Annotated in this window: 51 protein-coding genes and 8 pseudogenes; 28 read left to right on the top strand and 31 right to left on the bottom strand. The window is 60.7% G+C overall.

Translation table 11 applies throughout. The annotated features are described in order from the left end of the window. The first annotated feature begins 107 nt into the window (after positions 1-107). Complete coding sequence (locus tag ABIN98_RS07590; protein WP_346908842.1) at positions 108-701, top strand: class I SAM-dependent methyltransferase; 594 nt, start codon at positions 108-110, stop codon at positions 699-701. An 86-nt stretch (positions 702-787) separates the two neighbouring features. Here the strand turns inward: ABIN98_RS07590 and ABIN98_RS07585 are convergent, their stop codons facing one another. Next, the gene (locus tag ABIN98_RS07585; protein ID WP_346908840.1) at positions 788-1075 is read right to left on the bottom strand and encodes a DUF1330 domain-containing protein; all 288 of its coding nucleotides are present in this window, start codon (positions 1073-1075) and stop codon (positions 788-790) included. Between the two features lie 98 nt (positions 1076-1173). Here ABIN98_RS07585 and ABIN98_RS07580 point away from each other — a divergent pair. Together ABIN98_RS07580 and ABIN98_RS07575 are read left to right on the top strand one after the other, a co-directional pair. Beyond that, a pseudogene (locus tag ABIN98_RS07580) lies at positions 1174-1566 on the top strand (LysR family transcriptional regulator); the annotation flags it as partial. Between the two features lie 55 nt (positions 1567-1621). Next, positions 1622-2065: a LysR substrate-binding domain-containing protein gene (locus ABIN98_RS07575; protein ID WP_346908838.1), complete on the top strand. Its 444-nt coding sequence runs from the start codon at positions 1622-1624 to the stop codon at positions 2063-2065. Positions 2066-2073: 8 nt separating this feature from the next. On the opposite strand, the pseudogene ABIN98_RS07570 reads toward ABIN98_RS07575, so the two are convergent. The 5 genes and pseudogenes from ABIN98_RS07570 to ABIN98_RS07550 form a co-directional block, all read right to left on the bottom strand. Further along, positions 2074-2786 (bottom strand): annotated as a pseudogene (locus ABIN98_RS07570) (ABC transporter ATP-binding protein). After that, positions 2783-3538 carry an ABC transporter ATP-binding protein gene (locus ABIN98_RS07565; protein WP_346908837.1) on the bottom strand — a complete coding sequence of 252 codons (756 nt, stop codon included), beginning with the start codon at positions 3536-3538 and terminating at the stop codon, positions 2783-2785. Before ABIN98_RS07565 ends, ABIN98_RS07570 begins: the two are co-directional and overlap by 4 nt. Then, positions 3535-4488 (bottom strand): branched-chain amino acid ABC transporter permease, encoded by a 954-nt coding sequence (locus ABIN98_RS07560; RefSeq protein WP_346908835.1) that lies wholly within the window; start codon positions 4486-4488, stop codon positions 3535-3537. Before ABIN98_RS07560 ends, ABIN98_RS07565 begins: the two co-directional genes overlap by 4 nt. After that, positions 4485-5369 carry a branched-chain amino acid ABC transporter permease gene (locus tag ABIN98_RS07555; RefSeq protein WP_346908845.1) on the bottom strand — a complete coding sequence of 295 codons (885 nt, stop codon included), beginning with the start codon at positions 5367-5369 and terminating at the stop codon, positions 4485-4487. Before ABIN98_RS07555 ends, ABIN98_RS07560 begins: the two co-directional genes overlap by 4 nt. 113 nt (positions 5370-5482) lie before the next feature. After that, positions 5483-6657 (bottom strand): annotated as a pseudogene (locus ABIN98_RS07550) (ABC transporter substrate-binding protein). 391 nt (positions 6658-7048) lie between these two features. Here ABIN98_RS07550 and ABIN98_RS07545 point away from each other — a divergent pair. The 5 genes from ABIN98_RS07545 to ABIN98_RS07525 all read left to right on the top strand — a co-directional run bounded on the left by ABIN98_RS07545 (position 7049) and on the right by ABIN98_RS07525 (position 9897). After that, positions 7049-8053 (top strand): SH3 domain-containing protein, encoded by a 1005-nt coding sequence (locus tag ABIN98_RS07545; RefSeq protein ID WP_346908831.1) that lies wholly within the window; start codon positions 7049-7051, stop codon positions 8051-8053. A gap of 149 nt (positions 8054-8202) precedes the next feature. Then, on the top strand, positions 8203-8712 hold the full coding sequence (locus ABIN98_RS07540) for a hypothetical protein (protein ID WP_346908830.1): 510 nt from the start codon (positions 8203-8205) through the stop codon (positions 8710-8712). Positions 8713-8861: 149 nt separating this feature from the next. Continuing rightward, positions 8862-9167: a lytic murein transglycosylase gene (locus ABIN98_RS07535; protein WP_346908828.1), complete on the top strand. Its 306-nt coding sequence runs from the start codon at positions 8862-8864 to the stop codon at positions 9165-9167. Next, positions 9164-9319 carry a lytic murein transglycosylase gene (locus ABIN98_RS07530; RefSeq protein WP_346908826.1) on the top strand — a complete coding sequence of 52 codons (156 nt, stop codon included), beginning with the start codon at positions 9164-9166 and terminating at the stop codon, positions 9317-9319. The genes ABIN98_RS07535 and ABIN98_RS07530 overlap by 4 nt, the downstream gene beginning before the upstream one ends. Before the next feature lie 53 nt (positions 9320-9372). Next, positions 9373-9897: a lytic murein transglycosylase gene (locus ABIN98_RS07525; RefSeq protein WP_346908824.1), complete on the top strand. Its 525-nt coding sequence runs from the start codon at positions 9373-9375 to the stop codon at positions 9895-9897. 229 nt (positions 9898-10126) lie between these two features. Here the strand turns inward: ABIN98_RS07525 and ABIN98_RS07520 are convergent. The 4 genes and pseudogenes from ABIN98_RS07520 to ABIN98_RS07505 all read right to left on the bottom strand — a co-directional run bounded on the left by ABIN98_RS07520 (position 10127) and on the right by ABIN98_RS07505 (position 13045). After that, positions 10127-11369: pseudogene (locus ABIN98_RS07520) on the bottom strand (HlyD family secretion protein). A gap of 3 nt (positions 11370-11372) precedes the next feature. Continuing rightward, positions 11373-11666 carry a hypothetical protein gene (locus tag ABIN98_RS07515; RefSeq protein ID WP_346908823.1) on the bottom strand — a complete coding sequence of 98 codons (294 nt, stop codon included), beginning with the start codon at positions 11664-11666 and terminating at the stop codon, positions 11373-11375. Positions 11667-12004: 338 nt separating this feature from the next. Then, the gene (locus ABIN98_RS07510) at positions 12005-12319 is read right to left on the bottom strand and encodes a cupin domain-containing protein (protein ID WP_346908821.1); all 315 of its coding nucleotides are present in this window, start codon (positions 12317-12319) and stop codon (positions 12005-12007) included. Between the two features lie 357 nt (positions 12320-12676). Further along, complete coding sequence (locus tag ABIN98_RS07505) at positions 12677-13045, bottom strand: MerR family transcriptional regulator (RefSeq protein WP_346908843.1); 369 nt, start codon at positions 13043-13045, stop codon at positions 12677-12679. A gap of 157 nt (positions 13046-13202) precedes the next feature. Between ABIN98_RS07505 and ABIN98_RS07500 the strand changes: the two genes are divergently transcribed. Next, complete coding sequence (locus ABIN98_RS07500) at positions 13203-13547, top strand: VOC family protein (protein WP_346908819.1); 345 nt, start codon at positions 13203-13205, stop codon at positions 13545-13547. A gap of 177 nt (positions 13548-13724) precedes the next feature. Here ABIN98_RS07500 and ABIN98_RS07495 read toward each other — a convergent pair. From ABIN98_RS07495 to ABIN98_RS07460, 8 genes and pseudogenes are all read right to left on the bottom strand, one after another. Then, a pseudogene (locus ABIN98_RS07495) lies at positions 13725-14493 on the bottom strand (SDR family NAD(P)-dependent oxidoreductase). A 206-nt stretch (positions 14494-14699) separates the two neighbouring features. Continuing rightward, the gene (locus ABIN98_RS07490) at positions 14700-15575 is read right to left on the bottom strand and encodes an adenylate/guanylate cyclase domain-containing protein (RefSeq protein ID WP_346908817.1); all 876 of its coding nucleotides are present in this window, start codon (positions 15573-15575) and stop codon (positions 14700-14702) included. 599 nt (positions 15576-16174) lie between these two features. After that, positions 16175-16399: a hypothetical protein gene (locus tag ABIN98_RS07485; protein WP_346908815.1), complete on the bottom strand. Its 225-nt coding sequence runs from the start codon at positions 16397-16399 to the stop codon at positions 16175-16177. Between the two features lie 171 nt (positions 16400-16570). Then, entirely contained in the window at positions 16571-16882 is a 312-nt protein-coding gene (locus tag ABIN98_RS07480; protein ID WP_346908813.1) for a hypothetical protein, read from the bottom strand. Between the two features lie 133 nt (positions 16883-17015). Then, positions 17016-17470 (bottom strand): annotated as a pseudogene (locus ABIN98_RS07475) (cyclic nucleotide-binding domain-containing protein). A gap of 89 nt (positions 17471-17559) precedes the next feature. After that, positions 17560-18663: a hypothetical protein gene (locus tag ABIN98_RS07470; RefSeq protein WP_346908812.1), complete on the bottom strand. Its 1104-nt coding sequence runs from the start codon at positions 18661-18663 to the stop codon at positions 17560-17562. Then, complete coding sequence (locus ABIN98_RS07465; protein WP_346908810.1) at positions 18645-19889, bottom strand: ABC transporter ATP-binding protein; 1245 nt, start codon at positions 19887-19889, stop codon at positions 18645-18647. Before ABIN98_RS07465 ends, ABIN98_RS07470 begins: the two co-directional genes overlap by 19 nt. A gap of 13 nt (positions 19890-19902) precedes the next feature. Then, positions 19903-20151, bottom strand: a complete 249-nt coding sequence (locus ABIN98_RS07460; protein ID WP_346908808.1) for a hypothetical protein — start codon at positions 20149-20151, stop codon at positions 19903-19905. A 217-nt stretch (positions 20152-20368) separates the two neighbouring features. Here ABIN98_RS07460 and ABIN98_RS07455 point away from each other — a divergent pair, with 217 nt between their 5' ends. The 6 genes from ABIN98_RS07455 (at position 20369) to ABIN98_RS07430 (ending at position 25959) form a co-directional block, all read left to right on the top strand. After that, positions 20369-21082, top strand: a complete 714-nt coding sequence (locus ABIN98_RS07455; protein ID WP_346908807.1) for a hypothetical protein — start codon at positions 20369-20371, stop codon at positions 21080-21082. After that, positions 21067-21534 carry a glycosyltransferase gene (locus tag ABIN98_RS07450; protein WP_346908806.1) on the top strand — a complete coding sequence of 156 codons (468 nt, stop codon included), beginning with the start codon at positions 21067-21069 and terminating at the stop codon, positions 21532-21534. The genes ABIN98_RS07455 and ABIN98_RS07450 overlap by 16 nt, the downstream gene beginning before the upstream one ends. A 115-nt stretch (positions 21535-21649) precedes the next feature. Continuing rightward, entirely contained in the window at positions 21650-22870 is a 1221-nt protein-coding gene (locus ABIN98_RS07445; protein ID WP_346908805.1) for a glycosyltransferase family 4 protein, read from the top strand. A gap of 26 nt (positions 22871-22896) precedes the next feature. Continuing rightward, complete coding sequence (locus ABIN98_RS07440) at positions 22897-24039, top strand: glycosyltransferase family 4 protein (protein ID WP_346908804.1); 1143 nt, start codon at positions 22897-22899, stop codon at positions 24037-24039. 4 nt (positions 24040-24043) lie between these two features. Continuing rightward, on the top strand, positions 24044-25198 hold the full coding sequence (locus ABIN98_RS07435; RefSeq protein ID WP_346908802.1) for a glycosyltransferase: 1155 nt from the start codon (positions 24044-24046) through the stop codon (positions 25196-25198). Further along, complete coding sequence (locus tag ABIN98_RS07430; protein WP_346908801.1) at positions 25198-25959, top strand: polysaccharide deacetylase family protein; 762 nt, start codon at positions 25198-25200, stop codon at positions 25957-25959. The genes ABIN98_RS07435 and ABIN98_RS07430 overlap by 1 nt, the downstream gene beginning before the upstream one ends. A 16-nt stretch (positions 25960-25975) precedes the next feature. Here ABIN98_RS07430 and ABIN98_RS07425 read toward each other — a convergent pair whose 3' ends face one another. After that, the gene (locus tag ABIN98_RS07425) at positions 25976-26443 is read right to left on the bottom strand and encodes a GyrI-like domain-containing protein (RefSeq protein WP_346908799.1); all 468 of its coding nucleotides are present in this window, start codon (positions 26441-26443) and stop codon (positions 25976-25978) included. 90 nt (positions 26444-26533) lie between these two features. After that, positions 26534-27535: an LLM class flavin-dependent oxidoreductase gene (locus ABIN98_RS07420; RefSeq protein WP_346908797.1), complete on the bottom strand. Its 1002-nt coding sequence runs from the start codon at positions 27533-27535 to the stop codon at positions 26534-26536. A gap of 213 nt (positions 27536-27748) precedes the next feature. On the opposite strand from ABIN98_RS07420, the gene ABIN98_RS07415 reads away from it, so the two are divergent. Continuing rightward, entirely contained in the window at positions 27749-28525 is a 777-nt protein-coding gene (locus ABIN98_RS07415) for a hypothetical protein (protein WP_346908796.1), read from the top strand. 97 nt (positions 28526-28622) lie between these two features. On the opposite strand, the gene ABIN98_RS07410 is transcribed toward ABIN98_RS07415, so the two are convergent. Next, the gene (locus ABIN98_RS07410; protein WP_346908794.1) at positions 28623-30257 is read right to left on the bottom strand and encodes a pentapeptide repeat-containing protein; all 1635 of its coding nucleotides are present in this window, start codon (positions 30255-30257) and stop codon (positions 28623-28625) included. Between the two features lie 251 nt (positions 30258-30508). Between ABIN98_RS07410 and ABIN98_RS07405 the strand changes: the two genes are divergently transcribed. Together ABIN98_RS07405 and ABIN98_RS07400 are read left to right on the top strand one after the other, a co-directional pair. Further along, positions 30509-31096 (top strand): TetR/AcrR family transcriptional regulator, encoded by a 588-nt coding sequence (locus tag ABIN98_RS07405; RefSeq protein WP_346908792.1) that lies wholly within the window; start codon positions 30509-30511, stop codon positions 31094-31096. A 100-nt stretch (positions 31097-31196) separates the two neighbouring features. After that, positions 31197-32297: an alkene reductase gene (locus ABIN98_RS07400; RefSeq protein WP_346908790.1), complete on the top strand. Its 1101-nt coding sequence runs from the start codon at positions 31197-31199 to the stop codon at positions 32295-32297. Between the two features lie 140 nt (positions 32298-32437). Here the strand turns inward: ABIN98_RS07400 and ABIN98_RS07395 are convergent, their stop codons facing one another. Continuing rightward, positions 32438-33676 (bottom strand): GGDEF domain-containing protein, encoded by a 1239-nt coding sequence (locus ABIN98_RS07395; RefSeq protein WP_346908789.1) that lies wholly within the window; start codon positions 33674-33676, stop codon positions 32438-32440. A 507-nt stretch (positions 33677-34183) separates the two neighbouring features. On the opposite strand from ABIN98_RS07395, the gene ABIN98_RS07390 reads away from it, so the two are divergent. Together ABIN98_RS07390 and ilvD are read left to right on the top strand one after the other, a co-directional pair. Continuing rightward, on the top strand, positions 34184-34951 hold the full coding sequence (locus ABIN98_RS07390; protein WP_346908787.1) for a sulfotransferase family protein: 768 nt from the start codon (positions 34184-34186) through the stop codon (positions 34949-34951). Positions 34952-35200: 249 nt separating this feature from the next. Next, positions 35201-37045 carry a dihydroxy-acid dehydratase gene (gene ilvD / locus ABIN98_RS07385; protein ID WP_346908785.1) on the top strand — a complete coding sequence of 615 codons (1845 nt, stop codon included), beginning with the start codon at positions 35201-35203 and terminating at the stop codon, positions 37043-37045. Positions 37046-37126: 81 nt separating this feature from the next. Here the strand turns inward: ilvD and ABIN98_RS07380 are convergent, their stop codons facing one another. Next, entirely contained in the window at positions 37127-38668 is a 1542-nt protein-coding gene (locus ABIN98_RS07380) for an MDR family MFS transporter (protein WP_346908783.1), read from the bottom strand. Positions 38669-38799: 131 nt separating this feature from the next. Between ABIN98_RS07380 and ABIN98_RS07375 the strand changes: the two genes are divergently transcribed. Beyond that, positions 38800-39306, top strand: coding sequence for a MarR family transcriptional regulator (locus tag ABIN98_RS07375; RefSeq protein ID WP_346908781.1), 507 nt, complete (start codon positions 38800-38802; stop codon positions 39304-39306). Positions 39307-39547: 241 nt separating this feature from the next. Then, on the top strand, positions 39548-40099 hold the full coding sequence (locus ABIN98_RS07370) for a PAS domain-containing protein (RefSeq protein ID WP_346908780.1): 552 nt from the start codon (positions 39548-39550) through the stop codon (positions 40097-40099). Between the two features lie 219 nt (positions 40100-40318). Here the strand turns inward: ABIN98_RS07370 and ABIN98_RS07365 are convergent, their stop codons facing one another. Together ABIN98_RS07365 and ABIN98_RS07360 are read right to left on the bottom strand one after the other, a co-directional pair. Further along, positions 40319-40519 carry a hypothetical protein gene (locus ABIN98_RS07365; RefSeq protein ID WP_346908778.1) on the bottom strand — a complete coding sequence of 67 codons (201 nt, stop codon included), beginning with the start codon at positions 40517-40519 and terminating at the stop codon, positions 40319-40321. Beyond that, positions 40516-40731: a hypothetical protein gene (locus tag ABIN98_RS07360; protein ID WP_346908776.1), complete on the bottom strand. Its 216-nt coding sequence runs from the start codon at positions 40729-40731 to the stop codon at positions 40516-40518. Before ABIN98_RS07360 ends, ABIN98_RS07365 begins: the two co-directional genes overlap by 4 nt. A gap of 11 nt (positions 40732-40742) precedes the next feature. On the opposite strand from ABIN98_RS07360, the gene ABIN98_RS07355 reads away from it, so the two are divergent. Beyond that, positions 40743-41306: a methyl-accepting chemotaxis protein gene (locus ABIN98_RS07355; protein WP_346908774.1), complete on the top strand. Its 564-nt coding sequence runs from the start codon at positions 40743-40745 to the stop codon at positions 41304-41306. 60 nt (positions 41307-41366) lie between these two features. Here ABIN98_RS07355 and ABIN98_RS07350 read toward each other — a convergent pair whose 3' ends face one another. Beyond that, positions 41367-43544, bottom strand: a complete 2178-nt coding sequence (locus tag ABIN98_RS07350; protein ID WP_346908772.1) for an anthranilate synthase component I — start codon at positions 43542-43544, stop codon at positions 41367-41369. A 389-nt stretch (positions 43545-43933) separates the two neighbouring features. Between ABIN98_RS07350 and ABIN98_RS07345 the strand changes: the two are divergent. After that, positions 43934-44964, top strand: a pseudogene (locus ABIN98_RS07345) (Atu2307/SP_0267 family LLM class monooxygenase). A gap of 9 nt (positions 44965-44973) precedes the next feature. Here the strand turns inward: ABIN98_RS07345 and ABIN98_RS07340 are convergent. The 3 genes and pseudogenes from ABIN98_RS07340 to ABIN98_RS07330 form a co-directional block, all read right to left on the bottom strand. Continuing rightward, complete coding sequence (locus tag ABIN98_RS07340) at positions 44974-45735, bottom strand: FKBP-type peptidyl-prolyl cis-trans isomerase (protein WP_394701462.1); 762 nt, start codon at positions 45733-45735, stop codon at positions 44974-44976. A 131-nt stretch (positions 45736-45866) separates the two neighbouring features. Next, a pseudogene (locus tag ABIN98_RS07335) lies at positions 45867-46764 on the bottom strand (ROK family protein). A 2-nt stretch (positions 46765-46766) separates the two neighbouring features. Next, entirely contained in the window at positions 46767-47471 is a 705-nt protein-coding gene (locus ABIN98_RS07330; RefSeq protein ID WP_346908770.1) for a class II aldolase/adducin family protein, read from the bottom strand. Positions 47472-47654: 183 nt separating this feature from the next. Here ABIN98_RS07330 and ABIN98_RS07325 point away from each other — a divergent pair, with 183 nt between their 5' ends. Both ABIN98_RS07325 and ABIN98_RS07320 read left to right on the top strand, forming a co-directional pair. Then, positions 47655-48347: a hypothetical protein gene (locus tag ABIN98_RS07325; protein ID WP_346908769.1), complete on the top strand. Its 693-nt coding sequence runs from the start codon at positions 47655-47657 to the stop codon at positions 48345-48347. Positions 48348-48523: 176 nt separating this feature from the next. After that, positions 48524-49501, top strand: coding sequence for a DUF6030 family protein (locus ABIN98_RS07320; protein WP_346908767.1), 978 nt, complete (start codon positions 48524-48526; stop codon positions 49499-49501). On the opposite strand, the gene ABIN98_RS07315 is transcribed toward ABIN98_RS07320, so the two are convergent. Beyond that, entirely contained in the window at positions 49482-50405 is a 924-nt protein-coding gene (locus ABIN98_RS07315; protein WP_346908765.1) for a pirin family protein, read from the bottom strand. The genes ABIN98_RS07320 and ABIN98_RS07315 overlap by 20 nt on opposite strands. A 292-nt stretch (positions 50406-50697) precedes the next feature. Between ABIN98_RS07315 and ABIN98_RS07310 the strand changes: the two genes are divergently transcribed. Both ABIN98_RS07310 and ABIN98_RS07305 read left to right on the top strand, forming a co-directional pair. Then, positions 50698-51042, top strand: coding sequence for a hypothetical protein (locus ABIN98_RS07310; protein WP_346908763.1), 345 nt, complete (start codon positions 50698-50700; stop codon positions 51040-51042). 289 nt (positions 51043-51331) lie between these two features. After that, positions 51332-51790: a hypothetical protein gene (locus tag ABIN98_RS07305; protein WP_346908762.1), complete on the top strand. Its 459-nt coding sequence runs from the start codon at positions 51332-51334 to the stop codon at positions 51788-51790. Between the two features lie 74 nt (positions 51791-51864). On the opposite strand, the gene ABIN98_RS07300 is transcribed toward ABIN98_RS07305, so the two are convergent. Further along, entirely contained in the window at positions 51865-52476 is a 612-nt protein-coding gene (locus ABIN98_RS07300) for a thioredoxin family protein (protein WP_346908760.1), read from the bottom strand. Positions 52477-52607: the final 131 nt, after the last annotated feature.

Below are 52607 nucleotides of genomic sequence, written 5' to 3'. Positions count from 1 at the left end.
GCGACGGTTTGCGCGACGCGGCCGATCCCTATAAGTGATCGTCTGACACCTTTATCGCTCCCGGCTGCATGAAACGCGTGCCGGGTGCCATTTGAACCGGAGAAATCATGTCGAAGAATGCGAGTACCGCCGAAGGTTGGGACGAGGAATACGAAGCAGGCCGCTGGGCGTTTCTGCGCTCTCTTCCCGAAAGCGGCCGCTACGGCATCATCGGCATGTGGCTGAGCCTGACCGACACGCTGTCGGACGTCCTTGATATCGGCTGCGGCGAGGGGCTTCTGTACGAGCGCCTGGCGCCCATGGGACTGAAGCGCTATGTCGGCATGGACCTGGCACCGGCAGCGCTGGAAATCGCCAATGTCGACCCGAAGATCGCAGCCCTGCGCGCCGGCGACATGCACAGCTTCGAACCGGAGCCGGGCGAGAGCTTCTCGGCCATCGTCTTCAACGAAGTCCTGCATTTTGCCGACGATCCCGGAGCCGTCGTTGCCCGCTACGTGCCGTTCCTGAAGGAAGACGGCATCATTGCCTTGTCGATGTACTCGCCCAAGCGGCCGGAAAGCGGTGCCAACAAGCTGATTGCAAAGCTCTGGGAATCGACCGACGACGAGACGAAATGGGAAGTCCTCGACGACTACCGCCTCGTCTCCGACAAGAAGGGCGTCACCTGGCGCATGCGGCTGGTCAAGCCGGTCCGGTAACGCTCTCTGGGCGGTCTGAATGCCATCGATATCTGATCTCGGAAGGGGCGCAATGCGCCCCTTCGTTTTGATCCCTGCTGAACGGATCAGTTCGGCAGAACAATAATCGTCGACTTGCCGCCGGCATTGCGCAGGGCATGGACCTCGGCCAGAGCCGGATCCGTACGCCATGCCTTCGCCGCTTCGACATTCGGAAAGCCCAGCAGGGCCGTCAGGTCCGGAACGTCGCCGGCCGCTTCCAGAACGACAGGCGAAGGATCGCCCGCCAGAACTGTGCCGCCGTGCTTGGCAAGGGCCTCTGCGGCGGCTTCTCGGTATTTCGCTAGAGTTTCCCGGTCGGTGATCGTGATCAGGGCTAGGGCTTGGACACTCATGGAATTTCCTCCTGTTTCGGATGGAAAAACCTTACGCACGCCGGCATATGATAGAAATTCCACAAAAATAGAATCATCCTGTGCAATAATGCACAGCCATGGAGAACTGGGACGATCTGAAATTCGTACTGGCGGTTGCCAGGGCCGGAGGGCTGTCGGGAGCGGCGCGGAAGCTCGGGGTCAATCACTCCACCGTTTCCAGGCGGCTTTCGGCGCTGGAGACCGGCCTCGGTACGCGGCTTTTTGAAAGACTTCCGGGCGGGTTGGTGCCGACAGCAGCCGGCACGGAGGCGGTTGAGGCTGCCAAAAAAATCGAAACAGAGCTTCTGGCGCTCGATACCCGCATTACCGCCCAGGATACGGAACTGGAAGGTCCGCTACGGATAACCGCCGCCCAGCTCATATTCCAGGTTCAGCTGGCGGAAATCGTCGCCCGTTTTGCGGAGCGTCATCCGCAGATCGAGCTTTCCATGATCGCGGCGAACGAGGTACTAAGCCTGCAGCGTCGTGAGGCGGATGTCGCAGTCCGGGTCACCGACCGTCCGGATGACACCCCTGTTCGGGCGCATGGCGACCGGGCAGCGCCGGGCCTTTTACGCTTCGAAGGCCTATCTGCGGATCCACGAAGAAGCATTGTCGAAGACATCGGATCCGGTGGAAATCGCCTGTGTCACCTTCAAATGGTGGGACCAGGGGGCGCCGAAGGAAATCCGGGACCGGTTTCCGAATGCCTACGCCTCGGTCGTCTGCGACGACATGATTGCGCTTCATGCCGCCGTCAGGGCGGGGCTGGGTATAGGCCGAATGCCCTGTTTTCTGGGAGACCCCGATCCGGACCTTGAACGCGTTCCGGGGTTCGAGCTTGCCCGCTACCTGGACATATGGATCCTGACCCATCCGGATCTGAAGCATGTGGAACGCATCCGCCGGTTCATGCGCTTTGCGGCGGACGCGTTCAAGGCCAATGCCGGGCTCTATCTGGGCCGGTAAGGGAGGCCTCAAGTACTCAGGAAGCGCGCCTTGACGGTCGGGTCGGCGGCAAGTTCCGCGCTGGTGCCGGTCCACACCGTGTTGCCCTTTTCGATGATCACGTGCCGATCGGCGAGCTTTTCCAGGGCGGAAACCGTCTTGTCGACTACCAGGATGGCCTGGCCGTTGTCCTTGAGCCCTTTCAGGCAGGACCAGATTTCAGCGCGGATCAGTGGGGCGAGGCCTTCTGTCGCCTCGTCGAGGATCAAAAGCTTCGGATTGGTCATCAGCGCCCGGCCGATAGCCAACATCTGCTGTTCGCCGCCGGAAAGCTGGGTGCCGAAATTGCGCCGGCGCTCTTCGAGCCGGGGAAAGAGGCCGTAGACGGTCTTCAGCGTCCAGGCCCGCCCGGACCGTCTGGCAGCCGTGGCGACGAGATTTTCCTCCACCGTCAGGTTCGGAAACACCTGCCGGCCTTCCGGAACCAGTCCGAGACCGGTCTGCGCGACCCGGTAGGACGGCTTGCCGGTCATGTCCGTGCCGCCGATCCGGATGGTGCCGGCTTCCGCCTTGAGCATGCCGAGGATCGTCTTGATCGTCGTCGTCTTGCCCATATTCCGTGTGCGGCCCATCAGGGTCACGACCTCTCGCCCGGATGGACGGTCAGCGAAACGTCGAACAGCACCCGGCTATCGCCATAGCCTGCCTGAAGATACTCAACTTCGAGAAGCGGCGCGCTCATGCGGTTTCGTCCTCCCCGAGATAGGCTTCGCGAACCTTGTCGTCGTTGCGGATTTCATCGGGTGTTCCGGTGGCGATGATGCCGCCATAGACAAGAACCGAGATCCGGTCCGCGAGCTGGAACACCGCGTCCATGTCATGTTCGACCAGAAGCATGGGGATCGTGGTCTTGAGGCTTTGCAGAACCTCCACCAGGTTCTTCGTTTCCTCCGGACCCGTCCCGGCCATGGGTTCGTCCAGAAGAAGCAGCTTCGGCTCGCCCGCCAGGGCGATAGCCAGTTCCAGGACCCGCTTCTCGCCATGGCTGAGATCGCCGGCGCGGGTCTCCACCCGGTGGAAAAGCTTGACCTTGTCCAGGATAGCGAGCGCCTTGCGGTTGAGACCCTTGTCCGTATCGGCCGGCTTGAAGAAGTGGAACGAATGTCCCTGATGCGCCTGAACGCCGAGGGCGACATTTTCCAGGACAGAGAACTCCGGCAGGATCGCCGTGATCTGAAACGAGCGGCCGAGGCCGAGTTGCGCCCGTCTCGCGACCGGCAGAGCCGTCACATCCCGGTTTCCGAAGAAGACTTTGCCACTGTCGGAGCGGACATTGCCGGCAATCTGGCCGATCAGCGTGGTCTTGCCGGCACCGTTCGGTCCGATCACCGCATGGATCTCGCCGGGGCGCACCTCCAGCGACAGGTCTTTCGTCACCCGCAGGGCACCGTAAGTCTTGTTGAGGTTCTTCAGCTGGAGAACGGGAGCGCTCATGATTTTCCGCCTCCCTTGATCAGTCCCAGAAGTCCGCCCTTGCCATAGAGCACCACCAGGATCAGGAGCGGACCGAAGATCAGGCGCCAGTGTTCGGTGTAGCCGGAAAGGACTTCTTCGAGCGACATGTAGGCGACGGCCCCCAGTACAGCGCCGTACAGCGAGCCCAGCCCGCCGAGGATGACCATGACGATGAGTTCACCGGAACGGTGCCAGGACATGTAGGCAGGCGAAACGAACTCCGACTGGTTGGCCATCAGCGCACCGGCAAGCCCTGCGATCATGCCGGCAATCACATAAGCGGCCAGCCGGTAGCGGTAGGGATCGATGCCGATGGCATGAAGCCGGGCCTCACTCTGCTTGGCGCCCTTGAGCACCCGCCCGAAACGCGATCCGGCGATCCGCCTCAAAAGGAGCGTGACGACGAGCAAAACCCCGAAAACCAGATAGTAGAACCAGGTGGCATCGGAAAAGATCTCGGTGTCGAAGAATTCGCTGCGGCCCCACAAGGTGAGACCGTCATCGCCGCCATAGGCGGAAAGCGACGTGGCGGTGAAATAGGCCATTTGACCGAAGGCGAGCGTGATCATGATGAAATAGACGCCGCGCGTCCGCAACGAGATCGCGCCGGTAACAAGGGCGAACAGGCCCGACACAAGGATCGCCACAGGAAAGGAAATCCACGCGTCCCAGATATCGCTGTCGGCCAGTATGCCGACCGCGTAGGCCCCGAGCCCCAGATAGGCGGCATGGCCGAAGCTGACCATAGCGCCGAGCCCGAGAATGAAATCCAGGCTGACGGCGGCAATGGCGAGCACGAGTATGCGGGTGAAGAACAAGAGGAGGAACCGGTCGTCCATATAGGTCGCATAGACCGGCACGAGAGCCAGTAGCAGGAATAGGAGGACCGGCACGACCCGGTTGCGGAAGAGGAGGGCGGTTCCGCTCATGCGCTTCTCACCGGGAACAGGCCGCTTGGGCGGAAGAACAGGACGCCGGCCATGAGAATGTAGATCAGCATGGAGGCAATGGCCGGTCCGACATCATTGGCGGCGGACGGCGGCAGGACGAGACGGGCGATGTCCGTGGCGAAGGACCGACCGAGCGTATCGACGAGGCCGATCAGGAGGGCTGATAAAAAGGCACCCCGGATCGAGCCGATGCCGCCGATCACGATCACCACAAAGGCCAGGATCAGGAGATTGTCGCCCATCCCCGGCTCGACCGACAGGATCGGTGCGGCCATGATGCCTGCGAAACCTGCGAGCATCGCTCCGAAGCCGAAGACGACAGTGAAAAGCCGGCGAATGTTGACCCCGAGCGCGGCAACCATCGGCGCGTTGCTGGCGCCGGCCCGCACCAGCATGCCGACGCGCGTCCAGGATACGAGCACATAAAGCAGGACCGCCACGCCGAGACCTGAGCCGAGCAGGGCTATCCGATAGATCGGGTAATTGAAATTCTCCATGAGCTGGATGGAGCTGTCGAGCTGCTCCGGCACCGGAACGGAGAGCGGTGCGGCGCCCCAGATGGCTTTCACAGCCTCGTTGAGAAACAGGATCACGCCGAACGTGGCGAGCACCTGGTCCAGATGATCCCGGTCGTAAAGATGGCGGAAGACAAGGAATTCCAGTAGCAGGCCGCAGAGCAGCGCGCCGAACAGTGCCAGCGGAAGCGCCATCCAAAAGGAGCCGGTCAGCTTGTAGGCGGCCACCGCCAGGTAGGCGCCGAGCATGTACTGGACACCGTGGGCCAGGTTGATGAAGTCCATGACACCGAAGACCAGTGTCAGCCCGGCCGCAATCAGGAACAGCAGGATACCGAGCTGCATTCCATTCAGGGTCTGAACTGCCAGAAGAGTCGTGCTCAAGATGAAGGTTCCGGTCGAATGAGGTTGCGCCAGGGACTGCCCGGGCACATTGCCCGGGCCTTCACGCGGTGATTTTACATGCGGCAGGAGCCGGCATAGGCGTCGCCGAAGTCGTCAAACACCTTCTCGACCGCTTCGGTCACATAGCTGTTCCCTTTCTGGATCGCCTTCGTCAGGTAGAAATCCTGGATCGAGAGAACTGGTTGGTGTTGAACTTGAAGTCGCCGCGCACGCTTTCGAACGGTGCCGCGTTCAGAGCTGACAGTAGAGCGGTCTTGTCCTTGATGCCGGCCATGGCGACCGCTCCGTCGATCAGCTGTGCCGCATCATAGCCCTGAGCAGCGTAGAGTGACGGAGCGTAGCCGTATTCCGCCTTGAAGTCGCGGACGAACTTGGCATTCGCCGGATTGTCCAGGTTCGGAGCCCATTCGGCGCCGGAATAAAGCCCGACCCCCAGATCCTTGGTCGCAGGAAGCGTCGTCTCGTCGACGGTGAAGGTGGACAGGAACGGGACCGCGTCCTTCAGGCCGGCTTGTGAGTACTGCTTGACCAGGTTCACGCCCATCCCGCCCGGCATGAAGGTGAAGATCGCGTCCGGTTTCAGGTCAGCGATGCGGGCGAGGTCCGCGGAGAAGTCGAGCTGGCCGAGCTTGGTGTAGATTTCGGCCGCGATTTCACCCGTGTAGTGCCGCTTGAAGCCGGCGATCGCGTCTTTGCCCGCCTGGTAGTTCGGCGCCATGACGACCATCTTGCCGTAGCCCTTCTGGCTGGCGTAGCGGCCCATGACTTCATGGTTCTGGTCGTTCTGGTAGGAGGTGGAGAAGAAATACTTGCTGCAGCCCTTGCCGGCGATCGGAGACGGGCCTGCATTGGTGCCGATGAAGATCGTTTCGGACTGAACGACCGGCTTGTAGACCGCCATCATCACGTTGGAGAAGACGACGCCGGCCATGATGTCGACCTTGTCGCGCTCCAGAAGCCCCTGAACCTTGGTCAGTGCTGCATCGGGTTTCAGTTCGTCGTCAACCACGATGACCTCGGTATCCATCCCGCCGAGCTTGCCGCCGGCCTGTTTGACGCCGAGCAGAAAGCCGTCGCGCATGTGCTGGCCGAGAACTGCGGGCGGTCCCGACAGGGTGGCCAGGAAACCGATTTTCAGGCCTTCGGCGCCGGCCGGGGCGGTGGCTGCTCCAAGACCGGCGAGCCCGATCGATGCGCCAACCGCGAGCGCGGACAGAATGTGCTTCATGATAGTCTTCCCCCTCTTAACTTCCTGATTGGGCAGTTTCCCGATTCATTTGTTGTTCTTCAGAGTACTGCCAACTCTGAGCCAGATTAATAGCAAGGCGGTCCGGCACACAATCGTTCAGACCTCGCAAATGGCGAAAGCGGGTCCTGCCTGACCGTACCTTCCCGTCCTCACGCTCCTTTTGGAATATATTTTAAGCTTAAAATAATTTCCGGGCGTTTCGCAAGCGTCCTGTCGGTCGGGTCGACAGAAAATGTCATGCGATTTTCAGATGCTCGCCCGATTTCGGTCCGGATACCGCCACATAGGCGCGAATTAATAGGAGCCCGGGTAGGGGGAAATGGCGTTCGAGCGCAATCAAATCGCGCTCGCCAGGTCCACGGAGGGCACCATGTTCAAGTATTCCGCGCCATCCACGCAGCCGATCGTTGCGCCCGAGTTTCACGGGATCCCGGATCTTTCGACAGATCGGGACGAAAACACCAGGGAGCGTCCGGAATTGACCATCGTCCGGGCATCTTCCGCGGCACCGCCCCGCTTGCGAGGTGGAGAAGCAGAAGACGACGGTGATCTGATGATCCCGGAAGTTCTGCGAAAGCCGACGGTGGCCCCCGTCAGCCAACTCGCTGAAAACGCCGGGAACACGACGTCAGAAGCCCGTTTTCGCCTGTTGCCGGTCGCAGTTGCGTCCGCTGCCGGGCTCCTGCTGGTGCTGGCTGCGGGGACAATGAATTACGCTGCCGGCCACCTATCGAACCCGGATGCCGGCCCTATCGCCGTAAAGACGGTATCGCTTGAAGGGCAGACAACGACAGAGCCGGCAAAGGAGACCGGGCCGGATGCCTCTGCCTCGGCTCAGGCGCAAGCTTTGAACGAGTCGGGGTTTGACCTGCGCTTCAATTCCGCGCAGGCCGCCGATCCCAACCAGAAAGCGCTCAAGATCAAGAACCAGGCTCGCGTCGCGAAAATACCGCAGGAAGGGACCGGGCCTGCCGGTTCCGTCAGGCAGGCAGGTTTACCGGCGCGTCCCGGCATCCGGTCTTCGCTCCCTGTTCTCGGTTATGCGTCCGTTCCGAACCCTCATGCCGGTTGGGAGGAGGGCCAGCAGGCGATTTCCGCCGCCGCCCGAAAGTCATCTGCTGCAATGCCTGTCGCCACTCCGGCGGCGCCGGCAGCATCTGCAAATACGCTGGATACCGGACCGGTGACGGAAACCGCGAGCGTGACGGCCGATGTCAATCTGCGCAGCGCGGCTGAAAAGGACGCGCCGGTCGTGATGGTCGTGCCGAAAGGGTCCGCGGTCCGTGTCGGATCCTGCGATAATTGGTGGTGTGCGGTAAGCGTCAACGGCCAATCCGGCTTTGTCGGGAAGAAGTTTGTCGACGGCAAGGGGTGACAGTCCCGCACCGAAGTGGCCGGAAAGTATCCGGATGTTAGGATTTCAGACCTAACATCCCGCTTCCATGTTTCCGCGACAGACAAGGGTGAGGCAAGCCGGAGCGATTACGATCCGGCCGACCAACCCAAAAGTCGAGAGAGGTTCCCATGATCGGCTCCGAACCGGATAACCATACTGCAACTCAGGCCGGCAAATCCCGTCTCAGCCCACTTGCCATCCTGTTGGCTGCCACAACGGTCCTGCTCGGCGCCGCCCCAGGCCATGCCGGCGGCAGTCTTTCAAGCTGTGAGGAGTACGCCCGGGACTATGCCGACGCCCATGCGGGCAGCGGCGACCCGACGGGCGACATGATCGACGAAGGCATGCGCGGCGCCGTTGTCGGCGGCGCCTGGGCTGGCCGCAGCGGCGCCCAACGTGGCGCGCGCGCCGGGGCAGCCCTGAGCGTCCTGGACAACATGGGATCGACGCCTGAAGGCTGGCAGTCGCTCTACGACATGGCCTATCAGATGTGCATCAACGAGAATTCGCCGGCGAATTACCAGCCGGAGCCGATGGGCAGTCCGAATGTCACGCCCGGCTGCACCTCTTCGGCGACCACCCAGCCGATCCCGCCCTTGCCGGACGGAACGATACGCGCCGGAAGCGGCTGCCCCTGAGGTTGAGGTCTGCCGTTTTCCTGCCGTTTGGCCTGTCTCTTCGTGGAGAAGCCCTGAAAGCCTGTTGACGTCGGGGATAGGGCAACGTCAACTGTGCCCGGAAATTTTGTCCGTTTTTGCCCTGAATTTTGTTCGATCAGAGACCCCTCATGAACCTTTTCTCCCGCACCGCCGCTTCCGTCCTTGCCGGCCTTACGGTCGCAGTTGCCTCGCCAGCCTTTGCCAAGGTCCCGTGTGGCGGCGATTTCCGTCAGTTCTTGGAAGGCGTCAAGCAGGAAGCGGTTGCCTCCGGTCTGTCGGCCCGCGCCGCGGACCGCACGCTTTCCGGGGCGCAGATCGATCGCAAGGTTTTGTCCAGGGACCGGGCCCAAGGGGTGTTCAAGCTGGACTTCCTGACCTTTTCCAAGCGCGCCATCTCAAGCTACCGGCTGCAGGCACGTGCGCCTCCAATATGAAAAAGTGGGCCCGCGTCTTTGACCGAGCGGAAAAGGACTACGGCGTTCCTGCGCCGGTGATCACCGCTTTCTGGGCGTTGGAGGAAACGGATTACGGCGGGTATCAGGGCGACTTCAACACGGTCAATGCACTGGCGACCCCTGTCCCATGACTGCCGCAGGCCGCACCTGTTCCGGCCGCAGCTGATTGCGGCGATCGAAATGGATGCAGCATGGCGATCTCGATCCGCGCGGTACCACAGGGGCGTGGGCCGGCGAGATCGGCCAGGTGCAGATGCTCCCTGCCGATATCATCCGCTTCGGCGTGGACGGCGACCGTGACGGTCACGTCAACGTCAAGGCCAGTTCCGCCGATGCGATCCTGACAGGCGCCAACTTCATTCAGCACCTGGGCTGGAAGCGCGGAGAGCCCTGGTTGCAGGAAGTCAGCCTGCCGGGCAATTTTTCCATGGGAAACGACCGGGCTCGATCAGCGCAGGAACGGCAGCGAGTGGGCCAGCATGGGCGTGAAGCCGCGTCAGGGCTCGATTGCGAACGTGCCCGCCGCGGTGATCCTGCCCCAAGGCGAAGGGACCTGCTTTCCTGGCCTATCGGAACTTCGACATCTATCTGGAATGGAACCAGTCCTTCGTCTACACGACGTCCGCCGCCTATCTGGCGACCCGCCTGGGCGGTGCGCAGGTCTATAACCAGGGGCAATCCGGATCCGGGCTGGACGACCCGCAGATGAAACAGCTCCAGAAGAAGCTCCAGGATCTCGGCTACGACGTCGGCAAGATCGACGGGAATTCTCGGCTCAGGCACCCGCCATGCGGTGCAGGAGATGCAGAAGAAAGCTCGGCATGCCTGCCGACGGCTGGCCGACACCGCAATTGCTGGCGAGGCTCTGACGGGCACCTCTTGTCAGTTATCTGACACGTTTTCAAAAAGGCGCCGCGGAACCGGCGCCTTTTTCGTGTTCAGTGCCCCGTCAGCACGAGCGTCTGGACCGGGAACAGGATCGCCTGGAGCCTGAGCAGCATGGCGTGGACCAGACCGACCGTGTCGATCGCATGCAGGAAGATGTATTCGCCCGTGCCGATGGACGGATCCGAGGACAGCCGTTCGTGATTGCTGGTGTAGGCATTGGCCACACACTGGCTGCCGGCCGCCACCTTGTCGAGGCCACCCGGATAAAGCGGTTCCATAAAGGTCGTGATCGTCCCGGGCTGGATCTGGCGTGCCGCGTCGATCAGCTGATCGCTCGCGCGGATCTGCCCGGAGGAGATATGCGGCTGCACCTCGGTGACGATCATCGGGATGACGGTGAAGGGCAGGGACGAGCACACCGCTTCGGCAAACATGCCCGGCTTGATCACCTGTGCCTCGATCTGGGCGAAACTCGCGATCATCCGGCCGCGGCCCGCATCGGCCGGGATCAGGACCCCAGCCGACGCAGAAGCGGATTGACGATATCGCCGACCCGCAGGGTGAACTGATCGATGGAAACCGTCTACGCCCGCATAAACGGTCATCTTGCCGAGTTCGATCTCCGCTTCATGGAGCTGGGCCGGCAGGCTCTTCAGTCTTGCGGCAGAACGACCTCGATTTTCGTCGTCACCAGGTCTTGGTTGGCCATGGCGGCAGCAAGGGCGCCTTTCCGGCTGTCGACCATTGTCTGGAGGTTTCTCGACTTCGCGCTCGCTGACCACGTTCTGGTTGCGGTCGCGCAACTCGGTCTTTGTATCCAGTTCGTCCGTCGCCTGTTTGAGAGCCGATTTCGCCTGGTCCACCTGGCTAGCGGCAACCGCCAGTTCGCCCCTCGACCGTTTTTAGCTCGGCCTCGATTTCGGCCACCTGGAGCGTCTTGGTGTCGACATCCGCTTTCTGGCGGGAACTGTCGAGCCGGAAGATCGGATCGCCCGCCTTGACCTCGTTCTGCAGCCCCGGCTCGAAATAAACCTCCTCCACGCGCCCTGCGGTCTCCGGCAGGATCGGTATCGTGCGGAAGACAAGCGTCGCACTGACCGCGGTCGGGTGGAATAAAAGATCAATGTGATCAACGACACGGTCAGCATGAAACAGGTCACGATGCCGTAGCGCAGCTCGTACCAGACCGTGAACAGAGTGATTTCCCGGCCGATGCGCTTGTCCTGGACATAGCGGCGGATCAGGTAGTCGGGCAGGATCGTGAGGGTTCGCGCAGAAAAGAAGCTCAAACATGGCTTATACCTTCTCTGCAGGCGGAGCGTCTGCCCCGGTGGGCGATGAAGTCGCTTTCCCTGATGTTTCGGACAAGGCATTTGGAACCGCCGTCTCGGACGGCGCACTGGCACCGTCGCCAACGGCTTCCATTTCCTTGCGTCCGGTGAGCCCGGCCAGCGTGGCCGCGATGGAATTTAGCGGTGTCTGGAGATCGGGCAATTGAATGAAGGCCAGGATCAGGGCGGCGATCCAGAACAGATTGTTTGTGCGTGAACAGAGCGACCAGGGCAGGATGGCGACGATTTCCATCTGCATCCGCTCATTGCCATGGGACGACACGTTCCGGCAGGGCATGCAGATGGAGGTAGAGCGACCCGACAAGGATCACGAGGGCGATGAGGGCGACGATCATGACCGTCATCAGCGGATCGCTGCCGTCCGGTCCGGGAAGAAAGTGAGGTATGTTGATGGGCTGCCAGCGGGTGAATATTGTCGCTCATGACTGCTCCCAAGCGGCAGGCCGTTCCACTTGGCACACGGCCCACTGATGCAATGACTTAAATTACGCAAGGTGAGTATAGCTGCAGACGGAAGCGAGGGAAGCGGCTGTGTCACACGTGAAAGTCGAAGCAGCCGGCCGGTGCACCAACAGGCTATTGCGGGGCCTTCTCCGGTATCGTCGGTTTTTTGTCGTCGCCAGTAAGAAACACGGCCAGGATCCGCACCGGCGTCGTACCCGTGTTATGCCCCTGATGGGTCACATGCATGGCCTCCAGAAACCCGTCGCCGGGCTTGTAGTGGCGCTCGCCGATCCCCTCGTAGGTCACGGTCAGATCACCTTCCAGAATATAGGCGTAAAGAGGCGTGCCGTGCTGGTGCCAGGCGGTCTTTTCCCCCGGCTCCATGGTGACGATCAGGGACGTGATGCCCGGGATTTTCCGCCGGAAAGGCGACCTTCTCGCCGGCAATGGTCGTATCGCCGGTGAAGACGTCCCACGACTTTCTTGTACGGCGTTTCAGCGGGACCGCTTGCGGGCTTCTCCTACCGACGCAGCCGGCTTCGGTTTTTGAACGGCCGGCGGAACCGGCGCTTTTGGCTTCGCGACCGGTGAGATCGAAGTATCTGCTGCGAGCGACGGCGATGTCAGTGCTGGCAGCACTGGAATGGCAAATGTAGCGAACGCGGCCAGAAGGCGAATGTGATTGCGACCATGGTCAGTTTCCCGCTCTGTTTGGCCGGAGACTAGCCGAAGACAGGAAAAAAGAGGTTACTGCTCCACCCTTTCCGTATCGGCCCATTCCAGATTGGATTGCGAGGGGGGCAATCACGAAACGCGGGCCGGTTCCGCTATGACCGGCGCGGTCTTCCGGATTGTAAAGCGCGCAGCTTTCCAGTGACAGGCAACCGCAGCCGATGCAGCTGTCGAGCCGGTCACGCAGCCTGTTGAGGGTTTCAATCTTTCTGTCGAGATGACCGAGGAAGGTCTTGGCTGATGCGGGTCCAGTCCCGCTTCGTCGGCGTTCGTCCTTCCGGAAGGGACTTCAGGTGCTCTGCGATCTCGGCGATGGTTGAAACCGAATTCCTGGGCGATCAGGACGAAGGAAAGCCGGCGGATATCGGACCGCAGGAACCGGCGCTGGCCGCCTCCATTGCGGGCCGGCGTAACAAGCCCCTTGGTCTCGTAAAACCTGATCGCGGATACGGACAGGCCGGTCCGTGCCGCCAGGTCGCCTATCGACAGAGGCTGGTTTCCCTTTGATCCGTGCCATATTTTTCATCCAGCCCTTGACCTCAAGTAAGGTTGAGGTCCTAGATCAGGAACCTGTTCAAGTCAAACAGGAGGAAGGCCGATGGCCGAAGCGTTTCTGGAACACTGTCAAACATCACCGTCAGCGACCCCGCTGAAAACCGCGGAAAGGCTCGCCGATCTGTTCGGCTGGTATATCCGCTGGCAGGGGGAGGCGAAGGCCGGCGGCTTCGCGGTTCATGTCGGCAACGACAGTTCCTATGTGGCGGTCTATTCACTCGGGGATCCGAAAGACCCGCAGGACAGCTACACGACCCGGGGCGGGCTCAACCATGTCGGTGTGGTCGTCGACGACCTGGATGCGACCGAGGGAAAGGTCAAGGCCATGGGATATAAGCCCGCACAGTCACGCCGATTACGAACCGGGACGCCGGTTCTACTTCGATGACGCCGATGGTATCGAGTTCGAGGTGGTGAGCTATCCCTCTTGAGCAGATGCCCTCCAGCACGGATGAACGTGTCGGAAACAGTCAGGGGTGCACATGCAAAAGGCGGCTTGAGAACAAGCCGCCTCGCAAACTGATTTCGAAATTTAACCTCGGGCGATGCTACCGGAAGCAGCAGCTTACCGGGGCGCCATGCGGATGGCGCCGTCCAGGCGGATGGTCTCGCCGTTCAGCATGTCGTTCTCGCAGATCGATTTGACCAGCTGGGCATATTTCCGTTGCGCGTCCAAGACGGGAAGGGAAGGGCACCTGCTGGCCGAGGCTGTCCTGGACTTCCTGCGACAGGCCTAAAAGCATGGGCGTTTCGAAAATGCCCGGTGCGATGGTCATGACCCGAATGCCGGACTTGGACAGATCGCGTGCGACCGGCAGGGTCATACCGGCAATGCCGGCCTTGGAGGACGCGTAGGCGACCTGACCGATCTGGCCGTCGAAGGCCGCAACCGAGGCGGTGGAGACGATCACGCCACGGGCTCCGTCTTCGTTCAGCGGTTCCAGTTCCGCCATGGCAGTGGACGAGAGCGCAATGCAACGGAACGAGCCGACCAGATTGACGGCAATCACCTTCTCGAACATGTCCATCGGATGGGGTTCACCGCGCGAGGTGGTCTTGGCGACCGGGGCGATCCCGGCGCAGTTGACCAGAATGCGTTCCGTTCCGTGGGCCGCGCGTGCTGCCGCAAAGCCGGCCTCGACGCTTGCCTGGTCGGTCACATCGACACTGACGAACAGACCGCCGATTTCCTTTGCGACCGCTTCGCCCTGTGTCTGGTCGCGATCGAACAGCGCCACCTTGACGCCTTGAGAGGCGAGCATACGTGCCGTCGCGGCGCCCAGGCCGGATGCGCCGCCAGTGACCACCGCGGCGATTTGATCGTTAAGTTGCATATTGCCTCCGCATCCCAGATTTAAAATATTGATATTACGTCGTATTTTTTATTCTTTTGACTTTGACGTAAACTGACGGATGGAAACTGGCCTGAATTATCCGCGAGGTCAAGGGCAGAAATACAATTGCCAATGCAACCGGCAGGGTGAAATCAGCCAGGGGAGCATTTCAAAGCTTTGAAGGCAGCAAATCCGAGGCCCTGACCCTAGGCCAGCACCTTCAGGTCCAGGGGGACGGCAAGACCGCCGATCGGGCGGGCGAAGCGATCCAGGGCGGGCAATCCGTCATACCCCTGAGCCACGGCCAGATCCCAGGTCGCGGCATCGGTGAGCGCCAAGGAGGCTTCCTGCTTGTTGGCGTCTTCCAGTTTGGCGGCCCGGTTGACCGCGTCTCCGATGACGGTGAATTCGAGGCGGTCATGGGCGCCGACGACACCGACGGTGACTGGACCCGCCGCAACCGCAGTGCCGATCCTGAAGTCGCCTGGCCAGCCCGCGACCTGAAACAGATCCTTCTTGTCCTGCGTTGCCACGACAACCTCCCGGGCGGCCCTCAGGGCGTCGGCGGCATAGGTCTCGGAAGGGTGGATCGCGCCGAAGGTCGCCAGGATGCCGTCGCCGAGGAACTTGTCCACGCGGCCGCCTTCCCGTTCGATGACGGCAACTGCCATCTCCTGATAGGCGGCCAGCACGGCCATGACCTTCTCCGGCGGCAGGTTGTTCGCTGTCCGGGTGAAGTTCCGGACGTCCACGTAGAGGATGGCCGCGTCCCGCACGACACCTTCGCCTGCCTGCAGCCGGTCTTCGGCTCCAGTGATGGAGGCGGCGACCTCCGGCGCAAAGAAGCGGCGAAGATCACTTGCCGCCGTCTGTTCCCGTATGGAGGCCATCATCATCTTCCGTCCTCTGTAGAGCGCGGCGGTCAGGATCGCTGTCACGGTGATGATGACGACGGTCTTGTCCAGTTCGGCGCCGATCAGGATAGAATTGCTGGTCAGGTATTCGACATAGTTCCGGGTGACCCGCATGCTGCCCATGTCCGCGACAACGGCGTAGAGCACCAGGCCAACCCAGCCGCACACCGCGACGAGGGCCGGTGGTCAGAACGAAGCGCGGATCGAAACGCAGGGCGCGAAGGCTGATGAAGATGAACATGTACATCAGCGTCGGCGCCTTCAGATAGAAGGTCGGGTGCTGATTGTACTGGATGTGGAAGGAATAGATCAGGCCGACCAGCAGCGCCATGTCGACCCCTATGGAAACGACCAGGTACCAGGTCGGCAGGACGATCCGATAGGAGAGGACCAGCCGGACGAGGGTGAAAAGCAAGTAGATGCCAAGAGCAAGCGGAACGAAATTGAACCCGGCGGTTCCTTCCGCGCGAGGGGCAATCGCGTAGAGAGTGGAGAAAAAACAGGACCAGGGCAAGCTGAACCCAGCCGATCAGGCGCTCCGACTCTGCTTCGCGCAGCCGGAATTCGGCGCGGACCCGTTCAGGTATACCGGCTTCAGGTAACCCTCCCCGGAAGATGGATCTGATAGTGTCGCGAATACCCGCCATCGCCGTCTCGTTTGGTTCGTATCGGGTATGATACGGTAATTTCGTCAGCAATTGGACGGTTTGCCGGCGACGGCAAGCCTTCGTCAGGCTTTGTGATCCCGCGTGATCGGCAGAACGCGGCTACGGCTTGAGCAGCATGCCCTCGCTCGCGACCAGCGTTCCTGGGTAGGCGGCGTCCGCGGCCATGCCGATCTCATCGAGTTCGTCGTCTGACCGGCGCGGGTCGTGATGGAACAGTACCGGCACCTTGACGCTTGCCTCCCGGGCGAGGGCAACCGCCTTCTGCCACGTGGAATGGCCCCCAACCTTTATAGGTTTCGTATTCGTCGTCGGTGAACATGGCATCGTAGATCATGACATCGGCACCCTCCACGAAGCTGCGGACATTGGCATCGATCTCCGGATCGCCCATGCTCGTGGTCGGTGATGATGCAGATCGATTTGCCGTCGTAGTCGAACCGGTATCCGCAGGCGCCACCAGGATGATTGAGCCGGACAGTCCTGATGACCAGGTCATCATTGCGCGGGCAGGGTGTCGCCGGCCTGGAATGTGCGGAAATTCACCGCTTTCAGGGTCTTCGCGGCAACCGGAAAGATCGGCGGTGACATGATCCGCTCGACAATGTCCACCAGGCTGGTCTCGTCCAGGAAATGTCCCGCCCAGGCGTTTACCTCGAAGCGGGGATCGTAGGCGGGCTTGAAGAACGGCAGACCGCAGATGTGGTCCAGATGGGTATGGGGTGAACAGGAGATCGAAGGCGACCGGCTCGCACTGGCACAGATCCGCGCCGAAATTCCGCGCGCCGGAGCCGCAGTCGACCAGCACAAGCGAATTGCCGGCGCGAATTTCGAAACAGGTCGTCTCCCCGCCGTAGCGGAGCGTGCTGGCACCCGGCGTCGGCGTCGAGCCGCGCGCACCCCAACAGCGAAGCGAAAAACTGGTCGTCCACTCAATACTCCTTCAAGCCGCCGCGCCCGAGCGGGCCGCGGCGAGATCGCGCGTCGTCTGCTCCAGCCGGAGGGCAAGGGTGCGCATGACCTCAAGGGCCATATCCGGAAATTCCTTCAGGAGCTTCAGGAAATCATCCTTGGAAACCGTAAGCACGTCCATGTCGTTCGCCGCGACAAGGGTTGCGGTTCTCGGCACATCGCACAGGATGGCGATCTCTCCGACGATGGAATTGGCCTCGACCTTCGCCACAGCCTTTTCTCCATCGGGCGTGTTGACCAGGACGTCCGCGGCCCCTTTCAGGATAATAAGGCGGAATCGCCTTCCTCGCCCTGTGTGCACAACCGTTCACCGGTCTTGTACTCCATCCGGTCGCTGATGAAGGCAAGAAGTCGTAGCTTTGTATCGTCGATACCCCTGAACAAGGGAACCTTGCGCAGGGCCCCGACTTCGCTATCCAAAGACACACTAACCTCCTTTGCCGTCAGAGACGGCGAGATATCTGCCGGCCTTTGCCGGTACGCGGGTTTCAGAAAAGCATCTTGGTTGCCGTTCCTCAAGCATCCTGAGTGCCTTTCGATGCGATCCGGCCCTGATCAAGGGTAACCGCATGCTCGAATTCGGCGGCAACCTCTTCGTTCGGTGTGCCGAACAATAGGGTGCGGCCTTCAAGAACGGTGCGGATCGACTGGCGCAAAGCCTTGTCCTCGTCGCTGAGCCCTGTGGCGATATCGTCAAGAATGGTGACTTTCACATTCTTCAGAAGACCGCGGACAAGCGCCAGGCGTCGGCGTTGCTGGGCGGACAGGCGAGAGCCAGAAATGCCCACATGATAGCTGAAGCCCGCATAAGTGATCGGTTCGCGAAGGCCTGTTTCCTCCACAACGGAACGCAGGACCTGGTCGATCCTCTGGCGTGCATCCCTGCGGTCGACGCGGGCGCGGCCGAACAGGAGGTTGTCTTCGATCGTCAGCGGCGGCAGGTAGAGGTTCGGATCGATCGCGAGGAACTTGTCGTCCTTCTCGACCACCTGGTCGCGGAACTGGGCGCGGGCCGCGATGATCTGGGACTGCAGTTCGTCGTTCATGATGCCCAGACGATGGCGGGCCGGTACCAGCTTGAAGGCCAGCGACAGGAGCCGGACCTTGTCGTTCTCCGAAAGCCCCGGCTTCTGCTGACCGGAACGCGCGACCCGGATCATGCGCTCGAAGTCCGGCAGCTCGTCCTGGGTAATGAACGAATAGTTGCCGAGCAAGCCGCTATCGCCGCTGACGTTCGCAAACAGTTCGACCATGGTTTCGGCGATCTTGAGGCCGATTTCCTGGAACTTCTTGTCGAGGCCGGCACTGGCCAGGAAGTCCTTGACCTCCGGAATCTCCGGCATCATGTCCGGGGTAATTTCCGGGTCGGTCGGTACCGCGAAGAACAGGTTTTCCGCGAGGCTGGCGCTGGGGTTGAAGGTCTTGATATCCCACAGTTCGACCAGATCCTTGAGCTTGGGATCCTGGGCGATCCGGTCGGTCAGTTCCCGGCGGACGGTCAAGATCCGTTCCGCAAAGGTCTCGTTCATTCCCGGATCGAAGCGGGACTGGAGACCCAGGCGGTAGACATCCGCGTCCAGTCCGACCGCGGCGAGCAGCTTCAGCGCATCGGCATCCAACGCTTCCTCATTTGCGGCACCTGTCGCGGACAGGTCGTCCCAAAGGGCCTCGATGTCATAGGTCGGGTTCTTGTCTCCTTGGCCTCCAGGAGCCGGCGATTGTATTCCCGTAAGGCCTCCCCTGAACGCTCGAGCGTCGTGATCGGGCGATGGCGCAGGCCGTAATAGAGATTGTCCCGGATGGTCCCCGTCCAGATATGGATGGCACCGCCGACATAGGCGATTTCGCGGCCGAGGGTCGCGGCTGTCAGCCGGTCGAGGTCCTGGTCTCCGATCTCGACGCGTCCCGATGACGGGCTGACAAGCCCGGCGGCAAGCTGCAGGACCTCCGACCGGCCCGACCCGTCCTGTCCGATGACGGCACAGGATTTTCCGGCCGGCACGGTCATGGAGATATCCATGACTTCCTGGCCAGCCGCGCCGCCGGAAAAGGAGACGTTGCTCAGCTTCAGGTCTCCGGACAGCTGGATGTGTTCGTCGGAGGTCAGGCGTTCGACCGGATAGATGTCCGGCGGATCGAAGTTCTCGACCACGGTCTGGTACTTCACGTCGACGTCCGCCACGATCTGGTAATAGGCCAGCAGTTCCTTCCAGGGGCCGGCCAGGTCCTTGTAGGCGGCAATCACCGCGAGCAGGGCGCCGATGCTCATGTTGCCTTCAATCACCAGATAGCCGCCGATCAGATAGAAGAAGAACGGCGTGAGCTGGTTCATGAAGTTGTTGAGGAACTTGATGAAGTATTTTCGATTGAAGATCTCGTAGCGAAGCTTGAAGTTTTCGTAGAGCCGGTCGGAAAAATCCGCCGAATGCCAGGCCGACGTGTCGTTTGCGTGGATTTCGGGGACACCTGAAATGCTCTCGCCGATCTTGTCGGAAATCAGACGGACGTTCTTCACCCGCTTGCGCGCCAGAAGCACCACCTTGCGCTGCAGTTTCGGGATCACATAGCCCTGGATCGGATAGGAACTGATCGCGGCCAGGCCGAGCAGGGGATCCTGCATGAAGATGAAGCCGAGCTGCACCACGAGCATGCCGCCCTGATAGGCCGGCAGCGCGATTGCTTCGCCGATGAAGCCGCCCACATCCTCGACTTCGGCCGTGATCATCGGGATGATTTCGCCCGAACTCACTTTCCGGAAATGCGGCAGCCGGAAACGCAACACCCGCTGGAACAAATCGAAGCGCAGCCGGCGCAGCATGCGTTCGCCGAGCCGGCCCTTGAACACGTGATGTAGAGCTTCAGCCGTTGGAAGCGACGACGAGGGCCAGGAACGCGGAGCACAACAGGAACAGATAGGAGATCTGGTCGAATTCCAGGCCGAGGATGTCGCGGGGAAAGCCGTCTCCCTGAACCGCGTCATTGACGATAAGCTTCGGCAGCTCGAGCAGAACGTAGGTGATCGGATAGGAGATGATCGTGATAAGAAGAATGAAAATCTGCTGGCGTGCACTGAACTTCCAGATGAAGCGAAACAGGCTCTTTTCCATGTCGGCATCCAAATTGATAAAGTGCAACTGCGTGCACACACAGCCAGTGAATTATATTAACCGGACAGCCCGGATGTGCTACCCGCGAATAACAAAGTCATAAACGGAAATGCCACACTGGCAAACAAGCTGATCATTTCCGCAACACAAGACGTGACAAAATGGTCGTTTCTGGGACATAAAACCCCAGGGCAGTCAGGCGCAGTTTAGGGGAAGTATGCGTTCCAACTCACCGAAGATCCTGATCTACAGCCATGATTCCTTCGGGCTTGGGCACCTGCGCCGCTGCAGGGCCATTGCGCATTCCTTGGTGGGGACGTTTGAGACCCTGTCGGTCCTGATTCTGTCCGGTTCCCCGATCATCGGCAGTTTCGAGTTCCGCTCCCGGGTCGATTTCGTGCGAATCCCCGGCGTGATCAAATTGCGCGACGGTGAATATACGCCGCTGTCGCTGCACCTGAATATCGATCATACCCTGGCGATCCGGTCGTCGATCATCGAGCACACGGCGGAAGTGTTCGCGCCGGACATTTTCATCGTCGACAAGGAGCCGCTCGGTCTTCGCGGCGAGGTTCTGGGAACCCTGGAGGCGCTCAAGAACACCGATACGCGCCTGGTGCTGGGCCTGCGCGATGTCATGGACGATCCAGAAATCCTGAAACGGGAGTGGGACCGCAAGAACGTCTTCCCGGCGCTGAAAGACCTTTACGACGAAATCTGGGTCTATGGCCCTGAGAGCGTGTGCAATCCGCTGGAGGGCATGGACGTCCCGCAAACCGTCCTCGACAAGGTCCGCTATACCGGATATCTGCGCCGCGACTTGCCGGAAGGGGCGGAGCACTTGCCGAAGCCTGCCCCTTCGACGACGAGCCCTATATCCTGGTCACGCCCGGCGGCGGCGGTGACGGTGTGGAAATGGTCGACTGGGTGATGCGCGCCTATGAGGCGAGAAAGCGCCCCCTGTTTCCCGCGCTGATCATTCTTGGGCCGTTCATGCCGGCAGCCCATGTGGCCCATTTCGCGGAAAGGGCTGAGAACCTGCGTGACGTTTCGATCCTCCGCTTCACGCCGCAGATCGAACCCTATCTCGCCAATGCCACCGCGATCGTTGGGATGGGCGGTTACAACACCTTCTGCGAGATCCTGTCCTTCGACAAGCCGACGCTGATGGTGCCGCGGATCATACCGCGCCGGGAACAGGCGATCCGCGCCGACCGGGCGGAGCAGAGCGGAATCCTCACCGTGCTGCCCATCGAACGGTATCCGGACCCGGGTCTGATGGCGGATGCCCTTGCCCGGTTGCCCAAGAACCCGAAGCCTTCGTCCGCCGGGATCGAAAAACCTGCTCGGCGGGCTGGATATCATCGGCACCAGGGTCGGTGAGATCTTTGAGGAAAACCGCACCGCCCGTGTCGAAACGAAGCGGGCCATCGTTTAAAGGCCTCCTTAAGCCCCTCCTGGAAATCCCGTTCAAGAAACGCTGAGCCCGAGAAACCGCATGTCCCGTATCGCCGTCGTGGTCAAAGGCTATCCGCGCCTGTCCGAAACCTTCATCGCGCAGGAAATGCTCGGCCTCGAACGGCGCGGTGTTCCGATCCTGATCGTGGCGCTCCGCGAACCCTACGATCCCTATATTCACGAGCTGCACCGCCAGATATCGGCGGAGGTGCTCTACCTGCCGGAATATATTTCCGACGATCCAGCGCGTGTCAGGAAGGCGCGGCGCTGGGCGGAGCAACAGCCGACCTATGAGGCGGCCTTGAAGCTTTTCGAAGCCGATCTGAAGCACGAGAAGAACCCGAGCCGCTACCGGCGCTGGGCGCAAGGGTGCGTCTTTGCCCATGAGCTTCCCGAAGATGTCACCTGGATCCATACCCACTATCTGCACACACCCTGTTCGGCGTCGCGCTACGCGGCGCATCTGTCGGGCAGAGGATGGTCGTTCTCGGCGCACGCCAAGGACATCTGGACCAGCCCGGAATGGGATCTGAGAACCAAGCTCGACGATGCCGCCTGGGGTGTCACCTGCACCGGTGCCAACGCGACCTACCTGAAAAGCCTGTGCAAGGATCCGGAGAAGGTCGAACTGGTCTATCACGGCCTGGATTTCACCGATTTTCCGATGCCTGAAGGCGGGCATTCCACACGCGACGGGTCCGGCGATCCGGTGCGCCTGCTGTCCGTCGGCCGCGCGGTGGAAAAGAAGGGCTACAACGATCTCCTGACGGCACTTTCCAAGCTGCCGCAGGATCTGAACTGGCACTTTACCCATATCGGCGGCGGCCAGCTCGCCGACAAGCTGAAGGCCCGTGCAGAGAAGCTGAAACTGTCCAACCGGATCACCTGGCGCGGCGCGCAGCCCCGGGAAGAGGTCATCAAGTCCTGCCAGGAGGCCGACCTGTTCGTCCTGCCTTCCAAGCTGGCGAAAACCGGCGACCGTGACGGCCTGCCGAATGTGCTGATGGAAGCCCAATCGATGGGCCTGTGCTGCCTGTCCACCGAGGTGTCCGCCATTCCCGAACTGATCACCGACGGCGAAACCGGACGGCTGGTACAGCCCGGAGATCCGGCTATGCTGGCTAAGGCGATCGCGGACCTGATCCGGGATCCGGCGGAACGGAACCGGCTCGGGATCGCCTCGTCAAAGCATGTGCGGACGCATTTCGCTACCGAGCCGGGTCTCGATCATCTGGCGAAGAAATTCAGGAAAGTCCTTTAGAGCATCACGAAACGGAACCCGGCATCTTGAGAATTGCCTTCACAGCCCCGATGAAGCCGATCGACGACTCGGTGCCGTCCGGCGACCGGACCATGGGCAGGCTGATCGTAAAGGCGCTGGAAAGTGCCGGCCACGAGGTTCGGATCGCCAGCCGTTTCCGCTCCTGGCGCAAGGACGGCGGCGATGAGGCGCTGACGGCCGTCCGTGATGCGGCTCTGGAAGAGGCGGAACGAGTTGCCGAAAGCTGGACCCGGGAAAGCTATCGGCCGGATCTGTTCCTGACCTATCACCTCTACCACAAGGCGCCCGACTGGATCGGTCCGGCGCTGGCCGACCGTTTCGGGCTGCCTTACGTCATTGTGGAGGCGAGCCGGGCGTTGAAACGGAAGACCGGCCCCTGGGCGCTCGGCTTTCAGGCCGCCGACGAGGCTCTTCACCGGTCCGACGCGGTGGCGGCCATCCACAACTGGGATCGGGAACGGCTGCTGCCGTTTTTCACCGACCCGGATGATCCCCGTCCGGGCGTGCTGTTGCCGTTTCTCGACAGCCGTGCCTTCGAGGAAGCCGCGAAAACACCGCGCCCGCCCGTTCAGGCGCCGCTGAAGCTCCTGACCGTCGGCATGATGCGCGAGGGCGATAAGACCAGCTCTTACGAAGTCCTTGCCGAGGCGCTCGGGCTTGTCCGGGATCTGCCGTGGCAACTCACGATCATCGGCGACGGCCCCGCGCGGGATCATGTTCTGGCGCTGTTTCCCGCCGATCGTATCCGCTGGCTCGGGGCTATGCCGCCCGAACAGCTTGCCGCCCAATATGCCGCCCATGACCTGTTCGTCTGGCCGGCCATTCGCGAGGCCTTCGGCTTCGTTACCCTGGAGGCCCAGGCGGCGGGGACCGGCGTTATCTGCGGCGATGCGCTCGGTGTCCCGGAAATTGTCCAGGACGGTGTCACCGGCCTGCTGGCTCCTGAAGGCGACGCGAAGGCGTTTGCGGATCGGCTTCGCAACGTTTTGACCGATCCCATGAAAGTCCGGGCCTTCGGCGCGGCTGCTGCGGCGCATATTGCGCAGGACCATTCGCTGGAAGCCGGTGCCGCACGCCTTGACGCCTTCCTCAAAGCCGCGCAAGACCATTACAGGAACGTCCGTTCCAGGAAAAAGCAGGACAGTTGATCCCATGACCCAGACCGCCTTCATCTATGTCCAGCACCTTCTGGGAACCGGCCATGCGGTGCGCGCTGCCGCCATCGGCAAGGCGCTGGTGGCACGCGGCGTCGAGGTGACCCTGGCCACGGGCAACCTGCTGCCGCCGACCCTCGACACCACGGGCCTGGAAATCGTCCAGCTGCCGCCGGCCAAAAGTGCGAACGCGGCCTTCAGCCGGATCATCACCCTCGATGGCGACGATATCGATCCCGCCTGGAAGGAAATGCGCACGGCCGCGACCCTTAAGGCGCTCGCCGCAAAACCCTACGATCTTCTGCTTACGGAAACCTATCCCTTCGGCCGCCGACAGTTCGAATTCGAGCTGGCAAGCGTTCTCGATACGGTGAAGGCGCTTGATAAGCCGCCTGTGATCGCCTGTTCCGTCCGCGATATCCTCGTGCCCAAGAACGAGCTCTGGAAAGAGGAGTGGATGGCCGACAAGGCGCTCGCCTATTACGACCGGGTGCTCGTCCATGCCGATCCGGATTTCATCACCCTGGCCGACAGCTTCCCCTTCGCCCACAAGGTGGAAAACCTGGTGCGCTACACCGGCTACGTGATGCGCGCCGGTGACCGGCCCGAGCCGCCAGAGGGCGACGGCGAGGACGAGGTGATCGTTTCCTGCGGTGGCGGCGCGCTGGCCGAGGCGTTCCTGAGTGCTGCGGTGGATGCCCGTCCGCTGTCGCGCCGGGCAGGCGACTGCACCTGGCGCATCCTGGTCGGTCACAATATTTCCGAAGAGGATTTCCAGGATTACCGGAGAAGGGCGGGCGAGGGCGTCATCGTGGAACGTGCACGGCCCGACTTCACCGGCATGCTCAAACGGGCGCGTCTCTCCGTCAGCCAGGCCGGCTACAACACCATCCTCGATATTCTCGATGCCGGTGTTCCGTCCGTCCTCGTCCCCTTTGCACAGGCGACTGAAACCGAACAGGCGCAGCGCGCAAAGGCCCTGGCCGCGCGCGGCCGTGTCGTGGTCGCCGAAGAGCATAACCTGACCACGGAGAAACTCGCCCAGGCGGCCGACGACGCGCTGGCATTGCCGCGCTCCCATCATCACGTGCTTCTGGGCGGCGCGGACAAGAGCGCGGATGTTCTCATGGAAGACCTGAAGGCGCGGGGCTGATGGAGGATGGCCTTGCAAGGTTCCGCTCGGAGCTGACCGCCCACCTCGACTGGTTCGCCAAGCGGGGTCGGAAGGTCCGCTTCTGGTGGCGCGACGACGATGCTATCGAGCCGACGGAAGACCTTGACCGGCTGCTGTCGATTGCCAACGAACACGGCGTCGATGTGGCGCTCGCCGTCATTCCGAAAAACGCCACGCAGGCCCTGGCCGACCGGCTGGCGGAAGAACCGCACGCCATTGTCCTGCAGCACGGCTGGCAGCACAAGAATTTCCAGCGCAAGGACCTCGGCGAGGGCGCCGCCGAACTCGGCACCCGCCGCGATCCGGATGAGTTGCTGGGCCAACTGGCTGAAGGCAAGGCAAAGCTGGAAATCCTGTTTGGCGACCGCTTCGTGCATGCCATGGTGCCGCCGTGGAACAGGATCGCACCGGAGATCTCGCGGCGCCTGCCGAAAATCGGGCTGCCCGGCCTGTCCACCTTCACCTGGATGAATTTTCCGCGGACGCATCAGGTGCAGACCCACCTCGATATCATCCGGTGGAAGAAGGACCGCCGCTTCATCGGCTGGAACAGCGCCGCCATCCGCCTCGATCTCCAGCTCTGCCGCCGCCGCACCAATCCGGGGGAACCGCTGGGCATCCTGTCCCACCATCTGGCGCACGAGGAAGGCTGCTATGCCTTCCTTGAAGAGTTCTTCGCCATCGCCGCGCATCACGAAGGCGCCGAATGGCCGCCGGTGAAGGACCTGTTCGCGGAATAGGGATGACCGGCAGAGGTTAGGCGAGAGAGACGAATACGTCCGTCAGCAACTCGTCTTCCGGCGTCTTGGTCGGATCGTTGAGATAGACCTCCCAGGTCGGCGCGCCAATCCGGATGCCCTCTTTCTCGACATGGGCCATCATCTGCCCGTAGCTGTCACGCAGCTTGGAATAGGGCCCGGTATGGCGGAAGTGAAGAACCTGTCCGGCCGGCGTCGTGGCGTATCTGGTAGGGCCTTCCGCGCTCGCCTCCGCTTCGGCCTCGACCGAGAAGCCGGAGCGGAAGGTCATGCGCTCGGGATCGATGGACTGGTAGACGGTCAGCGCCTTGCCAGTTGTGGTGACGCCGCTTTCCTGCAGGAAGTCCCAGACCGCCTGGAACGCCCCGCTCATGGCCGCATTGACCTCCTCAGGCTCCATGCCGCAGCTGCGCTCCTGATAGAAATAGGGAATTTCGGCAACGTCGACGAGCTTGAACTCCAGCATGATGCGCTCCGGCGGCAGATCGAGGATATCCGATCCAGACTATAGGCCGGATGGGCTGATATCCCTAATCGTGCCGGTTGCAGCCCCTTTTCAAACCGTCTCCGCGTTCAGTTCCTTCATTGCATGAGCGGCAATCCGGAAGGAATTAAGCCGAGAGATGTGATCGTGGATCTGGCCGGTGATGATCACCTCGTCCGGCTGATAGATCGACGTCAATTCCGCCAGCTTCGCCTTGACCGTCTCCGGCGCCCCAACGGCGGAAATGCGCAAGGCATCCTCGACCATCTCGATGGCAACCGGCCCGACCAGCGCTTCCAGATCCGCGACAGGGGCGGGTAGGGGGCCGGGGCGCCCGGTCCTGAGATTGATGAAGGCCTGCTGCATGGAGGTTCTCAAGTAGGCGCCTTCCGCGTCGGTCGCTGCGGCAAAGACATTGATCGCCATCATGAAGTGGGGTTTGTCGAGAAATCTCGATGGCTGGAACTTGCGCCGGTAGATCTTCGAGGCATTGGAAAGCTCCGCCGGGGCGAAGTGGGAGGCGAAGGCGTAAGGCAGGCCGTAAAAGGCGGCCATCTCTGCACCGTAGAGGCTGGACCCAAGGATCCAGACCGGCACCTTGGTGCCCATCCCTGGAACCGCGCGGATTTTCGCGCCTTCCACCGGATCGTCGAGATAGCCGATCAGCTCCATGACGTCCTGCGGGAAGGTGTCTGTCTGGTCCATGGACCGGCGCAGGGCTCGTGCGGTCAGCATGTCGGTGCCCGGCGCGCGGCCAAGGCCGAGGTCGATCCGGTCCGGATAGAGTTCCGCCAGCGTGCCGAACTGTTCGGCGATTACCAGCGGCGCGTGGTTCGGCAGCATGACCCCGCCGGAACCGACACGGATGGTCGAGGTAGCGCCGGCCACATGGCCGATCAGGATGGAGGTTGCCGCGCTCGCGATACCGCGCATGTTGTGGTGTTCGGCAAGCCAGTAGCGCTTGTAACCCCAACCCTCCGCGTGCTGGGCCAGGTCCTTCGTATTGGCAAGCGCCTCGCGGACCGAATGGCCTTCGGGAACGGGGGAAAGGTCGAGAACGGAATAGGGGATCATGTAGTTGTCGCCGTTTGGGGAATGAAGCTGGATTCAAAATAGGAACGTTCGGTCCAAAATGTAACCCTTGCAATCACGTTGCAGTTGGAAGGTGGATTGATCGTTCGCGGTTTCCCGGAAGACCATGTCAGACCACGCATTCATACCAGCCTGACCGGCCTGTCTTTGGCCATATTTGCAGGGTTGGTAGCTTGAATCATAATGAGAAACCCTATGCGCATCTGTCTGATATTTTTCTCGTTCCTGTTGTTTGCCCTGTCCCTCGGACGTGCGGAAGCTCACCGTCCTTATTTTAAGGAAAGCGCAGAGATCATATTGGCTAACGGCGAGAGTATGCAGATGCGTTTCGCGTATGGAGACGGCCTGTTCGGCCCCGATCCGATAAGGGCAGTTCTCGTCGATAAGGATGGTATTATTGTTGCCGTTGGCGGATTAACGCGATCACTGTTCCTGGACTGTTTTCGACTTGTCGCGGATAACGGATGCGTTGCCTTCGATCCTGAGCATCGGGTTGCCTATGTACCCGACCCGGTATCATTTGGACATCATGGGAAAGTGACCGATGACGACCGGCCTCCCTGGTATCCCGAGGAATATCCCGGGAATCCGGAAATAGTTTCTGGATTTGTCCTGAAGCCCATTGGCTGGTGGGGGACATTGCTATTCGAGATTTCCAACATCATTCGCCATCCGATCGGAGTTCTTATTCTTTTCGGTTTGCTTGTCGCTATCTGGCTGAATGTCTTGCGGTTGTTTCGGAGGGCGGCAAACAAAACTACCGAAGATACGACCAGTGCGGACCTTCAAAGTTTAGGCATGATCGGGCTGTTTGTTTTCCTTCTTGCTACACTGTTTCTTTTCGTGGCCCTCGGTCCCTCTTCAACGCAATCGGCAATGATCAGCTTGGCTCTCCTGCTTCCGATCATGCTCATATTTCACTTCGGGCTAAGGTCAGTGATGCAAAAACGGCGAGGGAACCGGACGCCGTAGAATGCGATGTGAAAGAGCGGAAATCAGCTGCGTATTCACAGGTGCTCCTTTTTCATCAAAAGGTACCGATCCAGCGATGTGACGCGAATTGCGTCGGTCAGCCGAAGGGCTTGATCCGTTTGATCCTGAAGGGTTTCTTGCCGGAAATCAGCTCTTCCGGCACGGAGAACAGCTGTACTGCGCGCGGGTGGGCTTCCACCTCGCCGAAGGTGATTTCCGCCATTTCGAACCGTTCCGGCTTGAAGGTGCCGTCCTGGGCCTGGGCCATGGCCTTTTCCAGAAAATCCGCGCCGAAGACGATGGCTCCGTCGAAGTCGACGGACTGCAGGCCGGCGCCGGTGAAATCCGGCGAGACGAGGAGGGCGTTCCGGAAGGTGGTTCCGCCAATGTCCGCGCCGTTGAATGCGGTGTTCGAGACCAGGGCGCCATCGAAGTTCATGGCAAGGGCATGGACGTTGGTAAAGTTCGTGTCCAGCAGGACGGCATCGGTGAAGTCGACGCCGGCCATGGTCGTCGGCATGAATTCCATGCCGGGATCACCCCGATAGGGCAGTTCCACCTTCTCGCTGGGAAGCGAGGAGAAATCGCATTTCGTCAGCACCGAAGCGTTGAACCGGGCCTTGTCGAGGCTGGCTGCCCCGAAGGTGACGGAATTAAGCGCCATGTGCTCGAAACTGGAAAACCGCAGCCGGGCGAAGCGGAAGGTCATCAGGTTCAAGGTGTCGACGGCGACTTCCGAATAGGAGAAATCCGCACCGAAAAAGCTCAGGAGTTCCGTTTCAAGGATACCGGCGCTGTAGAGCATGGACAGGATCACCCCGCGCTCGGGGCTGACCGGGTGTTCCTTCAACACGCCCCTGTTGCGGCGCCCGATCATTTGCTCGACCAGCTCCGGGTTGCGGAGGATTTCGGGACGTCGGGACATGGCGAGCATGTTGAGCGCGTTGGTATCGTTCGCGTTGACGAGGGAGGTTTGCAGATAACGGTAGGGCCGAGCCGATTGGGTTGCCGCTATGATGCGTGCCCGGATGCCGTTGGTCAGTTCGTCCAGCTTGAAATAGGCGGCGGGGCGGCCGTCGCCTTTCAAGGCCTCGGTTTCCTGAGACAGCTTGTCGCCGATCTCCAGAAGGCCCTGGACGATGCCGGCGGTGCGCTGAGCCTCGCCGAGCTCGATCTGGGTGACGATGAGATCGTTCTGCTGTTCCAGCCGGGTCGTCTGGATTGCGATGAGTTCGTTCTGGCGGAACAGGAGCGCCGTGCCGGCCAGGGCGGCCAGAGAGGCGATCAGTCCTGTCAGGGACCCGATCAGCCAGCGGCGGGTGGAGATCCAGGTCCAGCGCGCCAGAAGAAGGCGTGTCAGCTCCTCCGCCGAATTGATGGCGCTCGCCGGGTTCTTGTCCATGATGCTGCGGGCGGTTTCCGACAGGGGCCGGGAAAACAGCTCGAGCTGGGTCGCGGAGACATTGAACAGGAATTGCAGGATCCGGCGGCGGAACAGCAGGATCAGCGTGCCCATAAGGGCGATGACGCCCGCGAGCGTCAGGATGATGGCAACCAGGATGCCGGCGTTTTCTGTCAGAAACGACGTGCCGATCACCGCAAGCGGAAAGCCGACCGCGATCCCGATCATGAACAGGATCAGCCCGACGGTGACGGTGCTGAACTCGAGACGCTTGGCTGCCGCCTCGGAGAGTTCCGCCTTGTCTTCTGGCGTTAGGGTGTCGTCGTCCATAAAGCTTGCCTGAAATGCGGAATAAACAATGAAATTTGGCCGGAAAAGCCCCCGCTTTGGCCAATTCATCAGACTTTAGGCGTTTTCGCAGGCGTGATCCAGTCCGTCGGCGCAGGTGCGGCTCTGACTGGGGTTTGTCGTCTGTCGGAACCTGAAATCGGAATGTTCGGTCCAAAATAAAATCGGGAGCTATTGAATTGCGAACCGGATAGTCCAATATCCTCGTTATGACACGAGAACACACCCATAGCATGCCCGCAGAGAAGGGCAGTCCCAAGGGCCACACCGGCCCCGGGAGACCGCGTTGCTATGATGAGGCAGAGGTGCTGGAAAAGGCGCTGCAGGTGTTCTGGCGGCAGGGCTACGAGGCGACGTCGGTCGATGACCTGACGGCCGCTATGGGCCTGTCGCGGTCGAGTTTCTATTCCGCCTTCGGTTCCAAGCATGGCGTTCTGATTGCCGTTCTCAAAAGCTATTCCCAAGCCGGCCTCCAGGCTCTGGAACACCTGGCGGAGGGACCGCGCGACCAGGCGGTCAAAGCCATGCTGGACGCTCTTTCCGATCCGTCGGGCGGACCGCGCGGCTGCATGCTGGTCAATTGCATTACCGAACTGGCGCCTCAACACGAGGAGGTCGCCGAACTCGGCCGTCGTCATCTGGAGCGGATCGAGGAATTGTTTGCCAGGGCCCTGTCTCCGGACAATCCGGACGCGGCGCGTGACAAGGCCCGTGCCTTGTCCGCATTGGCCATCGGAACTCTGACCCTTCGAAAGTCCGGCATGCCGTCGGAAAGCATTTCCACGGCCCTTGAGGCGGCGAGGACAATCCTGGCCACATAACCTGAAGGGCGGAACACCTGCCGTAGCACCGATCCCAAGCAATGCTGCGGCTATTTTTGGACTGAATAGTCCGTAATTTCGAGCCTCCGAGGAGAGCGAAATGAGCGAAGCGAAATTGTTTACCCCTTTGAACGCCGGTGCCATCGCGTTGAAGAACCGGATCGTCATGGCGCCCTTGACCCGCAACCGGGCGAAGCCGGAAGACGACACGCCCTATGACATCCACGTCGACTATTATTCTCAGCGCGCGAGCGCCGGGCTGATCGTGACCGAAGGCTCGCAGATTTCGCCCCAAGGCAAGGGTTATGCCTGGACCCCGGGCATCTACTCCGATGCCCAGGTCGAAGGCTGGAAGAAGGTGACCGACGCGGTTCATGCCAAGGGCGGCCGGATCGTCGTCCAAATCTGGCACGTCGGCCGGATCTCGCACACTTCGCTGCAGCCGAACGGCGAGGCGCCGGTCGCCCCGTCCGCGCTTGCCGCGAATTCCCGGACCTTCGACGGCACCGCCTTCGTCGAGACGCCGACCCCGCGTGCGCTTGAGATCGATGAGATCCCGGGCATTGTCGAAGACTACCGCAAGGCCGCGGCCAACGCGATCAAGGCCGGTTTCGACGGCGTCGAGATCCATGCGGCCAACGGTTATCTGATCGATCAGTTCCTGCGCGACAGCACGAACAAGCGCACCGACGCTTATGGCGGTTCGATCGAGAACCGCACGCGGTTCCTGGACGAGGTCCTGGGCGCCGTCGTCTCAGAGATCGGCGCCGACCGGACGGGGATCCGTCTCAGCCCGTTCTCGTCGGCCAACGACATTTCCGACAGCGACCCGATGGCGCTCTTCGGCCATGCGATCGACATCGTGAACGGCTACGGCCTGGCCTACCTGCATCTGGTCGAGGGCCAGACCGGCGGTCCGCGCGATTTGCCGGAAGGCGCAGGCCTGGAAGCGCTTTACGACCGGTTCAAGGGCGTCCGCATGGGCAACAACGGCTATACGCGCGACATGGCCATCGAGGCGGTGGAAACCGGCAAGGTCGACCTGGTCGCCTTCGGCAAGCTGTTCATCTCCAATCCGGACCTGGTGGAACGGTTGGAAGCGAACGCGCCGCTGAACGAATGGGATCAGTCGACATTCTATGGCGGCGGTCGGGAAGGTTTCACCGACTATCCGACGCTGGCGGAAACGAAGGCCGCCTGAGTTCGGAAATATTCAGCCCGGCTGTGCCTGCCTCCGCCACGGCCTCTCCTTGAGCCCGACGGCAGGCGCAGCCCGACAAACGGCCGGCGCGGAAAGCCTCCTCCGCCCGGCCGTTTCAGTTCGCAATATGAGTGTAAAGCCTAGGCCGATGCTTGCTGCCGGGTCGCGAACGGCGACAGAACGGTTTCCGGAACGAGCGGCCCCGTTTCCTGCCCGTTATTCGCAACGATCCTGTTGCCGCCTTGGGCTCTTGCCTTGCTGAGACAATGATCGGCGACTTCGAGAGCCCGGTCGAACGCGGTGGTCGCATCTCCACAGAAAACGCCGCAGCTGAGGGTCACGGTCAGTCGTTTGCCGGCGGCGCGCTTGCTTTCCACGGTCAGGGTCCGGCTGATCCTCTTGGCAATCGCACCGGCTTCGGTCTGGTCCGTCTCCGGTACGAACAGGGCAAACTGGTTTTGCCGGATGAGGCCGACCTGCGCGCGGCTTGGCGCCGTCTCCTGGCAAATACGCCCCAGCAATCGCATCAGCGCCTCGCCCATGGAGTGGCCGAACCGGTCGTTGATGCTCTGCAAGCCATCGATCTCCAGTGTCACGAGGGCGTAGGCCTTTGCATCCCGTTTCATCCCGTCGAGCTTGCTCTGGATCGAGCTTTCGAAGGCACGGCGGTTGGGCAGTCCGGTCAAGGCGTCCACGAGGGCCTGCTCCTGATAGTGTCCCTTCATTTGCTCAAAGACCGCGATGCCGAGCCCGACGATCTTGAAAACGACAGCCGTGAGTAGCGCCACCATGCCGAATTGCAGGGACGGGGTCTGGAAGGCGTCCTTGAAGGTCGGAAAATGCGTCGTGAGATTCAACATGATCATGTTGAGACGGATCATGATATCGACGCCGAAAACGCCGATCAGAAACCACGAACTGATGAATTGCACCTTGTGCTGAAGCCAGCACTCGCGAATGCACAGCGCCATCGCAAGAATGCTGAAGATGTTGATGTACAAGACCCGCAGGATCAGGTCGTCGCGGAACCACGGAACCTGATAAAGGGCAATCCAGCCGAATGTCGCTGCAAATGGAAGCCACGGATAACGAAGCCGCTCCGCGTTCAGCAGGCTGAGAGCGTTGGGGCGGATGCCGAAACCGAAAATCATCAAGGCATTTGCGACGCCGATGCTGACGAAGTCGGGTGCGGTTCCGCGAAGCCCGATCAGGGAAGCGCAGGTTCCCGACAACAGCATGGCGACCGACCATCCGGCCCAGCCGAGCCGGATATGTTTCGGCAGGGATCTCAACGCGAAGGCCATGATCCCCAGCACGAGCGCTCCGGTGTAATAGGCAACGGTAATCGCCGTAAAAAGCGTCGGAGTGTCGAGGTGCATGGATGGAGAACCTTGAGAAATTACCCCTGAATTATGGTGAATGGACCCTTAATAAACTCCTACGGCCCGATTTGGGCCGCCGGAGAAACAGGCAATCATCATACGGCGGTGGCCGGGAAGGTGGCGCCGACCATCCGTCGTTGGACGAAACCCGGCTACCCAACGCCCACCTGAACCCAAAGCTGACCCAAGCCTGTCTGTACGGCCGGTGCGCGCCACCCGGGCGCCGGCCTTTAGGTGTGGCTTGCCGGATAGGAGCCAGCCCATGCCGAAGAAGTGGGGCGGGCAATCGGCGATCTGACCGATAGCGCTTCGAAGTGTCAGTTGTGTTACAGTTTGATACAAATAATTCTAATGTATTGAAAATATTTATCTTTGATTTCTGTATTCTAATTCGGAAAATATTGGAAATAAATCTTTCAAAAAAAGATTTGTCTCATGATTTTATTTTGTTTAACCGGGTTCTTAGGGGGTGATCTGTAACCTGAAGAACTTGGAATAGGGCTGATGGGTCTCAAAAGAACGCTTGTGAATCGGATTTTTCATTATAATTCAGGGCTGAATCATAAGAATTTCTACAACGTGGACTGTGTTGCGGTCTTTCCCGAAATCGGTGTGTGTTTTAATCGGATCAAAAAAGCGGGGAACACCAGCGTTTGTGCCTATTTGGCGGATATCTGCGGGTACGGCGACTTTTCCAGTTCGACAGCCTTGAAAAAAAGGTTGCTCAAGCCGGCGGATATGTCTTTCCGCGAGCATTGGGACATGCGGAGTTATCGAACTCTCGTTGTGGTCCGCGATCCTTATGTTCGCGCGCTTTCTGCCTTTCTGGACAAGGTCGCTCCAGGTTGCCAGAAACAATTCTTCAATTATCCGGGCTTTGGGGATCCTTCGCCGGATGGGTTCGAAAGGTTTTTGCAGCGGCTAAAACGTTCGATGGGAACTGCCAATCGTCATTTTTGGCCTCAAGCCGACCTGCTTTTTCAACCGCTGGAGCGGTTCTCATGTGTGGCTCATTTGGAAACGCTGACGCAGGATCTGGGGAAATTTCTGGCCTCAATTGGAGTGGATTCCAGCTGCCGGTCCTTTGACCGGCCACATGATTTGGAGCGGCTTGAACCTGGAAAGGTAACCAAATCAGCGCGTTTTCTGGACAATTACTATCGAGCTGGCTCTCTGAAGTTGGTCCAGGAACTTTACCGCAAGGACTTTGATCTCTTCGGTTATTCCATCGACACTGGGATTCTCAAGGCGCCTTACGATTTGACCGGCTAGTGCGTGCTGAGCAGCCCATCCGTATTCCTGGGGGCAATGAGAGAAATTCCCATTGCTGAAATGTAGCGCTCTCATAACCGTACCGCAGCGTACTGTTTTTCGCCAATCCGCCCTTTCGTTCCGATCAAAAAGCTGACAAAACGGTGCCTAAGAAAGGCCGTGCCGGGGAGACCCCGAGGGAGAGCGGCCGGACCGGACTACCGGGAAAAGGCACCGGATACCCGGGAAAAGACCAAGAAGGACGGAAAGATGCCCCCGTATCGTTCAAGAACGTCGACCCATGGACGCAATATGGCCGGCGCGCGCGGATTGTGGCGCGCAACCGGCATGAAGGACGGCGATTTCGGCAAGCCGATCATCGCCATTGCCAACTCCTTCACCCAGTTCGTACCGGGGCACGTGCACCTGAAGGACCTGGGCCAGCTGGTCGCCCGTGAGGTGGAGAAGGCCGGTGGCGTCGCCAAGGAATTCAATACGATTGCGGTCGACGACGGCATCGCCATGGGCCACGACGGCATGCTCTATTCGCTGCCTTCGCGCGAAGTGATCGCCGATGCCGTCGAATACATGGTCAATGGCCACTGCGCCGATGCGCTGGTGTGCATTTCCAACTGCGACAAGATCACCCCGGGCATGCTGAATGCCGCCATGCGGCTCAACATTCCGGTCGTCTTTGTCTCCGGCGGTCCGATGGAAGCCGGCAAGGTCGTGCTTGAAAACGGCGAGGCGAAGGCCATCGACCTGATCGACGCCATGATCGCGGCTGCCGACGACAACGTGTCGGATGCCGATGTCCTGACCATGGAGCAGAACGCCTGCCCGACCTGCGGGTCGTGCTCGGGCATGTTCACGGCCAACTCCATGAACTGCCTGACCGAAGCCCTCGGTCTGGCGCTGCCGGGCAACGGCTCGACGCTGGCCACCCACGCCGACCGCGAACGGCTGTTCGTGGAGGCCGGCCACCTGATCGTCGATCTGGCCAAGCGCTACTACGAGCAGAACGACGAAAGCGTCCTGCCGCGCAACATTGCGACCTTCAAGGCGTTCGAGAACGCCATGACGCTCGACATCTCCATGGGCGGCTCTACCAACACGGTGCTGCACCTGCTGGCGGCCTCCTTCGAGGGCGAAGTCGGCTTCACCATTGCCGATATCGACCGCCTGTCCCGTCAGGTTCCGGTGCTTTGCAAGGTCGCGCCGTCGGTCGCCAACATCCACATGGAAGACGTCCACCGCGCCGGCGGGATCTTCGGCATTCTCGGCGAGCTCGACCGGGCCGGCCTGATCGACAGCACCGTGCCGACGATCCATTCCAACTCCATGAAGGAGGCGCTGGCCCGCTGGGACATCACGCAGACCAATTCCGAGAGCGTGCACGACTTCTACCGCGCCGCTCCGGGCGGCGTGCCGACCCAGGTCGCCTTCTCCCAGGATCGCCGCTGGGACGATCTCGATCTCGACCGTGAGAAGGGCGTCATCCGCAACGCGGATCATGCCTATTCCAAGGACGGCGGTCTGGCGGTTCTGTTCGGAAACATCGCGGAAGACGGCTGCATCGTGAAGACGGCGGGCGTCGACGAGTCGATCCTGAAATTCTCCGGCCCGGCGCGCATCTTCGAAAGCCAGGACAGCGCCGTATCCGCGATCCTGACCAACAAGGTCAAGGAAGGCGACGTGGTGCTGATCCGCTACGAAGGCCCGCGCGGCGGTCCCGGAATGCAGGAAATGCTCTATCCGACGAGCTACCTGAAGTCCAAGGGCCTCGGCAAGGCCTGCGCCCTGATCACCGACGGCCGCTTCTCCGGCGGCTCCTCGGGGCTTTCCATCGGCCACATCTCGCCGGAAGCCGCCGAAGGCGGTGCCATCGGCCTGGTGGAGGAAGGCGACACCATCGTCATCGATATCCCGAACCGGGTGATGAAGGTGGATCTCTCCGACGCCGTCCTGGCCGAACGCCGCAAGGCCATGGAAGCCAAGGGCGCGGACGCCTGGAAGCCGGTCGAAAAGCGCACGCGCAAGATCACTACGGCGCTGCGTGCCTATGCCGCCCTGACCACCAGCGCCTCCAAGGGCGCCGTTCGGGAAGTCAAATAAGAAGACCGGCCGGATCGAATACGACGAAAAAAGCCGCCCCGACCCGGGCGGCTTTTTTTATGCTTGGCGCGGAACCGTTCTTTAGTCGCGCTGGTACTGGGTGCCGAGCTGGACGTTCTTCAGGCACAGGGCTGCGACGAAGCCGATGAAGCCGAGGAAAGCCGCGACCAGGAACAGGGGGTGACAGGCGGCGGCATAGAGGTGGCTGATCTGATTTTGGGCGTCCACGGGCAAGGTGGCGATCTGGGCCGGTGTCAGGTTCGCGAAGCTCTCCACGCCGGGGATCGTGCCGTGGAAGTTGCCGATCCCGTGGGAAACGATCGCGCCGTAGATCGATATGCCGATGGACGCGCCGCCGATGCGTGTGAGTGTGGTCGCGCCCGTTGCCGCGCCGAGATCGCGATAGGGAGCCGCATTCTGGACGCCGAGGACCGGCACCTGTTGGCCCACGCCGACCCCCAAGCCGTGGATGAAGCACAGCGGAATGAGCAGATAGAGGCTCGTTTCCGCATCGACGAAGATGAACAGGAACGTGGCGACCGTGCAAACGCCGGTGCTGAGGATGGAAAAGTTCTTGTAGTAGCCGGTGCGTGACATGATCTTGCCCGCATTGACCGAACCGACGGCAATGCCAACGGTTATGGGTATGAACAGTAGTCCCGCCATCGATGGTGTCATACCCAGTCCTGTCTGGAAGAACAGGGCGAAATAATTGGCAAGGCCGATGCCGAGGCAGCCGCTGACCATGGTGATGATGAGCAACAGGCGGATCGTCGGGCTCTTGAACAGGTGCAGAGGCACCACTGGCTCTTCCACGCGCTTTTCGACCGCGATCCATCCCAGAACACAGGCAATCCCTAAGGCAACGATCACGAGGCTTTGCGGGGCGATCAGGCTGCCGAAAAGTTCAGAACTGTCGGCCCAAAGCACCACGCTGGCGATGGCGCCAGCCAAAAGCAGGGCGCCCAGGTAGTCCACCTTCGGCTTGCGGTCCGGGCGCTTGTAGGGCAGCAGGAAGGCGAGCGCGATCAGGACGGCGATGCCGATCGGGATATTGATCAGAAAGATCGACCGCCAGCCGAACAGATCGGTCAAAAGGCCGCCGAGAGTCGGGCCGATGGAGCCGGAAAGCATCAGGACCAGACTGGAATAGCTTTGATAGCGGGCGCGTTCGCGGGGCTCGAACAGATCCGCATTGATGGAAAAGATGGTCACCATGATACCGCCGCCGCCTATTGCCTGCAGGACACGGGCGGCGATCAGGGTGTTCATCGAAACGGCGAGCCCGCACACGGCGGAACCAACCGTGAAGATGAAGATGGTCGCCATCATCACGTATTTGCGTCCGAACAGGTCACCGAGCTTGCCATAGAGCGGCATGACGGCACTGGAGGTCAGCAAATACGCGGAGCCCACCCAGCTGAACCGCTCCGGGTGCCCGAATTCGCCGACGATTGTCGGCAAGGCTGTAGAGACGATCTGGTTGTCGATCATCGCCATGAAAACCGCGGTCATCAATGTCAGGAAGACGAACAGCCGCAGGCGTTTGTCGGTGATCAGCGGAGCGTGGTGGGGCTCGCCCCGTTGGTCCGGGACGGTGTTGGATAAAGTATCGGCGGTCATGAAAAGTCCTGATGAAGCCCGAGCGGCATTTATCGTATGCTTGACACATATATATGACATGCGCATAAATATGACTAGAGCATATATTGTGCAAAGCGGAAAATTTCCTTGGGGGAGAGGAACGGAGCCTCATGCCAATCCATCGCGGCGAGAGTGGCCTGACAGACGAAACAACGCCGGACGTTGCCCAGATTTCTCAGGCGATGTCCCGTATGCGGGTGCTGATCAAGAACCGGGCGATCGGAAAACTCATCATGAGTGCAGCTGCGCCGGATCTGGACATGTCCCATCTCGACGTGATCGAACTGGTCAGGCGCGGAACGCGTCATGGCGAAGTCACGATCGGCCTCGTCGCGGAAAAAATGTGCATGGATCCGTCGCGGGCGAGCCGCGTTGTCGCCTATCTGGTGGATCGGGGAATCTTGAGCCGTGCTGTTTCGCAAGCGGATGCCCGGCGCGCGGTGATCGTTCTGACCGACAAGGGGCAGGCGGTCCTGAAAGAAAAGCGGCGGGTGAAGCTCGAAATGATTGAAAGGATCCTTTCGGACTGGACCGATGAGGAGGTCGCGCAGTTCGCGGAACTCTATGGCCGGTTCGTCGACGAGTTCGAAAAACTCGCCTTACCCGGCCGTGAGTAAATGTCCCTGGGCAGCATGCGGTATTTTTGACGCTGTAGAAGATTACAATTAATTGCGATTAATTTGAGTTTCGATTTCTAATTGTAATAAATATCAATGTATATGTTGACTAGAAGATAAAGTTCCCAAACGTCAATTAATACATGTTTAATATTGCTAATAGCAAGGTGTTTTCATTGAATTCAAAGGTGATCAATCCTGATGCGATCGGTCATCTTCACCTGCTCGCGGAACTTTGCATATGTCAAAACCGGTGTTTCTCACAGGGGTCGAAAGAACCTTTCCCGATGATGATATTATCGTCAGCAAGACGGACCTGAAGGGGCGTATCACCTACGCGAACCAGGTTTTCCTCCATCTTGCCGGTTACACGGAAAAGGAGGTTATGGGTCAACCCCACAGCATCATCCGACATCCGGCGATGCCGCGCTGCGTCTTCAAGCTTCTGTGGGCGACCATCGAGGCGGGCCAGGAGATTTTCGCCTATGTCATCAACCGGGCGAAGAACGGCGATCACTACTGGGTCTATGCCCATGTGACGCCGAGTTTCGACGCCGGGGGACGTATCATCGGTTACCACTCCAATCGCCGCGTTCCCGAGCGGCACATTGTCGATGACCATATCGTTCCGCTCTATCAGGCCCTGCGCGAAGAAGAAGCCCGCCACCAGAGCCGGAAGGACGGCATGATGGCCGCCGAGCAGATGGTCTTCGATGTCCTTGCCCAAAAAGGGGTGGCCTATGACGAATTCATCGCGACTCTTGGCCAGGAACGACGGCGCGGCTTTCGCTGAGCGGAGCCAGCGTGCCTAATCCTTTTAAGTTTCAGGAAGATCGACATGTTTTCAGGGTTGAAAAAATCGTCGCTAAAAAAAGCCACCGCCGTCTGCAAGGCCGTGGCGAACGGCGATTTCGAAGCGCGGATCACCAATATCACCGAGACCGGCGAAGCCGCCGAATTGATGCATGCGATCAACCTGCTGATCGACCGGACAGATGCGTACCTGCGGGAGTCAAAGGCCTGTCTCGACTATGTCAGCCGCAACCAGCATTTCAGGCTTATTGCAGAAAAGGGAATGGTCGGCAGCTTTCAGGAGGCCGCGCGCAGCATCAATACCGCGACCTGGAAAATCAAGGAAAAGCATGATGGCTTCTGCAGGGTTGCCGAGGATTTCGAACATCAGCTGAAAGACGTGGTCGAATCGGTCAGTCACTCCGTCAACGACCTGAATGTCGTGTCCGCCAATGTGGCGGAGTCCTGCACCCAGGTCAGCGAACAGTCCCTGGTGGTGGCGGCCGGTGCGGAAGAGGCTTCCGCCAATATGCAAAGCGTTGCCGCCTCAACCGAGGAACTGACCAGTTCGATCGCCGAGATCAACCGCCAGGTCGTCTCCGCGGCCGATATCGCGGCAGCCGCCGTATCCAAGTCCTCAGGCGATGGGCAAGGAGATCGACAGTCTCTCCAGCACGTCGATGAAGATTGGCGAGGTGGTGCAACTCATCAACGATATCGCCGCGCAGACGAATCTGCTTGCTCTCAACGCGACCATCGAGGCCGCGCGGGCGGGGGAAATGGGCAAGGGCTTTGCCATTGTCGCCCAGGAGGTCAAGGTGCTGGCCGGCCAGACGGCAAGCGCCACGGAAGAAATCAACATGCAAATTGCAGGTCTGCAGCAGGTGACCGCGAGTGCGGTCGATGCCAGCGCGGAGATCAACGACGCAATCGAGCGGGTCAGCGAGATTTCAACGGCGATTGCCTCCGCTGTCGAGCAGCAGACGACTGCCACCGGCGAAATCGCCCAGAATGTGGAGGAAGCCGCAAACGGCGCGACCGACGTCACCCAGAGTGTTGTCGGCATTCAGGCCGCCACGGCCGGAACCAAGGAAATCAGCGAGCGCGTCGTCGAAGCGGCGGGCAGCCTCCACCAACAGGAGGGCCATTTGCAGAAGCTTCGCGACGAGATGAACGAGTTCCTGGCGACCGCAAAGAGGGTCGGCTAGGCCGGCCTGCGCGCTGCCTGCCGCCCCGGTTTGGGACGGCAGGTCATTTCCGCGTATTTTCTAAACCGTCTCCGCCACTTTCGCCCGGACCAGTTTCGCCACTACATTCTCGATGATCCTGTGACCGGCGTCCTGATCGAGCGACATGATCGATTCCGGGTGGAACTGCACGGCGGCGATGGGCTCGTTTTCATGCTCGATCGCCATGACCACCCCGTCTTCGGTTTCCGCGGTCACGCGCATCTCCGGCGGCAGGGTGTCGCGCTTGGCGTAGAGCGAATGGTAGCGGCCGACGATCACAGGTGCTTGCAACCCATCGAACAGCAGTGAATTGCCCGAAATCGTGATCGGGGACGGCTTGCCGTGCATCGGGATGTCGAGCTGGCCGAGCTCGGCGCCGAAGCTTTCCGAGAGCGCTTGAAGACCGAGGCAGACGCCGAAGATCGGCAGACCCCGAGCGCGCGCCCGGCCGATGGTGGCCGCACAATCGAAGTCCTTCGGGTTGCCCGGTCCGGGTGACAACACGACCAGGTCCGGATTGACGTCGTAGAAGACGTGATCGGCCACGGGCGTACGGTAGGTGACGACCTCGGCACCGGTCTGGCGGAAGTAGTTGGCAAGGGTATGAACGAAACTGTCCTCGTGATCGACCAGCAGGATCTTCAATCCGGCGCCCGGCTTGGGCTTCAGGGCCTTGTCTTCCGCCTGCAGCGCCAACCCGGCCTCACGTACGGCGGCGCGCATGGCTTCCGCCTTCAGTTCCGTTTCGGCTTCCTCGTCTTCCGGAACGCTATCGTAGAGCAGGGTCGCGCCGGCGCGGATCTGGGCGACGCCGTCCTTGATCCGCACGGTCCTGAGTGTCAGACCGGTGTTCATGTCGCCGTTGAAGAGCACGGCACCGATGGCGCCACCGTACCAGGCGCGCGGTGATTTCTCGTTTTCCTCGATGAATTCCATCGCCCAGCGTTTCGGCGCGCCGGTCACCGTCACGGCCCAGGTGTGGGACAGGAAGGCATCCAGCGCATCCATGTCCTCGCGTAAGGTTCCCTCGATGTGGTCCACCGTGTGGATCAGCCGGGAATACATCTCGATCTGACGCCGGCCGATGACGCGCACGGAGCCCGGCACGCAGACCCGGCTCTTGTCGTTGCGGTCCACGTCGGAGCACATGGTCAGCTCCGCCTCGTCCTTGGCCGAGTTCAGAAGCTTGCGGATCTGCGCCTCGTCCTCGATGGCGTTCTTGCCGCGCCGGATGGTGCCGGAGATCGGGCAGGTCTCCACCCGCCGTCCGCCGGTGACGCGGACGTACATTTCCGGCGAGGCGCCGACCAGGTATTCGCGGTTTCCGAGATTGAAGAAGAAGGAATAGGGGGAAGGATTGATCTGTTGCAGGCGTCGGGAGACGGCGGACGGCGGGTTGGGGCAGGGCTCGTAGAAGGTCTGTCCCGGCACGGTCTCGAACAGGTCGCCGCGGCGGAAATAGTCCTTGGCCTTCTCCACCAGCCTGGCGTATTCGCCGGGCTCGTGGTCGCCCCGGCCCGGATCCTCGTTCGCCGGCGTGTACTGGCTCTTCTCTCCATCGCGCGGCAGTCCGGCGGTCGAGGTGCCGTCGACGGTGAATTCGTATTCCAGCACATAGGCGCGCTTGCCGTGGTGGTCGACGATCAGGATCTCGTCGGGCAGGAACAGCACAACGTCGCGCTGGTCGTCGGGGCGCTTCAGCTTCAGGTCGATCGGCTCGAACTGAAAGGCGATGTCGTAACCGAAGGCGCCGTAGAGGCCGAGCTGGTCGTCGCCGCAGGCAAACAGGTCCTTCAGCGCGCGGACAATGGAAAAGGTCGACGGCTGGCGCGAGCGCTCCTCTTCCTGGAACACCCGGTCGGGCTTTTTCACGGTCAGGTCGATCCGCGATCCGTCGGCGGAAAAACTGGCCACATCCGGATGGCCCTCAAGCGCCCTGGCAATGGCCGGGATCAGGATCCTCCCGCGATCGTTGAGCGCCCGTATCTCCACCGTGCGATCGGCGGCTTCCATGACCAGCGGCGGGTTGACCAGCGCCATATCCCAGCGGGTGTAGCGGCCGGGATATTCGTAAGACGAGGACAAGACGGCGCCGCGCTCCGCATCGAGCCGGTCGATCCACTGGGAAGTTCCCGCCTCGTAATCGGAGGGCCGGGAAGAGCGGGTGATCGTGATCCCGCCGTCTGTCTCAAAATTTTGTTCCGCCAGAGCCGGCATGAAATCTTTTCCCTTTATGCGTCGGGCGTTCCGCCCGTTGGGTCACCTCGAAAATACCGCTAGAAAGACCAAAGGCCGCCTGCGGTGTCCCGCGGCGGCCTTTGGTCTACTTCGATCACGTCAAGACATGAGAGTGCGCTGGCCGCCTTTATGCGTCCCGCCACCACCAAGTCTGTGCCATGATCATGTTCATGGCATTTTGAATACCGGAACGGAACGGGTGAGGCAAACGGAATTTGAAACCGGACAGGATGTCCGTTTGCGGATCGAACACACTGTTTCTTTCCGCTGATCGCCGGATGCTTTCAAGCACGGCAGCGGTGTCCTAACTAGGACATACGGAAAAGCCGGAGAGTATCCGGGCATGGCAAAATAAGAAGGGCTCCTTCATGACCAAACCTCTCGAACTCGGCCTCGACACGTTCGGGGATATCACCCAAGGCCGGACGGCAGGTCGCTGCATGAGGCGGACGTTTTGCGCAATCTGGTCAAGCAGGGTGTCCTGGCGGAGGAAACCAGTGTCGATTTTCTAGGGCTCGGCGAACACCACCGGGCCGACTTCGCCATTTCCGCGCCGGAGATCCTGCTCAGCCATATCGCCGCACTGACCAAGCGCCTGCGACTGGGAACGTCGGTGACGGTACTGTCCTCCGACGATCCGATCCGGGTGTTCCAGCGCTTTTCGACCCTGAACGCCCTGTCGAACGGGCGGGCGGAAATCACCGTCGGCCGGGGGTCTTTCACCGAAAGCTTCCCGCTGTTCGGCTACGATCTCAATCTCTATGAGGAACTGTTCGAGCAGAAGCTCGACCTTCTCTCGGCGCTGAATGCCGATGAAATCGTCAACTGGCAGGGCGAACTGCGTCCGCCCCTGAAAAACCAGAGGGTGTTCCCGCGCGTGGAAGGCGGCGGCCTGGTGGTCTGGGTCGGGGTCGGCGGCACGCCGCAGTCGGTGGTGCGCGCCGTCGCCTATGATTTTCAGCTGATGCTGGCGATCATCGGTGGCGATCCGGCCCGGTTTCGGCCCCTTGTCGACCTCTACTATCGCGCCTGCGATCAGATGGAGCATGCCGTCAAGCCGATCGGCGTGCATTCACCGGGGCACATCGCCGAGACAGATGAGCAGGCGCTGGAGGAGCTTTGGCCCCATTACAAGGCGTTCCACGACCGGCTTGGCCGGGAACGGGGCTGGTCGCCGATGGTCAAGGATGCCTTTGTGTCGGAAGCCCGGCACGGGTCCATCTACGCGGGCTCGCCGGAAACGGTCGCAAGGCGGATCGCCAAGACCGCTAAAACGTTGGACCTGTCCCGCTTCGACCTGAAATACGCCACCGGTGCCATGCCGCACGACATGCTGATGAACAGCATCGGGCTTTATGGCACCAGGGTCATCCCGCTGGTGCGGGACATGCTGGCTTGAGACCCGTTGTCAGCAGAGCCAGCAGCTTTCCGGCAGGGTGGCCTGTGTCACTTCGTTACCGGCTGCAATCCACTCGGTGATGCCTTTTTCGACATTGTCCACGTTGGTGAAGCCTGCCTTGCCGGCGAGGTATTCCGACAAGGCGGAACTGCGGTTGCCGGTCCGGCAGATAAAGACGACCTCGTCGCCCGGGCCCGAGATGACCTTCTGCAGTTCCGAGCCGAAGCCCGGGTTCACATTCCCCTTCTCGTCGAAGAAGGTGATCAGGTGGCTGCCCGGTACGACGCCGGTCTGCTTCCACTCGTCCGGCCGGCGGATGTCGATCACCGGCACGCCGGCCGCGATCTTCTGCTTCAGGTCGTCATTGGAAAGATCGGAGAATTTCTTGCCTTTGACGGCCAACAGTTCCACTTCGAACTTCAGCGTGGCATTTGGCGGAATGACCCCTCCGGCTCCGTTTGCGCCGTAGGCGAGTTCCGGCGGAATGATCAGTTCGCGCTTGCCGCCGACCTTCATGCCGACAACGCCCTGTTCCCAGCCCGGAATCACCCGGCGCTCGCCGAGGGTGAAGGAAAACGGCTGATTGCGGTCGACGCTGCTGTCGAACTTGGTGCCGTCCATCAGCCATCCGGTATAGTGCACCGTGACCGTCTTGCCGACGTCGGCTTCCTCGCCGGTGCCTTTGACGATGTCCTTGATCTGAACTTCCCCGGCTATGGCCGGTATCAGGAGCAGGGCGGAAAATAGGGCGGCAATCATGGGCCTGATCATGTCTTCCTCGTGGGGTTTTGAGCACGAACGCTTGTTTGGGAAAGACCACGCCTGAGCTTCAAGGCGAAGTCAAGGCGAACACCGTGCAAATGACCCGACTGCGTCATCCGGTCCCGTGAATGTGAAGGGCGCTATTTATTCCACAGCCAGGCCGCACCCCTGACACCGGAACTGTCGCCGTGCATCGCCTTTCGGATCGGCACTTCGTAGACATCGGAGAAGATGTAGGGCGCCATGGCTGCCGGCAGATCACCATAGAGCTCGTCGATATTGGACATGCCGCCGCCGAGCACGAAGACGTCCGGGTCGAGGAGGTTGGCCGCCATGGCCAGCGCGCGCGCGAGCCGGTGGACATAGGCCTCGTAGGGCCTCAGTCGCCAGCCGCTCTCCTGCACGCTTGCGCGCCATGATCTCATTGCCTTTCAGGAGTACACCTGCGCGTTCCTGATAATCGAGCTGAAAGCCGGTGCCGGAACACCAGCGGTCGATGGCGCCTCTGTGGCCAATCCAGCTTTCCGGGCCGGGGAATTCTTCTGCCGTCATCCACGGGACCGGGATCGCGCCCCATTCCCCGGCAATGCCGTTTGCGCCTCGGTGGGCCTTGCCGTCGATGGCAATCCCGGAGCCGCTGCCGGTGCCGATGATGATCGCATGAACCACATGAGCGCCCGCGCCCGCGCCATCGGTCGCTTCGGACACGGCCAGGCAGTTGGCGTCGTTTTCAATGCGCACCGGCCGGCCGAGCCGCGCTTCCAGGTCCTTGTCGAGCGGCATGCCGTTCATCCAGGTGGAATTCGCGTTCTTGACGAGGCCGGTACCGGGAGAGATCGAGCCGGGGATGCCAAGGCCGATCGTGCCGGTTTGTCCGGTTTCCGCTTCGGCGGCGGAGACGAGGTCTGCGACGGTCTCGATGCAGCCGGGATAGTCGTCGCGTGGGGTCGCAACGCGCTTGCGGAAGATCTCCGCGCCCGTCTCTGAGAGGGCGATGATCTCCATCTTGGTGCCGCCCCAGTCGATCCCGAGCCGCATGGTCAGTCTCTTCTCACCGGCATGTCGAAGGCGGCACCGTGGGCGGTATCCATTTCGCCCGGCTGCTTGCCGTAATTCTTGAACTTCCGCAGGATTTCCGTCATTTCCGCGTCACCGAGAATGTCCGGCTCGCCGACGGACAAGGCAGACAGATACTGATCGGCCAGTTCCTCCACGCCGTCCGCGACGCCAAGTGCCTTCTTCAGGGTCGGTCCGCAGGCGATCTGGCCGTGATTGGCCAGCAGACAGGCGTTTCGCTCGCCAAGGGCTGCAATCATCACGTCGGAAAGGGCCATTGTGCCGAAGGTGGCATAGGGCGCGCAGTCGATCCGGTCGCCACCTGCCAGCGCCACCATGTAGTGGAAGGCCGGGATACCGCGGTTCAGGCAGGCGAGCGCCGTTGCCCGTGGCGAGTGACAGTGAACGACCGCGCCTGCTTCCGGTTTCGCCTTGTAGATATCCATATGCATCCGCCATTCCGAAGAAGGCAGGGTATCGCCGGAATAGGTTCCTTCCAGATCCATCGCCACGATCAGGTCTTCGTTCAGGTCGGCATAGGGAATACCGGAGGGGGTGACCAGAAAGCCGTCTGCGGTGCGGGCGCTGACGTTTCCGGAGGTTCCCTTGGTCAGCCCTTTGAGCGGCAGGGCGCGGGCTGTTTCGATGATCTCGCTGCGAAGCGCAGGCGTATCGGCAGGGAAGGGCACTGGCGGAATCCAAGGCTGAGGGACAAGAGTTGCCTCATGTAAACGTCAGCGGGACAGGCGCGCAAGAGCCGGTCCAGCTGAAACTCCGCCGCCTGGGGAAACGCAGAAAGTGACGTTGCGTTCGTTATTTTAGGTTGCATTTATGTTATAGTGCTCGTCTCCAGTTCGAGGATGGAGGGAAGCATGAACGGTGCAGGACGTTTTTTCATCGGCGTTCTCGGCGGTCTGGCCGCCTCCGCGTCAAAGGTTCTGGCGCTGGATGTCGAACGCCTTGGCCGTTTGGTCGAAACGGGCAATTTCGAGAATATGAGCGATCTCCTGGGAACCATCTATATCGTGACGCCGATATTGATGTTTCTGGGTGGCCTGATCGCCTGGGCTTCAGCCGAAAACCACCGCATGAAGCTTCTGGCGATCGGCTGTGCAGCACCGGCAATGATCGCACCCTGGACGGCTGCGAAGGTTGAACCGATGAAAACGGGTTTTCTGCCGGAAATGGTCTCCTCAGCCTATGCCCAGACGCAGGCTGACACAAGGCAGTCGGGCACTTATGTGACTGGTCTAAAGGCATTGCTGGGGCTGGAGAACCCACGCAACAATCGCTATTGGGTGGTTGTCGGGTCGCGGAGGGATCTCGGCGAAGCCAGGAAATATGCATCTGAAATCAATGCGATCGATCCCAGCATGAAAGCTTTTGTCGGCGAAAAGAGGCCAGGCAACGCTATGTATCCCGTTATCGTCGGCGGCCCGGAAGCCTTCTATCCCCTGGACAAGGCCAATGAACTCAGAGATCGGGCGATGAAAATCGCCATCATTCCGGACAATATCTTTTTGTCCAACTATGTGACGCCGTTGCCGAGGCCGGAAGCGCGTTAGCCAGTCTGGCGTTGCTCGTGGTTTCTGGCGCCTGGCGTTACGGACTGGCCCAACTCATAGAATTGGACGCAGGGCCTCAACATTCTGTTTATCGCCCGGGAGCTACAGCTGGTCGGGGGATGTTTCTCGACCTCAAGACAGGGTATGACGGAGCAGGGCATCGAGACAGCGCGCACATGAAACGCGGCATTTTGAAATTTCTGCAGGACCGGCTCTCGGTCCGAAGCCGGTCGCATGAGGTCCCGGATCGAACGGCCAGGCGGGCCTATTCCCCGCATTATCGCGCCGAGCGCCAGCGGCTGCGTTGGGGCGATGGCGCGCAAGCCGCGACCCAGTCGAAGAACGATCGGACACCGGGTTCCAGGCCAGACGGAACATCGCGTCCCTCTCAACCAAGGTTGCCTGACCTCAGAAAAGCGATTTTCTATGGCCTGCCCCTGCTGATTTGTCTTGCCGTCATCGCAGTCCTGTTCGTGACTGGACACAAGGAACCGCCGCCGCCGCCGGTTGAGAAGAAGGCAAGCCTGCCGGATCCGCTCGCCGGTTATCCGGAGAAGGTGAAGCAGGAACTTCTCGCACCGGAAGCGCGGGTGCCCGCGACCCTCAAACTGACCTTCACCGGTGATCCGGCGGACTTGTGCCGCGAATTGGCGGCGCTCGGGCTGGAAAACAGCGGCTGGCGGCGGGCGCCCTTCGCACGTGACCGGTGGCAATGCAATTCCGAGCTGGTGGCTCTGACAACGCCGAGTGTAGATTACGGTTCGGCCACCCTGTTTTTACTGATGCGCGGACCCGATGAAGAAACGGTCGATTATCTGCGGCTGAAGCTCAATGTCGAAGATCCGAAACAGATGGAAATCGGCCAGGAAGCGGTCCGGCTCGTGATCGGCGCCTTGTCCGACCGGTATGCCTGGGCTGTCCCGGACAAGGTTCTGGACGCCATAGCGCATTTCAAGCCGCTGGAAATGACGGACAGGGGTGTCAGGCTCTCGGTTGCGCCGGAGGATCCGGACCTGACGGGGGATCCCGCCGCACGCCAGCGGCTCAATATCATTATCGATTTCGGCAAGCCGGACCTGATCCGTTCGGCAAAGGAGTTCGAGCGGCAACCGCAGCCGCGAACGAGGCGAGGGCTTATTCCGGCAGCGGAATGAAGTCCTTTTCGTCCCCCGGGACCGTGTCGAAGCGGCCCTGGCGCCAGTCTTCCTTGGCCTGCTCGATCCGCTCCTTCGACGAGGAAACGAAATTCCACCAGATGAAACGCTTCTCGCCCATGGGGTCTCCGCCCAGGAGGACGAAACGGGCCGGCTCCGGGCCGGTGTTTTCGATCATCAGCCTGTCGCCTGGCTTGAATACCAGGAGCTGTGCCGGGTCGAACGCTTGTCCGGCAATTGTGACCTTGCCCGAAATCGTGTAGAGGCCGCGCTCTTCATGGGTGGCGTCCAGTGGCATCCGGGCCCCGGGATCCAGCCGGACGTCGGCATAAAACATTTCCGAAGCGGTTTTCGCAGGTGCCCGGTGGCCGAAGAGGTCACCGGCAATCAGTTTGATGGAAGCTCCGCCATCGGAAAATTCCGGCTGAGCCGCGCTCGGCAGATGCTCGAAGGTCGGATCGCCCTCTTCCAGATGTTTCGGCAGTGCGACCCAACTCTGCAGACCGAACAACGGTCTTGAGGCGACTTTCCGTTCCGGACGTTCCCGCTCCGAATGCACGATACCCTTGCCGGCCGACATCCAGTTGAGTGCGCCGGGGGTAATCGCCTGCTCGGTGCCCAGGCTGTCGCGATGATAGATCTCGCCGTCAAACAGATAAGTCAGCGTTGCCAGCCCGATATGCGGATGCGGACGGACATCGATCCCGCCTCCGACCAGAAGTTCCGCCGGCCCCATCTGGTCGAAGAAGATGAAGGGGCCGACCATGCGGCGACGGACGGAGGGCAGGGCGCGGCGCACCTCGAACCCGCCGAGATCGCTCGTCCGCGGCACGATAATGGTTTCGATCGGGTCGCAGGAAAGCGGGTTTCCCGGGATCGGGTCCGGTCCGTTCATCCAGCTCATGGCCAACATTCCTCATCAACCAACAGTCGTTCGGAATTTAGGGCGCGTGCAGCTCCGCGCCTATTGAACACTGTGTTCAGTGCGGATGCGAGCGATTTGACCGGAGGTGCCGGATGAGCGTGACGAGCCTGAGGTGCCGCCTCAATGCCTCAAGGTACGGCTATTCAAATGCGGTGCAATTTGGGCGGGAAAAATCAGGAAATGGACATGGTTCAGTCCATAGTTAAACAAATTCGAAAGTATGAAATAAAGACGTCGCCAGCGAGGTGACTAATAACAACGAGGAACTTCCATGAAGAAGCAACTTTTCGCAGCCACCGCTTTTGTTCTCATCGGTACAGGCTTTGCCCTGGCCGACCACAACAGTAAGTGGGGCGAGGGAACAGCCCTTGATCCGCGCGGCATCCACGACGACCGGATCGACTCGCTTGCATCCGGTGATGATTTTACCGGTGGTCAGGACGTTAGTGGTCCGCTGGATCTGACTGCTGTTGCAAGCGGGGGAGCCCCGGACACGGTTGAAGCTGGCAGCGACGTCGAATCCGGCGGAATGGGCGGCTCGGACAGTGCAGGCAGCTCGGATAGCGCAGGCGGCGGTAATGGCGGCGGCGGCGGTGGCGGCAACGGCGGCCGCTAAGCCTGGCCTGACCGGGTAAGGAGATCTGCCTGAACCGGCATTAAACGAATCGGAAACGGGGCCTGGATCCTTCAGGCTCCGTTTTTTTAACAGGGATGCCATGGCTGAAAAGATGTTCGAGATCATCCGCTTTCGCATTTCAGCTAAGGGCTTGTACTGATTTGTTAAGCGATATTAATGATTTGGGCCAGTTTTCGGCCGAAATGATCAAATTGCCGCCAATAGTTGAACACATTCGAAAATACTAATGTTCTTGATGAGAAAGCAAACTCACAGGAAAGGGAACGTCATGATCAAGTATGCGGCAATTCTCTCCACCACGGCGACACTTCTGTTTAGCGGAGCTGCCCTGGCGGATCACAACAGCAAGTTCGGTGAAGGCACAGGATACGATCCGCGCGGCGTCCATGATGCGCGCTATGACAGTCTCGATGATGCAGGCTCCCAGCCGTTCAAGGGCGGTGGCTTGGCCGGCAAACTTATGGATGCGATTACCGGAAGAATGGGACGCCCGGACACGATCAGTTCGCCGGGAGTTGAAAATTCCAGAGGTGGTGGCAGCCAGTCCGCGGACGCGGGTCACGGCGGTGGCTCCGGTTCAGGCGGCGGGTCCGGTTCGGGTGGCGGTTCAGGAGCTGGTGGCGGCTCCGGCTCAGGTGGTAACGGTAACGGTAACGGCAACGGCGGCGGCGGCGGCGGCAATGGCGGCGGCGGTGGTGGCGGCGGCGGTGGCAATGGTGGCCGCTAACGGCCCGGTCCGCCTTTAGACAAGTTGAAAGGGCGCTGATCCGGTCAGCGCCCTTTTTGCATCACCGGCTGCAATTACCAGATGTCGACGTCCTTGCCTTCCGCTCTTAGCTTTGCGGCCCGGTCATCCAGATAACGCTGGAAGTCGCCGCCGCCCTCGTAGGCATCGGAGGCAATGAAATGCATCATGGTGTCGAAGTGGAAGGGTTTGAAATAGCCGGGCATCACCATGACTGCCCGCTCCTTGGCGTTGCCGGACCCGTCGGCGGCTTCCTTGGGGATGAAGATCAGGGTCGGCGTAAAGGTCACGCCCCATTTGCGCACCAGCTCGCGTTCCTCCATGGCGGTTCCGTCCATGTCGGTCACTTCGCGGGAGCCGCGCATATCGAGCTGCACGACCGTGAAATTGTCCTTGATGTCATCGACGATCTGCGGGATGCGCAGGTTGACCTGGTGCATCTCCCGGCAATAGGGACATCCGGGTTGTTCGACGAGAATAAGAAGGTCCTTGCCTTCATCGGCAGCCGTTGCGAGGTCGTCTTCCAGTTCCAGAAAACCCTCATGGAACCAGTCCTGGATATGTAGCCCGTTGTCGCCGAGTTTCGGCTCCGGCAGGCGATCAGCCGCAGACGCGCCGGTTGCGATAACCAGGCCTGTGATTGCGAAGAATGAACGGAAAACACCCATGGCATTTCCTCCTGTGCCGCGGTTTTCCTCATCCTACATCAAGTCGACCGATCCTTCGGATCACATTCCCGCGCGCAGAAGGCCTTTGGAAGCCTATACGAAAATCTGCTTTTCCCGCGCGACCAGCCCGC

The organism is uncultured Roseibium sp., assembly GCF_963675095.2.
In the GTDB taxonomy this organism is placed as follows: domain Bacteria; phylum Pseudomonadota; class Alphaproteobacteria; order Rhizobiales; family Stappiaceae; genus Roseibium.
Note: the sequence above shows the minus strand (reverse complement) of the source record. Positions and strands in the feature narration are given on the sequence as shown.

Bases quoted from the DNA above. Each gene is read 5' to 3' on its own strand.
- ABIN98_RS07590 (WP_346908842.1), top strand. From the start codon at position 108: ATGTCGAAGAATGCGAGTACCGCCGAAGGTTGGGACGAGGAATACGAA.
- ABIN98_RS07585 (WP_346908840.1), bottom strand. From the start codon at position 1,075: ATGAGTGTCCAAGCCCTAGCCCTGATCACGATCACCGACCGGGAAACT.
- ABIN98_RS07575 (WP_346908838.1), top strand. From the start codon at position 1,622: ATGACACCCCTGTTCGGGCGCATGGCGACCGGGCAGCGCCGGGCCTTT.
- ABIN98_RS07565 (WP_346908837.1), bottom strand. From the start codon at position 3,538: ATGAGCGCTCCCGTTCTCCAGCTGAAGAACCTCAACAAGACTTACGGT.
- ABIN98_RS07560 (WP_346908835.1), bottom strand. From the start codon at position 4,488: ATGAGCGGAACCGCCCTCCTCTTCCGCAACCGGGTCGTGCCGGTCCTC.
- ABIN98_RS07555 (WP_346908845.1), bottom strand. From the start codon at position 5,369: ATGCAGCTCGGTATCCTGCTGTTCCTGATTGCGGCCGGGCTGACACTG.
- ABIN98_RS07545 (WP_346908831.1), top strand. From the start codon at position 7,049: ATGTTCAAGTATTCCGCGCCATCCACGCAGCCGATCGTTGCGCCCGAG.
- ABIN98_RS07540 (WP_346908830.1), top strand. From the start codon at position 8,203: ATGATCGGCTCCGAACCGGATAACCATACTGCAACTCAGGCCGGCAAA.
- ABIN98_RS07535 (WP_346908828.1), top strand. From the start codon at position 8,862: ATGAACCTTTTCTCCCGCACCGCCGCTTCCGTCCTTGCCGGCCTTACG.
- ABIN98_RS07530 (WP_346908826.1), top strand. From the start codon at position 9,164: ATGAAAAAGTGGGCCCGCGTCTTTGACCGAGCGGAAAAGGACTACGGC.
- ABIN98_RS07525 (WP_346908824.1), top strand. From the start codon at position 9,373: ATGCAGCATGGCGATCTCGATCCGCGCGGTACCACAGGGGCGTGGGCC.
- ABIN98_RS07515 (WP_346908823.1), bottom strand. From the start codon at position 11,666: ATGCAGATGGAAATCGTCGCCATCCTGCCCTGGTCGCTCTGTTCACGC.
- ABIN98_RS07500 (WP_346908819.1), top strand. From the start codon at position 13,203: ATGGCCGAAGCGTTTCTGGAACACTGTCAAACATCACCGTCAGCGACC.
- ABIN98_RS07485 (WP_346908815.1), bottom strand. From the start codon at position 16,399: ATGCCATGTTCACCGACGACGAATACGAAACCTATAAAGGTTGGGGGC.
- ABIN98_RS07460 (WP_346908808.1), bottom strand. From the start codon at position 20,151: ATGGAAAAGAGCCTGTTTCGCTTCATCTGGAAGTTCAGTGCACGCCAG.
- ABIN98_RS07455 (WP_346908807.1), top strand. From the start codon at position 20,369: ATGCGTTCCAACTCACCGAAGATCCTGATCTACAGCCATGATTCCTTC.
- ABIN98_RS07450 (WP_346908806.1), top strand. From the start codon at position 21,067: ATGGTCGACTGGGTGATGCGCGCCTATGAGGCGAGAAAGCGCCCCCTG.
- ABIN98_RS07445 (WP_346908805.1), top strand. From the start codon at position 21,650: ATGTCCCGTATCGCCGTCGTGGTCAAAGGCTATCCGCGCCTGTCCGAA.
- ABIN98_RS07435 (WP_346908802.1), top strand. From the start codon at position 24,044: ATGACCCAGACCGCCTTCATCTATGTCCAGCACCTTCTGGGAACCGGC.
- ABIN98_RS07430 (WP_346908801.1), top strand. From the start codon at position 25,198: ATGGAGGATGGCCTTGCAAGGTTCCGCTCGGAGCTGACCGCCCACCTC.
- ABIN98_RS07425 (WP_346908799.1), bottom strand. From the start codon at position 26,443: ATGCTGGAGTTCAAGCTCGTCGACGTTGCCGAAATTCCCTATTTCTAT.
- ABIN98_RS07420 (WP_346908797.1), bottom strand. From the start codon at position 27,535: ATGATCCCCTATTCCGTTCTCGACCTTTCCCCCGTTCCCGAAGGCCAT.
- ABIN98_RS07415 (WP_346908796.1), top strand. From the start codon at position 27,749: ATGCGCATCTGTCTGATATTTTTCTCGTTCCTGTTGTTTGCCCTGTCC.
- ABIN98_RS07410 (WP_346908794.1), bottom strand. From the start codon at position 30,257: ATGGACGACGACACCCTAACGCCAGAAGACAAGGCGGAACTCTCCGAG.
- ABIN98_RS07405 (WP_346908792.1), top strand. From the start codon at position 30,509: ATGCCCGCAGAGAAGGGCAGTCCCAAGGGCCACACCGGCCCCGGGAGA.
- ABIN98_RS07400 (WP_346908790.1), top strand. From the start codon at position 31,197: ATGAGCGAAGCGAAATTGTTTACCCCTTTGAACGCCGGTGCCATCGCG.
- ABIN98_RS07395 (WP_346908789.1), bottom strand. From the start codon at position 33,676: ATGCACCTCGACACTCCGACGCTTTTTACGGCGATTACCGTTGCCTAT.
- ABIN98_RS07390 (WP_346908787.1), top strand. From the start codon at position 34,184: ATGGGTCTCAAAAGAACGCTTGTGAATCGGATTTTTCATTATAATTCA.
- ilvD (WP_346908785.1), top strand. From the start codon at position 35,201: ATGCCCCCGTATCGTTCAAGAACGTCGACCCATGGACGCAATATGGCC.
- ABIN98_RS07380 (WP_346908783.1), bottom strand. From the start codon at position 38,668: ATGACCGCCGATACTTTATCCAACACCGTCCCGGACCAACGGGGCGAG.
- ABIN98_RS07375 (WP_346908781.1), top strand. From the start codon at position 38,800: ATGCCAATCCATCGCGGCGAGAGTGGCCTGACAGACGAAACAACGCCG.
- ABIN98_RS07370 (WP_346908780.1), top strand. From the start codon at position 39,548: ATGTCAAAACCGGTGTTTCTCACAGGGGTCGAAAGAACCTTTCCCGAT.
- ABIN98_RS07355 (WP_346908774.1), top strand. From the start codon at position 40,743: ATGGGCAAGGAGATCGACAGTCTCTCCAGCACGTCGATGAAGATTGGC.
- ABIN98_RS07350 (WP_346908772.1), bottom strand. From the start codon at position 43,544: ATGCCGGCTCTGGCGGAACAAAATTTTGAGACAGACGGCGGGATCACG.
- ABIN98_RS07340 (WP_394701462.1), bottom strand. From the start codon at position 45,735: ATGATCAGGCCCATGATTGCCGCCCTATTTTCCGCCCTGCTCCTGATA.
- ABIN98_RS07325 (WP_346908769.1), top strand. From the start codon at position 47,655: ATGAACGGTGCAGGACGTTTTTTCATCGGCGTTCTCGGCGGTCTGGCC.
- ABIN98_RS07320 (WP_346908767.1), top strand. From the start codon at position 48,524: ATGAAACGCGGCATTTTGAAATTTCTGCAGGACCGGCTCTCGGTCCGA.
- ABIN98_RS07315 (WP_346908765.1), bottom strand. From the start codon at position 50,405: ATGAGCTGGATGAACGGACCGGACCCGATCCCGGGAAACCCGCTTTCC.
- ABIN98_RS07310 (WP_346908763.1), top strand. From the start codon at position 50,698: ATGAAGAAGCAACTTTTCGCAGCCACCGCTTTTGTTCTCATCGGTACA.
- ABIN98_RS07305 (WP_346908762.1), top strand. From the start codon at position 51,332: ATGATCAAGTATGCGGCAATTCTCTCCACCACGGCGACACTTCTGTTT.
- ABIN98_RS07300 (WP_346908760.1), bottom strand. From the start codon at position 52,476: ATGGGTGTTTTCCGTTCATTCTTCGCAATCACAGGCCTGGTTATCGCA.